52 protein-coding genes and 1 tRNA gene (1 of these 53 running past the window's edge) are annotated in these 56,883 nt (G+C 69.2%); 39 read left to right on the top strand and 14 right to left on the bottom strand.

The annotated features are described in order from the left end of the window. Positions 1-45 carry the beginning of an ArsR/SmtB family transcription factor gene (locus ACZ6DT_RS00515; protein WP_465586572.1) on the bottom strand. Its footprint begins 261 nt before the window's first position, so the window shows 45 of its 306 coding nt (coding positions 1-45); it begins with the start codon at positions 43-45; its stop codon lies off the left edge, out of view. A gap of 51 nt (positions 46-96) precedes the next feature. On the opposite strand from ACZ6DT_RS00515, the gene ACZ6DT_RS00510 reads away from it, so the two are divergent. Beyond that, a complete protein-coding gene (locus ACZ6DT_RS00510; RefSeq protein WP_465586569.1) occupies positions 97-1,266 on the top strand; it encodes an MFS transporter in 1,170 nt (389 codons plus the stop codon). A 216-nt stretch (positions 1,267-1,482) separates the two neighbouring features. Here the strand turns inward: ACZ6DT_RS00510 and ACZ6DT_RS00505 are convergent, their stop codons facing one another. From ACZ6DT_RS00505 to ACZ6DT_RS00480, 6 genes are all read right to left on the bottom strand, one after another. Further along, positions 1,483-2,412 (bottom strand): N-acetylmuramic acid 6-phosphate etherase, encoded by a 930-nt coding sequence (locus ACZ6DT_RS00505; RefSeq protein ID WP_465586567.1) that lies wholly within the window; start codon positions 2,410-2,412, stop codon positions 1,483-1,485. A 17-nt stretch (positions 2,413-2,429) separates the two neighbouring features. After that, positions 2,430-3,428, bottom strand: coding sequence for a MurR/RpiR family transcriptional regulator (locus tag ACZ6DT_RS00500; RefSeq protein WP_465586565.1), 999 nt, complete (start codon positions 3,426-3,428; stop codon positions 2,430-2,432). Positions 3,429-3,637: 209 nt separating this feature from the next. Continuing rightward, complete coding sequence (locus tag ACZ6DT_RS00495; protein WP_465586562.1) at positions 3,638-5,413, bottom strand: serine hydrolase domain-containing protein; 1,776 nt, start codon at positions 5,411-5,413, stop codon at positions 3,638-3,640. Positions 5,414-5,424: 11 nt separating this feature from the next. Next, complete coding sequence (locus ACZ6DT_RS00490; protein ID WP_465586560.1) at positions 5,425-6,693, bottom strand: exo-beta-N-acetylmuramidase NamZ family protein; 1,269 nt, start codon at positions 6,691-6,693, stop codon at positions 5,425-5,427. After that, on the bottom strand, positions 6,690-8,495 hold the full coding sequence (locus tag ACZ6DT_RS00485; RefSeq protein ID WP_465586557.1) for a glycoside hydrolase family 3 protein: 1,806 nt from the start codon (positions 8,493-8,495) through the stop codon (positions 6,690-6,692). Before ACZ6DT_RS00485 ends, ACZ6DT_RS00490 begins: the two co-directional genes overlap by 4 nt. Before the next feature lie 574 nt (positions 8,496-9,069). Further along, positions 9,070-9,867 carry an HAD family hydrolase gene (locus ACZ6DT_RS00480; RefSeq protein ID WP_465586555.1) on the bottom strand — a complete coding sequence of 266 codons (798 nt, stop codon included), beginning with the start codon at positions 9,865-9,867 and terminating at the stop codon, positions 9,070-9,072. Between the two features lie 594 nt (positions 9,868-10,461). Between ACZ6DT_RS00480 and ssd the strand changes: the two genes are divergently transcribed. The 8 genes from ssd to ACZ6DT_RS00440 all read left to right on the top strand — a co-directional run bounded on the left by ssd (position 10,462) and on the right by ACZ6DT_RS00440 (position 15,915). Further along, positions 10,462-11,535 (top strand): septum site-determining protein Ssd, encoded by a 1,074-nt coding sequence (gene ssd / locus ACZ6DT_RS00475; protein ID WP_465586552.1) that lies wholly within the window; start codon positions 10,462-10,464, stop codon positions 11,533-11,535. Then, a complete protein-coding gene (locus tag ACZ6DT_RS00470; protein WP_465586550.1) occupies positions 11,532-12,674 on the top strand; it encodes a TadA family conjugal transfer-associated ATPase in 1,143 nt (380 codons plus the stop codon). The genes ssd and ACZ6DT_RS00470 overlap by 4 nt, the downstream gene beginning before the upstream one ends. Further along, positions 12,671-13,411, top strand: a complete 741-nt coding sequence (locus ACZ6DT_RS00465; protein WP_465586548.1) for a type II secretion system F family protein — start codon at positions 12,671-12,673, stop codon at positions 13,409-13,411. The genes ACZ6DT_RS00470 and ACZ6DT_RS00465 overlap by 4 nt, the downstream gene beginning before the upstream one ends. Next, positions 13,375-13,983 carry a type II secretion system F family protein gene (locus tag ACZ6DT_RS00460; protein ID WP_465586546.1) on the top strand — a complete coding sequence of 203 codons (609 nt, stop codon included), beginning with the start codon at positions 13,375-13,377 and terminating at the stop codon, positions 13,981-13,983. Before ACZ6DT_RS00465 ends, ACZ6DT_RS00460 begins: the two co-directional genes overlap by 37 nt. Before the next feature lie 15 nt (positions 13,984-13,998). Next, a complete protein-coding gene (locus ACZ6DT_RS00455; protein WP_465586543.1) occupies positions 13,999-14,172 on the top strand; it encodes a DUF4244 domain-containing protein in 174 nt (57 codons plus the stop codon). Then, entirely contained in the window at positions 14,172-14,516 is a 345-nt protein-coding gene (locus ACZ6DT_RS00450) for a TadE family type IV pilus minor pilin (protein WP_465586540.1), read from the top strand. The genes ACZ6DT_RS00455 and ACZ6DT_RS00450 overlap by 1 nt, the downstream gene beginning before the upstream one ends. Then, positions 14,513-14,869: an Rv3654c family TadE-like protein gene (locus tag ACZ6DT_RS00445; protein WP_465586537.1), complete on the top strand. Its 357-nt coding sequence runs from the start codon at positions 14,513-14,515 to the stop codon at positions 14,867-14,869. Before ACZ6DT_RS00450 ends, ACZ6DT_RS00445 begins: the two co-directional genes overlap by 4 nt. Before the next feature lie 419 nt (positions 14,870-15,288). Continuing rightward, entirely contained in the window at positions 15,289-15,915 is a 627-nt protein-coding gene (locus tag ACZ6DT_RS00440; protein ID WP_465586534.1) for a bifunctional DNA primase/polymerase, read from the top strand. 13 nt (positions 15,916-15,928) lie between these two features. On the opposite strand, the gene ACZ6DT_RS00435 is transcribed toward ACZ6DT_RS00440, so the two are convergent. Further along, a complete protein-coding gene (locus tag ACZ6DT_RS00435; protein ID WP_465586531.1) occupies positions 15,929-18,394 on the bottom strand; it encodes a DEAD/DEAH box helicase in 2,466 nt (821 codons plus the stop codon). Between the two features lie 318 nt (positions 18,395-18,712). Between ACZ6DT_RS00435 and ACZ6DT_RS00430 the strand changes: the two genes are divergently transcribed. From ACZ6DT_RS00430 to ACZ6DT_RS00415, 4 genes are all read left to right on the top strand, one after another. After that, a complete protein-coding gene (locus tag ACZ6DT_RS00430) occupies positions 18,713-21,007 on the top strand; it encodes a sodium-translocating pyrophosphatase (protein WP_465586529.1) in 2,295 nt (764 codons plus the stop codon). Positions 21,008-21,122: 115 nt separating this feature from the next. Further along, positions 21,123-21,674, top strand: coding sequence for a hypothetical protein (locus ACZ6DT_RS00425; protein ID WP_465586526.1), 552 nt, complete (start codon positions 21,123-21,125; stop codon positions 21,672-21,674). Between the two features lie 89 nt (positions 21,675-21,763). Continuing rightward, complete coding sequence (locus tag ACZ6DT_RS00420) at positions 21,764-22,348, top strand: hypothetical protein (RefSeq protein WP_465586523.1); 585 nt, start codon at positions 21,764-21,766, stop codon at positions 22,346-22,348. Positions 22,349-22,382: 34 nt separating this feature from the next. Beyond that, on the top strand, positions 22,383-22,994 hold the full coding sequence (locus tag ACZ6DT_RS00415) for a hypothetical protein (RefSeq protein ID WP_465586521.1): 612 nt from the start codon (positions 22,383-22,385) through the stop codon (positions 22,992-22,994). A gap of 83 nt (positions 22,995-23,077) precedes the next feature. Here the strand turns inward: ACZ6DT_RS00415 and ACZ6DT_RS00410 are convergent, their stop codons facing one another. Then, on the bottom strand, positions 23,078-23,890 hold the full coding sequence (locus tag ACZ6DT_RS00410) for a S1 family peptidase (protein WP_465586519.1): 813 nt from the start codon (positions 23,888-23,890) through the stop codon (positions 23,078-23,080). Positions 23,891-24,158: 268 nt separating this feature from the next. On the opposite strand from ACZ6DT_RS00410, the gene topA reads away from it, so the two are divergent. Next, on the top strand, positions 24,159-27,056 hold the full coding sequence (topA, locus tag ACZ6DT_RS00405) for a type I DNA topoisomerase (protein WP_465586517.1): 2,898 nt from the start codon (positions 24,159-24,161) through the stop codon (positions 27,054-27,056). Positions 27,057-27,174: 118 nt separating this feature from the next. Here the strand turns inward: topA and ACZ6DT_RS00400 are convergent, their stop codons facing one another. Beyond that, the gene (locus ACZ6DT_RS00400; RefSeq protein ID WP_465586515.1) at positions 27,175-27,402 is read right to left on the bottom strand and encodes a hypothetical protein; all 228 of its coding nucleotides are present in this window, start codon (positions 27,400-27,402) and stop codon (positions 27,175-27,177) included. A 162-nt stretch (positions 27,403-27,564) separates the two neighbouring features. Here ACZ6DT_RS00400 and ACZ6DT_RS00395 point away from each other — a divergent pair, with 162 nt between their 5' ends. From ACZ6DT_RS00395 to ACZ6DT_RS00370, 6 genes are all read left to right on the top strand, one after another. Beyond that, positions 27,565-28,356, top strand: coding sequence for an ESX secretion-associated protein EspG (locus ACZ6DT_RS00395; protein ID WP_465586513.1), 792 nt, complete (start codon positions 27,565-27,567; stop codon positions 28,354-28,356). Continuing rightward, complete coding sequence (locus tag ACZ6DT_RS00390) at positions 28,349-29,131, top strand: ESX secretion-associated protein EspG (RefSeq protein ID WP_465586511.1); 783 nt, start codon at positions 28,349-28,351, stop codon at positions 29,129-29,131. The genes ACZ6DT_RS00395 and ACZ6DT_RS00390 overlap by 8 nt, the downstream gene beginning before the upstream one ends. A 20-nt stretch (positions 29,132-29,151) precedes the next feature. After that, positions 29,152-30,372, top strand: a complete 1,221-nt coding sequence (locus tag ACZ6DT_RS00385; RefSeq protein ID WP_465586508.1) for a hypothetical protein — start codon at positions 29,152-29,154, stop codon at positions 30,370-30,372. 13 nt (positions 30,373-30,385) lie between these two features. Beyond that, positions 30,386-31,000, top strand: coding sequence for a hypothetical protein (locus ACZ6DT_RS00380; protein WP_465586506.1), 615 nt, complete (start codon positions 30,386-30,388; stop codon positions 30,998-31,000). Positions 31,001-31,145: 145 nt separating this feature from the next. Continuing rightward, the gene (locus tag ACZ6DT_RS00375; protein ID WP_465586504.1) at positions 31,146-33,197 is read left to right on the top strand and encodes a bifunctional MFS transporter/dTMP kinase; all 2,052 of its coding nucleotides are present in this window, start codon (positions 31,146-31,148) and stop codon (positions 33,195-33,197) included. Continuing rightward, the gene (locus ACZ6DT_RS00370) at positions 33,194-34,402 is read left to right on the top strand and encodes a DNA polymerase III subunit delta' (protein ID WP_465586501.1); all 1,209 of its coding nucleotides are present in this window, start codon (positions 33,194-33,196) and stop codon (positions 34,400-34,402) included. Before ACZ6DT_RS00375 ends, ACZ6DT_RS00370 begins: the two co-directional genes overlap by 4 nt. 532 nt (positions 34,403-34,934) lie before the next feature. On the opposite strand, the gene ACZ6DT_RS00365 is transcribed toward ACZ6DT_RS00370, so the two are convergent. Beyond that, positions 34,935-36,617: a hypothetical protein gene (locus ACZ6DT_RS00365; RefSeq protein WP_465586499.1), complete on the bottom strand. Its 1,683-nt coding sequence runs from the start codon at positions 36,615-36,617 to the stop codon at positions 34,935-34,937. 140 nt (positions 36,618-36,757) lie between these two features. On the opposite strand from ACZ6DT_RS00365, the gene ACZ6DT_RS00360 reads away from it, so the two are divergent. Continuing rightward, positions 36,758-36,831: transfer RNA gene (locus ACZ6DT_RS00360), tRNA-Thr, on the top strand. A 93-nt stretch (positions 36,832-36,924) separates the two neighbouring features. Here the strand turns inward: ACZ6DT_RS00360 and ACZ6DT_RS00355 are convergent. After that, entirely contained in the window at positions 36,925-37,551 is a 627-nt protein-coding gene (locus ACZ6DT_RS00355) for a TetR/AcrR family transcriptional regulator (protein ID WP_465586496.1), read from the bottom strand. A 44-nt stretch (positions 37,552-37,595) separates the two neighbouring features. On the opposite strand from ACZ6DT_RS00355, the gene ACZ6DT_RS00350 reads away from it, so the two are divergent. The 6 genes from ACZ6DT_RS00350 to ACZ6DT_RS00325 all read left to right on the top strand — a co-directional run bounded on the left by ACZ6DT_RS00350 (position 37,596) and on the right by ACZ6DT_RS00325 (position 43,843). After that, positions 37,596-38,522: an alpha/beta hydrolase gene (locus tag ACZ6DT_RS00350; protein ID WP_465586493.1), complete on the top strand. Its 927-nt coding sequence runs from the start codon at positions 37,596-37,598 to the stop codon at positions 38,520-38,522. Next, positions 38,522-39,343: an SDR family NAD(P)-dependent oxidoreductase gene (locus tag ACZ6DT_RS00345; protein ID WP_465586490.1), complete on the top strand. Its 822-nt coding sequence runs from the start codon at positions 38,522-38,524 to the stop codon at positions 39,341-39,343. Before ACZ6DT_RS00350 ends, ACZ6DT_RS00345 begins: the two co-directional genes overlap by 1 nt. Next, complete coding sequence (locus tag ACZ6DT_RS00340) at positions 39,343-40,272, top strand: ferritin-like domain-containing protein (protein WP_465586487.1); 930 nt, start codon at positions 39,343-39,345, stop codon at positions 40,270-40,272. Before ACZ6DT_RS00345 ends, ACZ6DT_RS00340 begins: the two co-directional genes overlap by 1 nt. After that, the gene (locus ACZ6DT_RS00335) at positions 40,269-40,754 is read left to right on the top strand and encodes an NAD(P)/FAD-dependent oxidoreductase (RefSeq protein ID WP_465586485.1); all 486 of its coding nucleotides are present in this window, start codon (positions 40,269-40,271) and stop codon (positions 40,752-40,754) included. Before ACZ6DT_RS00340 ends, ACZ6DT_RS00335 begins: the two co-directional genes overlap by 4 nt. After that, positions 40,751-42,238, top strand: coding sequence for a flavin-containing monooxygenase (locus tag ACZ6DT_RS00330; protein WP_465586482.1), 1,488 nt, complete (start codon positions 40,751-40,753; stop codon positions 42,236-42,238). Before ACZ6DT_RS00335 ends, ACZ6DT_RS00330 begins: the two co-directional genes overlap by 4 nt. Before the next feature lie 72 nt (positions 42,239-42,310). Continuing rightward, entirely contained in the window at positions 42,311-43,843 is a 1,533-nt protein-coding gene (locus tag ACZ6DT_RS00325) for a PstS family phosphate ABC transporter substrate-binding protein (RefSeq protein ID WP_465586480.1), read from the top strand. 137 nt (positions 43,844-43,980) lie between these two features. Here the strand turns inward: ACZ6DT_RS00325 and ACZ6DT_RS00320 are convergent, their stop codons facing one another. Continuing rightward, on the bottom strand, positions 43,981-44,445 hold the full coding sequence (locus ACZ6DT_RS00320; RefSeq protein ID WP_044853710.1) for a GreA/GreB family elongation factor: 465 nt from the start codon (positions 44,443-44,445) through the stop codon (positions 43,981-43,983). Between the two features lie 123 nt (positions 44,446-44,568). On the opposite strand from ACZ6DT_RS00320, the gene ACZ6DT_RS00315 reads away from it, so the two are divergent. The 6 genes from ACZ6DT_RS00315 (at position 44,569) to ACZ6DT_RS00290 (ending at position 49,359) form a co-directional block, all read left to right on the top strand. Then, complete coding sequence (locus ACZ6DT_RS00315; RefSeq protein WP_465586477.1) at positions 44,569-45,156, top strand: TetR/AcrR family transcriptional regulator; 588 nt, start codon at positions 44,569-44,571, stop codon at positions 45,154-45,156. Positions 45,157-45,272: 116 nt separating this feature from the next. Then, positions 45,273-46,499, top strand: a complete 1,227-nt coding sequence (locus ACZ6DT_RS00310) for a M14 family metallopeptidase (protein ID WP_465588735.1) — start codon at positions 45,273-45,275, stop codon at positions 46,497-46,499. Positions 46,500-46,581: 82 nt separating this feature from the next. Beyond that, entirely contained in the window at positions 46,582-47,103 is a 522-nt protein-coding gene (locus ACZ6DT_RS00305) for a gamma carbonic anhydrase family protein (RefSeq protein WP_465586475.1), read from the top strand. Between the two features lie 34 nt (positions 47,104-47,137). Next, positions 47,138-47,569: an uL11 family ribosomal protein gene (locus tag ACZ6DT_RS00300; RefSeq protein WP_465586472.1), complete on the top strand. Its 432-nt coding sequence runs from the start codon at positions 47,138-47,140 to the stop codon at positions 47,567-47,569. Continuing rightward, positions 47,566-47,979 (top strand): CGNR zinc finger domain-containing protein, encoded by a 414-nt coding sequence (locus ACZ6DT_RS00295; RefSeq protein ID WP_465586469.1) that lies wholly within the window; start codon positions 47,566-47,568, stop codon positions 47,977-47,979. The genes ACZ6DT_RS00300 and ACZ6DT_RS00295 overlap by 4 nt, the downstream gene beginning before the upstream one ends. Positions 47,980-48,090: 111 nt before the next feature. Next, positions 48,091-49,359 carry a serine hydroxymethyltransferase gene (locus tag ACZ6DT_RS00290; protein WP_465586467.1) on the top strand — a complete coding sequence of 423 codons (1,269 nt, stop codon included), beginning with the start codon at positions 48,091-48,093 and terminating at the stop codon, positions 49,357-49,359. An 89-nt stretch (positions 49,360-49,448) separates the two neighbouring features. Here ACZ6DT_RS00290 and ACZ6DT_RS00285 read toward each other — a convergent pair whose 3' ends face one another. Then, positions 49,449-49,967, bottom strand: coding sequence for an inorganic diphosphatase (locus ACZ6DT_RS00285; RefSeq protein WP_276364878.1), 519 nt, complete (start codon positions 49,965-49,967; stop codon positions 49,449-49,451). Between the two features lie 152 nt (positions 49,968-50,119). On the opposite strand from ACZ6DT_RS00285, the gene dacB reads away from it, so the two are divergent. From dacB to ACZ6DT_RS00255, 6 genes are all read left to right on the top strand, one after another. Further along, positions 50,120-52,213 (top strand): D-alanyl-D-alanine carboxypeptidase/D-alanyl-D-alanine endopeptidase, encoded by a 2,094-nt coding sequence (gene dacB / locus ACZ6DT_RS00280; protein WP_465586463.1) that lies wholly within the window; start codon positions 50,120-50,122, stop codon positions 52,211-52,213. 100 nt (positions 52,214-52,313) lie between these two features. Then, positions 52,314-53,342 (top strand): zinc-dependent metalloprotease, encoded by a 1,029-nt coding sequence (locus ACZ6DT_RS00275; protein WP_465588732.1) that lies wholly within the window; start codon positions 52,314-52,316, stop codon positions 53,340-53,342. Then, positions 53,339-54,313, top strand: a complete 975-nt coding sequence (tilS, locus tag ACZ6DT_RS00270; protein WP_465586460.1) for a tRNA lysidine(34) synthetase TilS — start codon at positions 53,339-53,341, stop codon at positions 54,311-54,313. Before ACZ6DT_RS00275 ends, tilS begins: the two co-directional genes overlap by 4 nt. A 13-nt stretch (positions 54,314-54,326) precedes the next feature. Beyond that, positions 54,327-54,890, top strand: coding sequence for a hypoxanthine phosphoribosyltransferase (gene hpt, locus ACZ6DT_RS00265; protein WP_125786176.1), 564 nt, complete (start codon positions 54,327-54,329; stop codon positions 54,888-54,890). A 145-nt stretch (positions 54,891-55,035) separates the two neighbouring features. Next, complete coding sequence (locus tag ACZ6DT_RS00260) at positions 55,036-55,401, top strand: hypothetical protein (RefSeq protein WP_465586457.1); 366 nt, start codon at positions 55,036-55,038, stop codon at positions 55,399-55,401. Between the two features lie 17 nt (positions 55,402-55,418). Next, positions 55,419-56,786 carry a WXG100 family type VII secretion target gene (locus ACZ6DT_RS00255; protein ID WP_465586454.1) on the top strand — a complete coding sequence of 456 codons (1,368 nt, stop codon included), beginning with the start codon at positions 55,419-55,421 and terminating at the stop codon, positions 56,784-56,786. The last annotated feature ends 97 nt before the right edge of the window (positions 56,787-56,883 follow it).

Below are 56,883 nucleotides of genomic sequence, written 5' to 3'. Positions count from 1 at the left end.
GATCTCGATCTCCGCGGTCGCCGGCTGCGGCAGCGTGGTGCTCACTTCGCTCCAACTATTTGACAGTCATCGAATAATTCGGCCACTGTACCCCGTATGACGATTCGACGATCATCAAATGATCGGCTCGCTCTGGGGGCTCTGCTGGTACTCGCCGTCGGGACGTTCACCGTCGGCACCGACGGGTTCGTCCTGAATGGGCTGCTGCCCACCATCGCCGCCGACCTGCGTGTTTCCGAAGCCGTCGCGGGCCAGCTGACCACGGTCTTCGCGGTGACCTACGCGGTTTCGTCACCGCTCATCGCGGCGTTCACCGGACGGCTGGACCGGCGGTGGGTGCTCGGCGCGGGGATGGTGCTGTTCACGATCGGCATGGCCGGTCAGGCGATCGGCGACTCCTTCGCCGTGGTCGCCGCCGCACGCGTGCTGGCCGCCCTGGGCGCCGCCGCGTTCCAATCCAACGCCTACGTCCTCGCCGGAGCATTGGCTTCGGACGAGCGTCGCGGCCGCGCTCTGGCCACCGTCTCCGCCGGGATGAGCGTGTCGATGGTGCTCGGCGTGCCGATCGGGGTGCTCGCCGGGAACTGGTTCGGCTGGCGCGCGGTCATGTGGGGGATCGGCGCGGTGGCGGTGGTGGTGACGCTGCTCGTACCGTTGCTGCCGGGTGTCCGGATGCCGACGGTGACCCTGCGTGCCAGGCTTGCCGTCGTCGCGCGACCGCCCATCGCGCGTGTGCTCGGCGTAAGCGTTCTCGGTACCGCTGCGGGCTTCGCGGCCTTCGTGTACCTGCCGGTGCTGGTGGCACCCGTGGCGGCGGGCGCGATGATCTCGTGGCTGCTCGCCGGTTTCGGGATCGGGCAGATCGCGGGCAACGCCTTCGCGGGCCGTGCGACCGACTCACTCGGTTCCGCGCGCGTCCGCTCGATCTCGCTCATCGGTACGGTCGCGACGCTGGCGCTGCTGGACGTCGCTGTGCTGAGCCTTCCCGGCGCGCTGGTCTTCGCGCTGGCGTCGGGGATGTCCGGTGGGATGCTGATGGTGCCGCAGCAGCACCGGCTGTTCTCGCTGGCGCCCGATGCGCCGACGGTCGCCATGGGGCTCAACGGTTCCGCGATCTACGGCGGTGGTGCCCTCGGTGCCGTGCTGGGTGGCGTCGTCCTGTCGTCGGCGGGTGCCTGGTGGGTCGGCCCCGTTGCCGCCTTCGTCGCTCTGCTCGCCTTCGCGCTTTCGGTCCCTTCGCGGAGGCGGGTGGTCCAGCCCGCCTGACCGAAAGCGATAGCAAGGGACCCTTGCTATCGTTAGCGTGGGTACGCTAAATATCGCGTGGCCGCTCGACTTTCCCGTGCTGTGGTGTCCCCAATGTGGCATTGGGGACACCGGGGGTCACCATGGGGAACGCGCCCAGCGACAGCAAAGGTCCCTTGCTCCCTTTTCGCAGGTCAGGGGCTCCAGTGAAGACCCGGGAGCCTTGGGGCGGCCGGGTCAGCTCGCGCGCACTCGCAGGGAGTCGAGAGCCTCGCGTACGTGGCCATCGTTGGCCGCCAGCGCCTTCGCCGCGTTCGCGACGTCCTCGCCGGACAGCAGATGGACCAGCGCGACCTTGAGGTCGCCGTCGGCCTCGGTGAGCGCGTCGGAGCAGTCCGCCATGCTCATGCCGGTGGCCTCGCGCAGGATCCGGATGGTCCGTCCGCGCAGCTTCGCGTTGGTCGCCCGCATGCTGACCATCAGGTTCGAGTACGTGCGGCCGAGCTTGATCATCGTCGCGGTGGAGAACGCCGTGAGGATGATCTTCTGCGCCGTGCCCGCCTTCATCCGCGTCGACCCGGCGATCGCCTCGGGGCCGGTGTCCACCGCGATGAGGACATCGACACCCGGCGGCGTCACCGCGGCCGGATTGCCCGAGACCAGAGCGGTACGGGCACCGCGACGGCTGGCCGCGGCCAGCGCGCCGAGGACGTAGGGAGTCCGGCCGGAAGCCGTCAGCCCGAGCACGAAATCACCGGGGGAGACGGACTCGGCCACCTCGGCGGCTCCGGCCTTCGCGTTGTCCTCGGCGTCTTCCACGGCTTGGCGCAGCGCGCGTGCGCCGCCCGCGTGATGCGCGATGAACCAGTCGGAGGGCACGTTGAACGTCGGCACGAGCTCCGCCGCGTCCAACGTCGCCAGCCTGCCGGAGGTACCGGCCCCGAAGTAGTGCACGCGGTGTCCCGACCGCAGCGCTTCCACGGCGAAGTCGACCGCCCGTGCCACCTGCGGCAGGACCGCGGCGACGGCTTCGGGGACCCGGCGGTCCTCGGCGTTGATCGCGCCGAGGATGCCCATGGTCGACATCAGGTCGATGTCGGTCGTCCGTGGATTGCGCTGTTCGGTTGGCGAATCGACGTGCACCACCTGGCGTGGGACGGTCATCATGCGCCTCACTTTTCCATTCATTTGCCGGTTTCCCGCGGCCGCCGCCTGCCGTCGGGCCGAACGCCCAGACGGTGCGAGCCAACCGCGTCCCTGGTCGCGTCGAGCGCGTTGACCGACGCGTCCATGTGCCGCTGCGCGACACCGATGAACAGGCAGTCGATGACGGTCAGCTGCGCGATGCGACTGGCGGTCGCGCCCGATCGGAACGTCGTCTCCCGCGCGGCCGTGGTCAGTACGTGGTCGGAGACCTCGGTGATCGGCGAACGCGGGAAGTTCGTCACGGCGACGGTGATCGCGCCGTGCTCGCGGGCCACGCGCAGCGCCTCGACGGTGTCCGTGGTCGCGCCCGTGTGGGAGATGCCGATCGCGACGTCTCCGGGGCTCAGCACGGCGGCCGAGGTGAGCATGATGTGCGTGTCCGACCAGGCGAAGCTGACCCGCCCGATGCGGTGCAGCTTCTGCTGCAGGTCCGCGGCCACGAACGCGCTCGCGCCCACACCGTAGACGTCCACCCGGCCGGCGCCCGCCAAAACGTCGATCACCCGCTGTAGCGACGGGACGTCGAGCTGGTCGGCGGTCTCCTCCACGGCACGGGCGTCCGCGAAGCTCACCTTGCCGATCACCGCGGCCAGGTCGTCCTCGGGACCGATCTCGCCGCCGAGGTTCCGGCTCGACCGGGCCTCCGTACGGGCGGTGTCGGCCGCCAAGGCGATCCTGAGCTGCGGATATCCGCCGACACCGACGGCTTTGCAGAACCGCGTGACGGTGGTTTCGCTGGTATTGGCCGCGAGCGCGACCTCGGTGATGCTGCGCCGCGCTACCGTCGCGGGGTCCTCGAGGACGACCTTCGCGACACGCTGTTCAGCCCGGGCGAGCCCGGGCAGCAGTGAGCGAATCCGGACCAGCGGGCTCGCGTCAGCGTCCCGTGCCGGCTGCGCCGGCAGGGCCTCGGACGGTGCGGCCGCGATTACGGATTCGGTATCGCCCACCGTGGGAAAGTTACTAACCGTTGGCATCTGCGACAAGGCTACCCACACCCTTCGGGAAGATCGCAACCTATCCGTGTCTGCGGATTCGATTTGCGATTAATCGTTGACCAGAAAGTCGCTAACCAGGTCGAGGTCGTTAACGAGGTCGAGCTAACGACTTGGCAACTTAGTGTCGCGACGCAAGGGGCTATGTCCCGGTCAACGGGGAAGCAGGGCAGCGCACCGGAACCAAGTGGTTACCTAGTGCTCAATTTCCAGCCGGTAGCGACAAAAGCAGGGGGATTATGCTCACTGTCCAGCAGTATGCGGCCGCGTTCAGTGACTTTCACACCGTCCAAAGAAATTCCGCGGCCGGTGTAACGGGCATCGGTCGTATAACGCCAGCGAAGGCCGATTTGTGAGCTTTGTGACACCTCGGCGGCGACCCGCCACCAAGCTCGATGTCCGTGCCCGCCGAGGCCGGTCTGATCTCCCGCGGGAGCGCCGGGGCCGCCGACACGCAGAGTAATCGTTTTCCAGGTGGCTCCACCGTCGTTACTTGTTTCCAAGAAAAGCGAGTCCGACGGGCCTTCGGTGTCCACGAAGGTGTTGAAGGAGACCTTCAGCGGTCCGCCGCGCGTCTGTAACGGCGGAGTCGTGAGCGTGGCCGTGGAGACGTCCCCGGCGCCGCTGAACCACGCTTCACGGCCGTGCGCCGGGCGGACGGCCATCGCCTTCGCGAGCGAGCTCGCCCAAGCTTCCCTGGCGAGGTTGATCGAGCCCCAGCTCCGCGTCGGGTGCACGCGGTTGGTGAGCAGGATCGCGAACGACCTCGACAGCGGGTCGATCACCAGCGAGGTCCCGGTGAATCCGGTGTGGCCCGCCGTGGAGGGCGCCGACAGCGCGCCCATGTACCAGGGCTGATCGAGTTCGAAGCCGAGCCCGTGGGAGTTGTCGGGGAACTTGTGGTTGTAGTTCGTCAGCATCGCCCGCACGGTTTCCGGGCGCAGGATTCGCTGACCGCGGTACGCGCCGCCGTTGAGAATCGTCTGCGCCAGCACGGCCATGTCCGAGGCGGTGGAGAAGACGCCCGCGTGCCCGGCGACGCCACCCAGCGACCAGGCGTTCTCGTCGTGGACCACTCCGCGTACGAGCCCCCGGGGCGGCTTCGCGGCGTACTCGGTCGCCGCGACCCTGGCGAGTTTCGACGCCGGCGGGTTGTATCCGGTGTCGGCCAGGCCCAGCGGGACGGCGATGCGGTCTTGGACCACCTTGTCGAGTGGCGCCCCTGCCAGCTTTTCGACCAGGAAGCCGAGCGTCAGCAGGTTGATGTCGGAGTACAGGTACGTACCGCCGGGCGCGTTCTTCAGGGAGCTGTCGAGGACGGCCTTCCTGCGCGACGGGATGTCCGGGTAGCCCTCCCACAGCGACGGGAGCGGTGTCGCGGCGAAGCCCGAGACGTGCGTGAGCAGCTGCTGGACGGTGACGGCCTCCTTGCCGTTCACCCCGAACTCCGGCAGGTACCGCACCACCGGCGCCGAGATGTCCAGCTTGCCCGCCTCGGCCAGCTGCATCACCGCGATGGAGGTGAACAGCTTCGAGATCGAGGCCATGTCGAAGATGGTGTCCGCGCGCATCGGCACCTGCTGCTCCGGTGGCAGTTCTGTGCCCTTCGCGTCGGCGTAGCGGACCGCGCCGCCGACGGCCTGGCGTTCGACGACCACGCCGTCGTGCGCGAGCAGGCCGACCGCTCCGGAGAAGTGCGGATGCCCGGTGGCGTCCGGCTTCGTCCAGCTCTCGATGAAGTGCTCGGCCGCCTTGATCGGCGCCGGGTCGAGCCCGACCTCGGAGGGCGCGCCGTCGCGCAGGACGGTGGACGCGGGCGCGAAGCCTTCGCGCGGCTTGTCGAACCGGCCCGCCGCGCGGTCTCCCTGTTCTCCGCTACCCGGAATCGCCTGTGCTCCCGCCGTCGACAGCGTGGTCGCCGCGACCAGGACGGAAACAGCCGCGATCAGGATCTTCCTAACACGCAAGGTCGTTCCCCTCAGCGATAGATGAGATGGCGACGGCGTTTCCGGTCGAACCCGGCCAGTTCGGCCTGCCAGGACGCGACGATCTCGTCCGGCCCGGCGCCCTTGTCGATCATCGTGCGCAACCTGTCGGAACCGGAGAGCTTGTCGAGGAAGTTGTCGGGCCGCCACTTGAACTTGTCCGGGTGCACCTGTTTCGCGGTGACGAACATGGTGACCGCGGTGCGGATGGCGTCGAACGCCCGCGGGTCCGTGATGGTCACCTGCACACCGCCGCAAGGCACGTTGACGAACTTGCCGAACGTCGGCACGAAGTACGCCTCACGGAACTTCACGCCGGGAAGCCGCAGTTCGCCGAGCTTTTCGCGCCAGCGCCAGTCGAGACCCGGCGCGCCGATGATCTCGAACGGCCTGGTGGTGCCTCGCCCCTCGGAGAACACGGTGCCCTCGAACATCCCGGTGCCGGGATAGACCAGCGCGGTCTCCGGCGTCGGCATGTTCGGGCTCGGCGGGATCCAGGTCAGCCCGGTGCGGTCGAAGAGCTGATCGCGCCGCCAAGCACGCACTTCGACGATCTCGAGCTCGCCCGGCGTGACGCCCTCGGCCGGCAGGAACTCGGCCGCGAAGAACCGCGCGAGTTCACCGACGGTCATGCCGTGCTGCTGCACGATCGGCTTCCGGCCGACACCCGAGGCGAACGCCGGGTTCAGCATCGGTCCGGCGGCCTTGCCACCCAGCGGGTTCGGCCGGTCCAGCACGACGACCGCCGCGCCGGCCTTCGCCGCCGCGACCATCGCCGTGTACAGCGACCAGATGTAGGTGTAGAACCGCGCGCCGACATCGGCGATGTCGAAGACGACGGTGTCCACACCCGCCTTCGTGAACATCCCGGCGAGCTTTGTCGCGTCGGCGCCGTACACGTCGTACACCGGCACGCCGGTGCGCGGATCGGTGTAGTCGCCTTCGGAGCCGCCCGCCTGCGCGCTGCCGCGGAAACCGTGCTCCGGCCCGAACGCGGCGAGTGGCCGGACCCCGGCGGCGACCATCGAGTCGACGATGTGGTCACCGCTCGCCAGGACGCCCGTGGGATTCGACAGCACTCCGAGCTTGCGGCCGGACAACGGTGCCCAGCCCTTGGCTGCGAGCACGTCCGCTCCGGTGCGGGTGAGCGGGGGACCTTTGCTCTCGCTTTCCGGCTGCGCCCCCGCGACCGAGGACCCGGCCGTCAGCGCGGGGACCGCGAGCACACCGGTGGCGAGGAAGTGGCGACGGTTGAGGTTCACCAGGTCAGCCCGTGGCCGAAGGGGTACTTCACCGTGCCGACGTCCTTGCCCGCGGGGACGTCCACCGGGAGCTTGCCCTGCGGCTTCACCTTCCCGAGGATCACCTTCGCCAACGCTTCGAGCGAAGGCGAGATGTAGCCGTACGTGGCGAGCCACGTCTTGACCGGGTTCTCGTAACCGGCGTCGTAGGGGATCTGGGCGGCCACCGCGACGACGGGCTTCCCGGTGTCGGCCAGTGCCCGCAACAGCTTGCCCTGCAAGGGATACGTGCCGACATTGTTGGTCAGCACCACGACGAGGTCGACGTTCTTCGCCGCCGCGACGGCCTGCGAGATCTGCGCGTCGGTCGGTGCCTGGCCGGTCTGCAACGCCGTCGCCCGCGTTCCGTGCGCGGTGAGCTTCGCGGCCAGTGACGTCGTCGTGCTCACGCCCCAACCGGTCACCAGCGTCTTCGCGGGCTGCTGCTTGAGCGGCAGGACGCCACCGTCGTTGCGGATCGCGGTGACCGACCGGTCGGCGATGCCCTGCGCGGTCGCGAGGTTGGCCGGGGTGCCGACCTTGGAAGCGACCTTGGCCGGGTCGACGAACGGCGAGGTCAGGATGCCCCGGTTCAGCTTGAGCTTGAGCACCCGGAGGACGCTCTCGTCGATGCGCCGCTCGGTCAGCTCACCCTTGCGGACGGCGTCGAGCACCGAGTTGATCGCGAGTTCGAGGTTCACCGGCATGAGCAGCTGATCGATGCCCGCCTTGAGCGCCAGCACCGGGATCTCCGCGTCGCTGTGCCTCTCGCGCACGGCGTCCATCGAGAGGGAGTCGGTGACGACGACACCGCGGTAACCGAGCTCCTCGCGCAGTTTGCCGGTGAGGATCGGCTTCGACAGCGTCGCGGGCTCGCCCGACGGGTCGAGGCTCGGGAACTGGATGTGCGCGCTCATGATCGAGTCGATGCCCGCCCTGATCGCGGCCTTGAACGGCGGCACGTCGGTCTCGCGCCAGCTGGCCTCACTCCGGTCGATCCTGGGCAGCTCGTGGTGACTGTCGGTGGCGGCGTCGCCGTGTCCGGGGAAGTGCTTCGCGGCGGCGGACACCGTCTCGGAGCGTCGTCCGGAGTTCTGGAAGCCCTTGACCTGGGCCGCGACGAACTCGCTCGCCAGATCCGGGCGGCCGGAGAAGGAGCGGACACCGATCACCGGGTTCGCCGGATTCGAGTTCACGTCGGCGTCGGGGGCGAAGTCCTGGTTGATGCCGACGGCGCGCAGTTCGTGCCCGAGGATCCTGGCGGCCTCCTGCGCGGCCTTGGTGTCACGGCCGGCCGAGATCGCCATCGCGTTCGGCAGTTCGGTGGCGGGGGCCCCCATCCGGGTGACCGTGCCGCCTTCCTGGTCGGTCGCGATCTGCAGCGGGATGTGGGCGCCGCCGCGGAGGGCGGCGCGCTGGAGCCCGTTCGACAGCTTCGCGACCTGGACCGGGTCGTCGAAGTTGTCGCGGCTGTCGTTGTTGAAGTAGATGACGCCGCCCAGGTGGTACTTCGCGATCACCTGCGCGGGGGTGTCCACGCCGAAATCGGCCTTGTTCTTGGCGTTGACCTCGTCGGCGGACTTCCCGTTCACCCACGTGACGAACAGCTGGCCGACCTTCTGCTCCAGGGTCAATCCGCGCAGCGTCCGCTGCGCCTCCACGTCGGCCGTCACCGGCTGCGCGGTCGCCGGGACACCCGTGACGGCGAGGGTGAGCAGACCCGCGAGGGGCAGGGCGAGCGCATGGATCCTCCGATGACGGGCGTGCGCGGTTCGGGTCGTCACCTCAAGCCTCCCAGATTCGTGCCTGACTCTCAGGTGGAAAGAAGTCCACCTGGAAGCACTGATATCCGGAAGCTACCCACGAGCACTTTGCTTGTCCATCGGCCACCCCCGCGATCGGTCCGTTCATACACAAAGGGACGCGAAGGGGCCGGTCACGCTCGAAACCGGGGATAAACACTGGCGGCGCCCGTCAGCCGAAGCCGGCGGGCGCCGCCAATCAGTGCGGGCAACTCGGGCGACCAAGCGTGCAACTCTGGTCGTACCTTCATGGACTCGGCGTCCGGCGTCCCGATACGCAGTCCCTAGACGACGAGCCTCCCGCGGCGCGCTGCGCGTGGGTACCCGGTGTCCGCACACGGAGATTCGCCGGGGTGGAACAGGCTTCTCTTCTACCTGTTCCCTGGCCGACCGAACGTCCGCACTTACTTTCTACGCCGTGAGCCGGGTCACTTCAAGTGCGCAGACGGGTGCACCGGTACAGAGGCTCGATCTAGTGACACGGGCACCCTCCGCGATGGACAATTCGCCGCCCTGGCTGCGAAAACCGGCTCGGTACCGCCGTGTGGGTGTGCGCTCAGCGAGGGCGTTTGCGCCGGTTGTAGCCGTACCAGGTGGCCCCCGCGGCGAAGGCGCCGAGCGCCACCAGCCCCGCCGACCGCGCCGGGATCCGGGTCCGCAGCGACATCGGGTGCTCGAAGGCGAGGATCTCCCAGCCCTGCTCCGTCGCGTGCTTGCGCAGGACGCGGTCGGGGTTGACCGCGTGCGGCCGTCCGACGACCTCGAGGAGCGGGATGTCGGTGCTCGAGTCGGTGTACGCGTGGCACTGGGTGAGGTCGTAGCCGTACGTCGCCGCGAGTTGCTTCGCGGCGACGGCCTTGTTCTCGCCGTAGCAGTAGAAATCGACTTCGCCCGAGTAACGACCGTCCACGATCTGCATCCGCGTGGCCACGCTTCGCGTCGCGCCGAGCATTTCGGCGACCGGGGCGACGACTTCCTCGCCGGTCGCCGACAACACGACGACGTCGTGCCCGTCCGCGCGATGCGCGGAGATCAGTTCCGCGGCTTCCGCGTAGACGAGCGGATCGACGACGTCGTGCAGCGTCTCGCGGACAATCGCGGACACCTGAGCGACGTCCCATCCGGCGCACAGCGCGGAAACCTCCGCCCGCATCCGCTCGGTCTTCGCCGCGTCCGCGCCCGAGAGGGAGAAGACGAGCTGGGCGTACGCGCTGCGAAGCGCGGCTCGGCGGTTGATCAGGCCTTCGCGCAGAAGAGGCTTGCTGAAGGCCAGCGCGCTCGAAGAGGCGATGATCGTCTTGTCGAGATCGAAGAACGCCGCGACCGTGCTCTGGGTCGTGCTGGATCGGTCCACCCGCCAAGGATAGGAGAGCCGGAGACCGGCCCGCCCGTTGGTCGACCACGGCCGGGCCGCCGCGATGGAAAATTCACGACCGCGCACCGGATCCGGCGCGTCGTGCCGTTACCGAATTGTGGGTACCGGCGTCGCCCGCAACGGGGCGGTACCGGAGTTACAGTGAGATTGTCCGGTTTCGCACCGGACCCAGGTTCAGTCCGACCCCCCGGGGCTGAACCCCAGGCGGCCCTCGTCCCTCCCCCCTGGCGAGGGCCGCCCTCTGACTTCCCGCCCTGCCAATGGTTCAGACCTTGTCGGCCGTGGAAATTCCGCCAGGGCAAGGACGACTCGGCCGGAGTTCGTTAACTTTCTTTTCTCTCAACGGTTTTCGCGCTTGTTCTCAACGGAAAACGGCGAGGGCGGGTTCGCCGCGGAAAGCCGGGAAGTGTGCCGGAACGGACCGACGAAACCGGTGGGGGACCGGTTCCCCGCGGCGGAGTTGTCCACAACACCCCGGTTGTCCACAGGCGGGACGGAATGGCGTTGTGCGCGGCCGGAACCGGCGCGACCGTGGAGTCACAACCCGAGTCCGACCGAATCACTGGGGGAGTCATGACCGACGAACATCCGCTCGTCGTCGCCGGAGACGACATCCTGCTCGACGAGATCCTGCGCGTGGCGGCGGCCGCGGGCTGCGAGGTCGAACGAGCGCCGGATCTGGACGCCGCACGCGGGAGATGGGCCCGCGCGCCGCTCGTGGTGCTCGACGAGGAGGCCGCGAGCACACCGAATCGCCTGCTGCGACGGAACAAGGTCCTGCTCGTCTGCAAGGGCGCGCCGACCCCGGTGACGTGGGAGCGGGCCTTCAACACCGGTTCGGAGAAGGTCCTTTCGCTGCCGGACGAGGAAAGCGACCTCATCGGTGAGTTCGCCGACGTCGTCGACGGGCCGGCGCGTGACGACGGCGTCGTCATCGGGGTCATCGGCGGCCGGGGCGGAGCCGGTGCTTCCGTACTGGCGGCCGCCGTCGCGTACCGGGCGGAGAAATCCGGCAGCGGCGGTTTGCTCGTCGACTGCGACCCGCTCGGTGGCGGGGTCGACGTCCTCCTCGCCGCCGAACGCGATCGCGGGCCCCGCTGGCCGGAGCTCGACCTCGGCGGCAGGGTGTCCATGACGGCGCTGAGCGAAGCCCTGCCGCGAAAGAAATACGCGACCGGCTCACTGTCCTTTGTGTCCTACGGCAGGGAAGGCCGCGGCCCCGGACCGGACGCGATCGAGGGCGTGCTGTGCGCCGGACGGCGGGCGGGGCGGACGGTCGTCTGCGATCTGCCGAGGTACTTCGGCGCCGAAACTTCCGCCGCGATCGGGCTGGCCGATCTGATCGTGATCGTCGTCCCCGCGGAACTCCGTGCCTGCGCGGCGGCGAAACAGGTCATCGCCAGACTCGAACCCCACGCGACCCGGATCGGTGTCGCGGTCCGGGGGCCGTCGCCCGCCGGGCTGATCCCGCAAGAGATCGCCGACGCCGTCGGCGTCCCGCTCATCACGTCGATGGGCCGCGAGCGATCCCTGTCGGCGGCCCTCGACCGCGGCGAGTTCCTTCTCAAGCCTCGCGGGCACCTGGCCACGGCCGCCACCGACGTGCTCGCGGCCGCGCGCGGAAACCTGGCCGGTGCCTCGCGATGACCGACGATCTGGTCGAGCGGGTCCGGCGGCGGCTGGCCGGATCCGCCGTCCCGGCGGATCCGGTGAGCGTCGCGCGGGCGGTCCGCGCCGAAGCCGGCGGAGCGCTCGGACAGGACGCCGTCCTCGGCGCGGTCCGGTTGGCCCGCGACGAGTTCGTCGGCGTCGGCCCGCTCGCGCCGCTTCTGGAAAAGCCCGGCGTCACCGACATTCTCGTCACCGCCCCCGATGAGGTCTGGGCCGACATCGGTGAAGGTCTCAAAGAGACGGAAGTTCGCTTCGCCGACGAGGAAGCGGTCCGCAGGCTGGCCCAGCGGCTCGCGCTCGCCGGTGGGCGACGGCTGGACGACGCGCAACCGTTCGCCGACTGCTGGCTACCGGGGACGGGACCGCGACGCCGGATCCGGATGCACGCCATCCTCCCGCCGATCGCACCCGCCGGGACTTCCCTTTCCCTTCGCGTTCTCCGCCCCGCCACTCATGATCTCGCCGAACTCCGGTTGCGCGGGGTCTTCGGCACCAGCGGTGCGGACCTGCTCGATTCGGTCATCCGGCGACGGCTCGCGTTCCTGGTGTCCGGCGGGACAGGGGCGGGCAAGACGACGCTGCTTTCCGCGTTGCTGGGTGCGGTGTCCCCGGGCGAACGCATCGTCTGCGTCGAGGACGCCGGCGAACTGCAACCGGATCATCCGCAGTTCGTCAGCCTGATCGCCCGCCCGGCCAACGTCGAGGGCGCGGGTGAGATCGGCCTCGGCGAACTGGTGCGGCAGGCGTTGCGCATGCGCCCGGACCGCCTGGTCGTCGGCGAGGTGCGCGGCGCGGAGGTCTGCGCGCTGCTCAACGCGATGAACACCGGGCACGAGGGCGGGGGTTGCACGTTGCACGCCAATTCGCCGATGGAGGTCCCCGCACGGATGGAGGCGCTGGCCGCGCTCGGCGGGCTCAAACGGGACGCCCTGCACAGCCAGTTGACGGCGGCGGTGCGAGTGGTGCTGCACATGCGCCGACTGCCGAGCGGGATCCGGCGGCTGGACGAGGTCGGCGTCCTCCGGTCGTTCCGAGGCGAGGCCAAGGTCGTCCCGGTCTGGAGCAAGGGCAACTGGATCGGCGACGAGACCCCGTTCGAGGAGATGGCGGCATGAACCCCTGGTTCCTTCTCTCCTGCGGAGCGGGATTGGCTTGTTGGCCGAGACCAGCGGCGGGCACGCCGTTCGTCTGGCGGCTGCCCCAGGCCGTGCGCGCGGGCTGGTGGCCGCTGCCCGCGTTGCTCGTCCTGCCGGTACTCGGGATCGGCTGGGCGGTGGCGACACTCGTGTTGTCCTTGACCGTCCGCCAGGAGCACCGGTGGCGGGCACGGGCGAAGGCGGCGCTGGCCGAAGCCGAGCTCACCGCGTCCGTGCTGCGGACGATGATCGGCGAACTCCGGGCGGGCGCCCATCCGGTGGCGGCGGCCGAAGCCACCGCGGAGGCGGTGCCCGCGGCGTCCGAGCGGTTGCGCGGACTCAGCGCGGCCGCCCGGCTCGGTGGCGAGACCACCGATCCGGACGCACCGTCGGCGCTGGTGAACGCCTGGACGCTCGCGAACCGGTTCGGGCTCCCGATGGCCGACGTGCTCGACGCCGCGCGGCGGGACGCCGAGGCGGAGATCGGCTTCCGGCGCCGTCTCAAGGCCAAGATGGCCGGGCCGCGGGCGAGCGCCGCCGTGCTCGCCGTCCTCCCGTTGGTGTGCCTGCCGCTCGGCGAGGCGATGGGGGCGAGCCCGGTCAGCGTCCTCACCGGGACGGGTGCCGGTCAATTCCTGCTCGTCGTCGGCAGCGCGCTGATCTGGGCGGGTACGGCCTGGTGCCGGGCACTCACCGGGCGGGTGGCGCCGTGCTGACCGGGGCGGCGTTGATCCTGCTGGGCAGCGCCCTCTTCTCCTGGCCGCACGTCGCTGTCCGGCCCGTCGCGCGGCCAGGACGTCTCTTCACCTGGTTTCGGGAACGGTCGTCCCGGGACGAAGGCGTGTCCGAACTCCTCCGGTCCGCGGCCACCCTCGACCTGCTGGCCGCCTGTCTGGCGGGTGGGCTGCCGGTGCCCGTCGCGATCGAGGCCGTCGTACCGGCCGCGTCACCGAAGACCGCGGCGGCCCTGCGTTCGGTGGCGTCGCATCTGGCCGTGGGTATCGGACCGGCGGAAGCCTGGGCACCGATCCGCGATCGGCCCGGTCTGACCGAACTGGCCGTCGCCGCCGTCCGCACGGCGAGAGCGGGCACCGCGCTCGCGACACACGCGAAGGACCTCGCGCGAAGACTGCGCGAGTCGCTTTCCGCCGAAGCCGAGGAGCGCGCTGAACGGGCCGGAGTGCTGCTCGCGGCACCTATCGGCCTCTGCTTCCTCCCCGCGTTCCTTTGCCTCGGTGTCCTGCCCGTCGTACTCGGCCTCACCGGCCGTCTCGGCGGCGTCCTCTGACCGAAAGGCGATTCCATGTACAAGCTCCCCGATTTCCGCGATGACGACGGCATGGCGACCGTCGAATACGCCATCGCCACCTTGGCCGCCGCCGCGCTGGCCACCGTCCTCTATCTGGTCGTCAGCAGCGAGTCCGTCGTCGCCGGGCTCACCGGGCTCATCGAGCGGGCCTTGTCGGTGAAGTTCTGATGCCCGGCGGCGACCGCGGATCCGTCACGGTAGAGGCCGCGCTCGGTATCGGCGCGCTGACCTTCGTCTCGGCACTGCTGTTCGCCGGGATCGGGGTCGCCGCCGACCAGCTCCGCTGCACCGACGCGGCCCGCGAGGCGGCCCGGCTCCTCGCGCGCGGCCAGCCCGCCCGTGCCGAGCAGGCGGTGCGGGAGATCGCGCCGCCCGGCGCGCGGTTGGACGTCGTCCGCGAAGGCGACACCCTCTCCGCCGGTGTCGAAGCCGAACCGGTGGCCGGGCTCCTGCCGGGAATCCGGTTGAGCTCCCGCGCCTTCGCCGTCGCCGAGCCGGGGAGCGAGCCGTGACCGCGGACGATCGCGGCGTCGCCACCGCCTGGACCGCCTCGATCGTCGCCGTCCTGATCGGCGCGGCGGCGTTCGCCTTCTGGATCGGCGCCGCCGTCACGACCCGGCACCGTGCCGAGGCCGCCGCCGATCTGGCGGCGCTCGCGGCGGCCTCGCACGCGACGGACGGTCCCGGCGCGGCCTGCGAACGGGCGCGACAGGTCACCGTCCGGATGTCGGTCACGCTGCTGACCTGCCGGTGGGAGCGCGGCGACGCCCTGGTCGAGGTGCGATCGGAGCCGTTGGGACAGCTCGCGGCCATCGGACGGACGGAGGCACGGGCCAGGGCCGGTCCGGTCGACCGGCCGCCGTGACGGGCGTCGCACGATGAGCGGTCGCCGGGCGGTGACCGGCCGGTGGTACGCGTGAGTAACCGCTGGGCGCGAGCAGCGGTCGTTGACGCGCGGCGAGCGGTCGAAGCCATGATCAGCGCTCCGCCGAACGGTCGTCCGCCGGCCACCGTGAGCGCCGTCACAAGGGCGGGAAACCCAGGTCGGTTGCGACGAACGGCCCCAAAGCGGTCGGAGACGCCGGTTAACCGGCCGTCCGGGGTTCGGTCCGTCCGGTCGCACTACCGCGCGTTCATCGCTGCGTAACCGCCGGTTGTCGCCTGAGGTCTTCTCCCGATGTGCAACTTGCCGTTTATTGAGATGTGCGCCACTTCGAAAAGTTCGCCGGGGCCGGTGCGACAGAGACAGACACAGGACAGAGTTGACCTGAGGCAGGGAAAGTAATGTTGGACGCGAATTGGCCGGACAGCTGGCGGGGCGCCTTCCGCATCGAAATGCGGGCGGAGGCGATCGGTCTCGCCTGGCGTGGCTGGCCGGTGCTGCCGGGCGCGGCGCCCGCCGCGATCACCGCGGAAGGTGACGACCTCACCTGGCGGCGTCCTGTCCCGGCCCAGGCCGACTGGCGTGCACTGACCGAGTCTCACCCGCACGAGGTCGCCACCTGGTTCGGCGACGAAACACACAGCCTGCTCGTGGCCACCGGCACCGTGCTGGACGCCATCGAGGTCGACGACGAGCTCGGCAAGGCCGCGGCCCGCCTGCTGCGCGCCACCGGTCACCCGGCGCCGATCGTCGCGATGCCGAACGGCCGCTGGCTGTTCCTGACCACCGTCGCCGAGAGCATCCCGCGGGAGCTGGCCGACCAGGCTTCGATCCAGTGGCACGGCGCGAACGGCTACATCCCGCTGCCCCCGTCACCGTTCCAGCACGGTGTCGTGCACTGGCGGGTCAAGCCCGAGGTCTGGGGCTGGCAGCTGCCCGAGGCCGCCGAGGTGCACGGCGTGCTCGTTCGTGCGCTGGCCGGTGACAAGGCCGCCGCCTCCGTGGCGACCCTGAGCACCGCCGCCTGATCGACCCATAATTTCAAGCCAACAGGTGGCCGGACCGGGACCCGTGCTGACGCAACGCCCCGAGCACGGTGTCCAGAACGGCCACCGCCCCCGCCTTGTCCAGCGGATCGTTGCCGTTCCCGCACTTCGGCGACTGGACGCAGGACGGGCAGCCGGCCGGGCACTCGCAGGAAACGATCGCCTCCCGCGTTGCGGCCAGCCAAGGGACAATTGCGGCAAAACCGCGATCGGCGAATCCCGCACCCCCGGGATGGCCATCGTGCACGAACACCGTCGCCTCCCCGGTGTCTTCGTGCCACGCGGTCGACACCCCGCCGATGTCCCAGCGGTCGCACGTAGCGAACAGCGGTAGCAGGCCGATCGCCGCGTGCTCGGCGGCATGCAGGGCACCGGGGACGCGCGCCGAATCCAATCCGGCGCTCGTCCCCGGTGCTCCGCCAAGTTCCCCGGTCCCCACCCTGGAGCCTCCGGTCCCCACCGGCTCCAGCACCTCGGCCTCCGGCCGATGGCCCCCGGTCCCCGCCACGCCATCGGACAGACCGAGCAGCTCCGCCGAGATCGTGTACCAGACGGCGCGGGTGTGCAGGCTCTGCTCCGGCAGGTCGAGCGGAGTCTGATCCAGCACTTCCCCCGACGGACGCCTTCGCAGGTAGCCGACCACTTGCGAACTCACCGACACCTCGCCGAGGTTCACCGTGATCCCGCCGTGCGTCCGGGTCTCCTCGGTACGCAGCACGCTGATGTCGACGATCTCGCGCGGCGACGTGGTCCAGTCCGGATCCTCGGCGTGCACCAGGGCGAGCCCGGTCTCCAGATCCAGTTCGTCGACCACATAGGACGAACCCTGGTGCAGGTACACCGCGCCGGGATGCACCGCGTAGCAGGCGGAACCCGGGTCGACCGTACCCAGCATCCGGCCGGAATCGGCTTCCACCACCGCGATCTGCTCACCGCCGGAACCGCGGATGCCGACCTCGGAGTGCGGCCGGTCGCGCGAAGTCCAGTACCAGCCGCTCGTGCGGCGGCGGACGATCTTCTCCTCGACCAGATCGGCGAGCACGGCACGCGCCGCGTCACCGCCGAAGGCCGCGACCTCCGGTTCGGTCAGCGGGAGTTCGGCGATGGCGCAGGCCAGTTGCGGCCCCAGCACATACGGATTCGACGGGTCGAGAACGGCGGCCTCCACCGGCCGGTCCAGGATCGCGGCCGGATGGTGCACGAGATAGGTGTCCAGCGGATCGTCGCGGGCCACGAACACGACCAGTGCCGCGTCGCCCGCTCGCCCGGCCCGTCCCGCCTGCTGCCAGAACGACGCGAGCGTCCCCGGATAACCGGCCAGCACCACCGCGTCCAGGCCGGCGATGTCGACGCCGAGTTCGAGCGCGTTCGTCGTCGCGACACCGAGCAGCCGCCCGGAGAGCAACGCCGCTTCGAGGGCACGCCGCTCCTCCGGCAGGTACCCGGAGCGGTACGCGGCGACGGATTCCGCCAAGGCGCCGTCCACTTCGGACAAAATCCGCCGGGCGCCGAGCGCGGTCAGCTCCGCTCCTCTCCGCGACCGGACGAACGCCAGCGAGCGGGCGCCCTCGATGACCAGTTCGGCGAGGATCCGGGAAGCCTCGGCGCCCGCCGAGCGCCGCACCGGCGCTCCGTTCTCACCCGAGAGTTCCGACAGCAGCGGGGGTTCCCACAACGCGACCGTGCGGGCGCCGCGCGGTGAACCGTCCTCGGTGACCGGGACACAGTCCTGTCCGGAGAGTTTCGCGGCGAACGCCGCCGGATCCGCCGTGGTCGCCGACGCGAGGACGAAGACCGGCGAGGCGCCGTAGTACGCCGCGACCCTCCGCAGCCTGCGCAGCAGCAGCGCCACATGGGAACCGAAGACGCCGCGATAGCTGTGGCATTCGTCGACGACGACGAACGAGAGCCGCCGGAAGAACCGGGACCAGCGCGCGTGCGACGAGAGGATCCCGCGGTGCAGCATGTCCGGGTTCGTGAACACCCAGTTCGCGTGCGCGCGGACCCAGTCCCGCTCCTCCAGCGGGGTGTCGCCGTCGAACGATGCCGCCCGCGCTTTCTTGATGTCCAAAGAGGACACGGCGCGCAACTGGTCGGCGCCGAGCGCCTTGGTCGGGGACAGATACAGCGCCGAAGCGCGCTCGTCCTCGACCAGAGCCGAGAGCACCGGCAACTGGTACGCGAGCGACTTGCCCGAGGCGGTGCCGGTGGAGATCACGACATGCTTGCCTTCGCGGGCCAGCGTGGCGGCTTCCGCCTGATGCCGCCACGGCGCCTTGACGCCGTTCGCCCTCAGCGCCTCGACGACCGGAACCGCCGCCCACTCCGGCCAGTCCACCGGATCCGCCGGACGCGCCGGCAGTTCGGCCACATGGGTGACCGGGTACAGCGAAGCCGGGATTCCCGCCGTCGCGCGGTCGAGAAGCCGCCGCCCCTTACCGGATTCCGCCGTACCGTCCACCTTCGGAAGCTTCGCACAGCACACCGACAGAAACGGGCCGCCGCCGGACGGAACGGACGCCGAAAGGGGTCGCTGATGATCGATACAGTGACCAGCCTCACAAGATCACGGAACGTACGGTGCCGGGGACGCCTTGCCGTCCGCCATCCCACTACCAATACACTCCCGCAATCCACACCGTCTGTGGCGAGCGTCATGTGAGACGTGCCTTGCAGTGCGACTAGCGTGACGTTCGGCTCAGATCCCATGCCAACGCGCGAGCCGCCGGTTCCCTCGGCGGATCGTCGTTGGCCAACGGCGACGTCTCCAGGAGGACGAATGTCCCGGCAGTTCCTCGCGGAGGGCGAACTCACGCTCTCCGGAGGTGGTTACACCATCGTCGGTGTGATCGCCGTGGTCGCCCTTGCCGCACTGGTCATCGGCTACGTTCTGATGAAGGAGGTCTTGGCCGCGGGCCAGGGCACCTCCAAGATGCAGGACATCGCGAAGGCAGTGCAGGAAGGCGCGGCTGCCTATCTCAAACGGCAGCGCAACACTCTCGCGATCTTCGGTGCGATCGTTTTCGTGCTGCTCTTCGCTTTGCCGGCCGATGACTGGAACGAGAAGATCGGCCGGTCCCTCTTCTTCTTGGTCGGCGCTGGGTTCTCCTTCGCGATCGGCTATCTCGGCATGTGGCTGGCGACGCAGGCGAACCTGCGTGTCGCGGCGGCTTCGCGCGAGGCAGGCGGTCGCGAGAAGGCGATGCGCCTGGCCTTCCGCACCGGTGGCGTCGTCGGCATGATCACCGTCGGTCTCGGTCTCTTCGGTGCCGCGGTGGTCGTCCTCGTCTACACCGGACAGGCTCCGAAGGTGTTGGAGGGCTTCGGTTTCGGTGCCGCGCTGATCGCGATGTTCATGCGTGTCGGCGGCGGTATCTTCACGAAGGCCGCCGACGTCGGCGCGGACCTGGTCGGCAAGGTCGAGCAGGGCATCCCCGAGGACGACCCGCGCAACGCGGCCACCATCGCCGACAACGTCGGTGACAACGTGGGCGACTGCGCCGGGATGGCGGCGGACCTCTTCGAGTCGTACGCGGTCATGCTCGTGGCGGCACTGATCCTGGGCAGCACCGCCTTCGGCGTGCACGGCCTGATCTTCCCGCTCATCGTTCCCGCTATCGGCGTGATCACCGCGGTCATCGGTGTCTACATCACCAAGGCCAAGCCGGGTGAAGGCGGTCTGGTCACGATCAACCGCTCGTTCTACATCTCCGCGGGGATTTCCGCGGTGCTCTCGACGATCGCGGCGTTCGTCTACCTGCCCGGTTCGTTCTCCGAGCTGACCAGCGGTGCCACCAGCGAGCCCGGCAGCCCGGCGCTGATCGCGACCATCTCGGTGATCATCGGCATCGTGCTCGCGGCGGTCATCCTCAAGCTCACCGGCTACTACACCGGCACCGAGCACAAGCCGGTCAAGGAGGTCGGCAAGTCGTCGGAAACCGGTGCGGCGACGGTGATCCTGGCCGGTATCTCGGTCGGGTTCGAGTCCGCCGTGTACACCGCACTGGTGATCAGCGCGGCCGTCTTCGGCGCGTACCTGCTCGGTGGCGGCGTCGCACTGTTCGCCGTGGCGCTGGCCGGTACCGGTCTGCTCACCACCGTCGGCGTCATCGTCGCGATGGACACCTTCGGCCCGATTTCGGACAACGCGCAGGGCATCGCCGAGATGTCGGGCGACGTCGACGAAGACGCCGCGCAGATCCTCACCGAGCTCGACGCGGTCGGCAACACCACCAAGGCCATCACCAAGGGCATCGCGATCGCCACGGCGGTCCTCGCGGCGACGGCGCTGTTCGGGTCCTATCAGGACGCGATCAGCAAGGCGCTGAAGTCGATCCCGGAGGCGGCCGAGGCGAGCACGAGCGCGGTGAACTTCTTCGTGAACTCGGTGGTCAGCCCGAACACCCTGGTCGGCGTGATCGTCGGTGCCGCGGTCGTGTTCATGTTCTCCGGTCTCGCGGTCAACGCGGTGTCCCGGGCCGCCGGCGCGGTCGTCTACGAAGTGCGCCGCCAGTTCCGCGACATCCCGGGGATCATGGAGGGCACCACCCGCCCCGAGTACGGCCGGGTCGTCGACATCGTCACGCGCGATTCGCTGCGTGAGCTGACCACTCCCGGTCTGCTCGCGGTCTTCGCCCCGATCGCGGTCGGCTTCGGCCTCGGCACCGGCGCGCTCGCCGGTTACCTGGCCGGTGCGATCGCTTCCGGCACCCTGATGGCGATCTTCCTCGCCAACTCCGGTGGTGCCTGGGACAACGCGAAGAAGCTCGTGGAGGACGGAAGCCACGGCGGCAAGGGTTCGGACGCGCACGAGGCCACCATCATCGGTGACACCGTGGGTGACCCGTTCAAGGACACCGCCGGTCCGGCGATCAACCCGCTGATCAAGGTGATGAACCTGGTGTCGGTGCTGATCGCCCCGGCGGTCGTGCAGTTCTCGATCGGCGCGGACGCGAACGTCGCCGTCCGGGTCGGGATCTCGCTGGTCGCCGTCGCGATCATCGTCGCGGCGATCGTCGTCTCGAAGCGTCGGGAGTCGGTTCTTTCCGATAACCCCGCGCAAGCGAAGGCGTAACGTCGAAAGTTCTCCTCCGCCGGGCCCGCCACGATTTCCGTGGCGGGCCCGGCGTCGTTCCGGCGCAGGCTAACCTCTGCGCGTCACGCCGATCCGATCCGGGGGAGTCCCTGCCATGAGGCGTTCGATCGTCCTGTTCGCCGCCGTTCTCCTGCTGGCGGGCTGCGGTGGCGCCGAGCCGGCGGCCGCCCCTTCTCCTCCTTCTTCCGCTCCAGTGGCCGGGGGTTCGTGGATGGACGGTTTCTGCGGTTCGCTGATCGACTTCGCCAAGATCGGCGACTTCACGATGCCCGACTTCGAGCAGAACGACGTCGCCGGCGCACGGAAGGTGCTGGACGAGGCCTTCGGGGTGTTCGCGCCCGGTTTCGACAACGCGGTCACGGGCCTGCGGAAGCTCGGCCAGGCACCGAGCGCGGAAGCGGACGCGGCACGCAAGAGCATCGTCGACGCGTTGACGCCGGTCCGGGACGAGGTCCTCGCCGCGAAGGCCGCGCTGGACGCCGCGCCGAAGGACGACAAGAAGGCCGTGGCGGCCGCCGCGGCCGCGTTCCGGCGAATCGGCTCCGACATTAACGACATGCCCGACCCGTTCCAGCAGCTGGAAACGAACGCTTCGCTGAAAGCACTGGCCGCGCAGGCGCCGAACTGCGAGAAGTTGCCTTCCTGACCTTTTTTCCGTCACGTTGATTTGCATCGCCCATCGGTATCGGTACCGTCGGGGCCAATCGGGAAGTCGTCAGGTCGGGAGGTGTTTTCGTGCGGCCGCGGTTCACCGTCTTCGCCGCGCTAGCAACAGGTATCGGGCTCGGCCTCGCCGGGTGCGGGCAGCAGCCCGCGGTGACTTCCCACGCCAGACAAGAAGGTCTCGCGACGGTCAGCGCGTCGGAGGCCGACCCCGCTTCCGCTTGGGCGGAGGGATACTGCGGCGCGGCGGGCGGACTCGTCCGGACGCTGGCGACGTTGCCCAGCGTCGACCCGAGTTCGCCGCGGCAGGCTTCCCGTACCTCCAGCGAGCTGATGGTCTCGGTGGTCCGAGGGCTGGATCGCACCTCCGCCGCGCTCGAGAACCTCGGCCCGGCTCCGGTCGCCGGCGGCGACACTTCGCGAGCGGCCGCCGTCGCGCAGCTGGAAGGCATCCGCGCCCGCGCAGACGACGTCCGTCACCGTCTCGACTCCTCAACCGACCCCGAAGCGACGAAAACGGCGCTTCGTGACGCGAGGACGTCGCTCGACGAACTAGACCGCCTCGACCTTCTCAGAGGCCTTAACGACGTCCCTCAGCTCGCCGCGGCGAGCAGCCGGATCCCGATTTGCCAGGAATTGGTCAAACAATCTCGCTGAGTCACCACGTTGTCACTGGCCATGACTCGAACTTGTGTTCTATTCTGTGCGGGTGGACGGGACGATCTCGCTCTTCTCGGCGGAGGCGAGCGGGCCGGGGCTCGCCGACCTCGCCGGGGTGCTGTGCGGGCCCGGGCGGATGACGGGTTTCGGGCGGACGGCCGCGCGGCTGTCCGCCGTGGTCGACGAGCCGTGGCGGGCGGGTGCCCTCGCCAGGGAATGCCGTCGGCGCGGCGCCGAGGCGCAGGTCTCGGCCGCCGACTGCGGCCGTCCTCTGGTGAGAACGCCGTTCCGGGTCGACCTGCTGCCGCTGGAGCGGGGTTGGAACCGTGGTGAAGAGAAGGTCCTGCCGGAGGGTTTCCGGCTCGATGGGGCGATGCTGAGGATGTGGGCGCTGGCGGCGGGCAGCCCCCAGGGCAACGGGTACCTGCTCGCGCTCGACCCGGAGGCGCCGGAGACGCATGAGCGGCTGATCGCGGCGCTGGCCCAGCTGGGGGTACCGGTGAAGGCACAGCGTGGCGAAGAGGCTTTGTTGCGGGTCACCGGACGGCGGCGGCTCGCGCACGTGCTGGAGCTCATCGGGGACGCGCCCGCCGGGGCGGAGCCCGCTTGGCCGAGCCTGGTGCCCGTGGTTCGCGCCGGGTGATCCTCATGTGAACGCTATGAACGGTCCGTTACTTGCAAATTTTGCAAGTAACGGACCGTTCATAGCACTCGGTGAGAGGTAGGTCAGGGTTTCGGAGCCCGGCAGTCCGGGTTCGACAGGTCCAGTTCACTGTGGGAAAGACAGGAGGTCAGCTGATAGGTCTGCTCCCCGTAGTTGATGCCCTTCCGCACGGTCACGTTCCCGGCGGCGTCGACCTCGCACGGGTTGTTCATCGTGCACCGCTGACCGCTTTCGTTGCCGGTGTTGTTGACGCCGACGACCTTCCCGGTCGAGGTCTCGATGATCGGCGACCCCGAGGTCCCGCCGATCGTCTTGCACGCCGAGGTGTACCTGATCGAGTCCTTCCAGACCCAGTTCGCCTCGCGCAGTTCGTGGACGAAGCCGTCGATGTTGCAGGAGTAGATCTTCTTCCAATATCCCGACACCACGTCCATCGCGATGCCCGCCGCCGGACGGGTCGGCGAGAGGGTCAGCGGGGCGATACCGTAGGTCGCCTTGATCTTGGCGTAGCTGGTGTTGAGCTGGTAGAGCGAGACGTCGGTGTCGGTCATCGTCGCGTAGAGCAGCTTCTTCGCCTTGAGCGTGCCCAGCGACGAACGGCCGTCCTTGGACAGCAGGCTGAAGGTCCGTGACGACGGCTGATCGACGATTACTTCTCCGGGGTCAGGGAAACCCTCTTGCAGGCAATGCCCGTTGGAGAGGACGAGGGCGGGGTCGTCGAGGCTCGCCTCGGGCGGTTTGACCACCGACCCGGAGCAGTTCGACAGCGCCACGGTTCCGGCGAAAGTGGTCGTGGCTGCTTCCGCCTGTGCGGTCCCGACCAGCGCGGTCGCGGTCAGCATGGCGAACAGTGTGCCGAGGAGTCGTCGGGTCACGTGGAGTCCTTTCGGGTCGGCGTGGACATCAAGTGAAGCGTTGGCGGGTGAGGGCCACCACCGTCGAACGGAGGGTGTTCACCCCAGCACGCGGGCCCCCTGGCCGACGTGTCCGACATCACGTGCTAGGTGTTGAAAGGAAACATCGACGAGGTCAGCGGCGATGCGCTGGACACACGATCGGCGGCGTGTTGCACCACCTAGCCGTGGTCCGGGCGGTGCGAGCGTGCACACTGACGGGTCGAGAGGCGGCGCGAAGGCGCCGAAGATGAGCGGAGAGCAGGACAGCGTGGCAGGAGCACGGACGAAGAAGACCGCGGCGTCGGACGACGGCGCGGGCCGTCGTCGGCTGGTGATCGTCGAGTCGCCGACCAAGGCCCGCAAGATCGCCCCGTACCTCGGCGCGAACTACGTCGTGGAGTCCTCCGTCGGGCACATCCGTGACCTTCCCCGCGGCGCGGCCGACGTGCCCGCCCAGTACAAGGGCGAGTCATGGGCGCGGCTGGGGGTCGACGTCGACAACGATTTCAAGGCGCTCTACGTCGTCACGCCGGACAAGAAGTCCAAGGTCACCGAGCTGAAAAGCCTGCTGAAGGACGTCGACGAGCTCTACCTCGCGACGGACCCCGACCGCGAGGGCGAGGCCATCGCGTGGCATCTGCTGGAGACCCTCAAACCGAAGGTCCCGGTCCGCCGGATGGTCTTCCACGAGGTCACCGAGCAGGCGATCCGCGCCGCGGCCGACAGCACCCGTGAGCTCGACGGCGACCTCGTCGACGCGCAGGAGACCCGCCGCATCCTGGACCGGCTCTACGGCTACGAGGTCTCGCCCGTGCTGTGGAAGAAGGTCATGCCGAAGCTTTCGGCCGGCCGCGTGCAGTCCGTGGCGACCAGGATCGTGGTCGAGCGGGAACGTGAGCGCATGCGCTTCACCTCGGCTTCGTACTGGGACATCTCGGCGACGATGGATGCCGGCGCCGAGGCGTCGCCCCGGAACTTCCCGGCCAGGATGATCGCCGTCGACGGTGCGCGCCTGGCCACGGGCCGTGACTTCGGCTCGGACGGGCAGCTCAAAGCTTCGAACAACGAGATCCGCGTGCTGGCCGAGGCCGACGCGGTCCGGCTGGCCGAGGCGCTGAAGAACCGTGACTTCAAGGTCGCGAGCGTCGAGGAGAAGCCGTACACGCGGAAGCCGTACGCGCCCTTCATGACCTCGACCCTGCAGCAGGAGGCGGGCCGCAAGCTGCGGTTCACCTCCGAGCGCACCATGCGGATCGCGCAGAAGCTGTACGAGAACGGGTACATCACTTATATGCGTACCGACTCCACGACGCTGTCGGAGTCGGCGATCTCGGCGGCGCGCAGCCAGGCGACGCAGCTGTACGGCAAGGAGTACGTCTCGCCGTCGCCGCGCCAGTACACCCGCAAGGTGAAGAACGCGCAGGAAGCCCACGAGGCGATCCGTCCCTCGGGCGAGGTCTTCCGCACGCCGGGCCAGGTCGCGAAGGATCTGGACACCGACGAGTACCGCCTTTACGAGATGATCTGGCAGCGCACGATCGCGTCGCAGATGGCGGACGCGAAGGGCACCACGATGTCGGTGCGCATCGTCGGCACCGCCACCAGCGGCGAAGAGGTCACGTTCGCCTCGTCGGGCCGCACGATCACCTTCGCCGGGTTCCTCAAGGCGTACGTCGAGGCCGTCGACACCGAGAGCGGTGGCGAGGCGGACGACAAGCAGAGCCGGCTGCCGCGGCTGGTCAAGGACCAGCCGCTGACCGCGACCGACCTGAGCCCGGACGGGCACACCACGTCGCCGCCGGCGCGCTACTCGGAGCCGAGCCTGGTCAGCAAGCTCGAAGAGCTGGGCATCGGCCGCCCGTCGACGTACGCGTCGATCATCAAGACCATCCAGGACCGCGGCTACGTGTGGAAGAAGGGTTCCGCGCTGGTGCCCTCCTGGGTCGCGTTCGCCGTGATCGGCCTGATGGAGCGGCATTTCGAGCGGCTGGTCGACTACGACTTCACCGCCGGCATGGAGGACGAACTCGACCGCATCGCCGCCGGTGACGAGCATCGGACGCAGTGGCTGTCGAAGTTCTACTTCGGCGGCGACATGGGTGTCGACGGTTCGGTCGGCCGACTGGGTGGCCTGAAAAAATTGGTCGGCTCCGGCGTCGAGGACATCGACGCCCGCGAGATCAACTCGATCCCGCTGTTCAGCGACGCCGACGGCCACACCGTCGTCGTGCGCGTCGGCCGCTACGGCCCGTATCTCGAGCGTGAGGTCGACGGGACGTCGCAGCGGGCGAACCTGCCCGAGGACCTGCCGCCGGACGAGCTGACCCAGGACATCGCGGAGAAGCTCTTCGCGACGCCGCAGGAAGGCCGCGTGCTCGGCACGGACCCGGTCAGCGGACACGAGATCGTGGCGAAGGAAGGCCGCTTCGGCCCGTACGTCACCGAGCTCCTGCCCGAGCCCGAGCCGCTGCCCGAAGGCGCGACAGCCGCGCAGAAGAAGGCCGCGAAGGCGAAGCAGCCGAAGCCGCGGACGGGTTCGCTGTTCAAGTCGATGTCGATCGAGACGATGACCCTCGAAGACGCGCTCAAGCTGCTCTCGCTGCCGCGCGTGGTCGGCAAGGACCCGGAATCCGGCGACGAGATCACCGCACAGAACGGGCGCTACGGGCCGTATCTGAAGAAGGGCACGGACTCGCGTTCGCTCACGACCGAAGACCAGCTGTTCTCGATCACGCTCGAAGAGGCGCTGAAGATCTACTCGGAGCCGAAGCAGCGTGGCCGGTCCGCGACCGCGAAGCCGCCGCTCAAGGAACTGGGCGACGACCCGGTATCCGGTAAGCCGATGGTGGTCAAGGACGGCCGCTTCGGTCCGTACGTGACCGACGGCGAGTACAACGCGACGCTGCGGAAGTCGGACAGCATCGAGGAGCTGACCGCCGAGCGCGGCGCCGAACTGCTGGCGGAGAAGCGCGCGAAGGGCCCCGCGCCCAAGCGCAAGGCTCCGGCGCGGAAGCCGGCGGCGTCGAAGACGGCGGCCACCAAGACGACAGCTGCCAAGAAGACCACCGCGACCAAGTCGACGGCGGCGAAGGCGACCACGGCGAAGAAACCTTCGACGCGCTCGACGGCCACGAAGACGAAGTAGGTCCCTCGGCTTCTTCGAGTGTCATGAAAGGGTCGTTCAGGACATTTTTCGTCTTGAACGACCCTTTTGACATCCGGGGCCGGTCAGAGCGAAGGACGGTCGGCAGGAAGGCACGGGATCACTGCCTTCGGGTCGCGAGATCGAAGAGGGACACCAGTTCGGCCGAGTAAGTGGTGAGATCCAGCTTCAGCGCCCCGGCGAGGAGGAACACCGGACCCGCCGCAGACCGCCGGATGGTCGTCGCCAACACGCGGACGTGAGCTTCCGGAACCCGCCTCCAGCGCCGCCCGCTCGCTGGGTCGTAGCCGAGAGCGCCGCCGAGGAAGATGTTCGGCAACGCCCGCATCCGGGTCCGCCGCGCGACGGCGAACGCGAGGTTCGCCTCCGGACAGGTACGCGGACCGCGGTCGCGACCGGCGGATCGGCCAGCGCCGGATACCGCTCACCGACCGCTCGCCGACCGACCTCACCCGTTCGAACAAAAGTTCTAAAAATTGTCGGTACCAGGGTGTTCAATGGTCGGGTGAGCACTTCAACGACCGCTGTCTTCGACGTCATCGACGAGGTCATCGCCCCGCTGGCCGCCGAGGTTCCGGAGCGTCCCTCGGTGATGGAGTTCTACGATCCGGAGCTTGCCGTGCCGCCGGTGCTGGCCGACGAGGAGCCGACTCCAGGGCTCACCCTGGCCGAGGAGGTGGAGCAGTACACCCGGTTCGTGAGCGGGATGGCGACCATCGGGCTGGCCCCCGGCGGTGAGGTCACGCCCGAGGCCGTCGGGCTGTACCGAGCGCTGCGCGGCGGGTTCATCCGCGGCGTGGTGACCGGGGTGTTCCCGTCCCGCGCGGAGCCGTGGGAGGTCCGGTTCTTCGGCGACGAGGACTACACCACGGTGCTGAACAAGCTCGGCAGGCGAGCGCGGCTGCGGTCCGGTTTCCTCAGCGCGCTGCCGGGCTGGGTGTTCGACGGGCTGCCCGACCATCCGCCGGGCACCGGCGAGACCGTCCGCATCGAAACGGACGCGGGCGGGTTGATCCCGCTGCGGGCCCGCGAGGCCGTCGAGGTGATTCGTGAAGGTGCTTCGCGGCCGCGGTACGGCACGGTCCTCGTCGATCTCGCGGTGCGGAACTCCATCCTCGCCGAGTATCCGCACGGCGCCTTCGGCCTGGTGGACAACGACCTCGGCCGATACCAGTTCAGCGCGGCGATGGGCGGCGACGGCCGCTGGACGCTCACCTGGGGCCCGGCCAGCCGGTCGACGGCCGAGCAATGGATCGTGAAGGCGGTGCAGAACCATGCGTGAACCGGCTGAACCGACAACGGTGCGGGAACTGATGAAGCGTGCCGCCGAGCCGGTGCGGCGCGCGGTGCCCGAGCGCCGGAGCGTGTACCTGGGCTACGACCCGGAGATCACCGACGACGAGATCCGCCGCCTGTGCCCGTCCTACGACGAGCCTGCGGATCTCGTCACCCAGGCCGAGCGGTACGCGGCCAAGGCGGCGATGCTCGAAGAGGCCGGGCTGTTGGAGAACGGCGAGATCCATCCGGCCGCGGCCCAGATGCACGGCGTGATGCTGCGGGGTTCGGTGCGAGGCGTCCTCACCGGCGTTTTCGCGTCCGCGCCCCGCGCGGTGCGGGTCGATTGCTACGGCGACGGGCATCAGGCGGTCGTCTGGCGGATGCGGTCGGGGCGGCGGACCACGTTCAGCCTGAGCGATTTCGGCGAGCTGGGAGCCCGGGTGTTCGGCGGGCTCCCGCACGTCCCCGCCGGCGAGACCGAGCTGATGCGCATCAGGATCGACGGGCACGGCGTGCCGCTGCCCGGCCAGGACGAAGAGGTCGGCCTGGTCGGAGACACGCTGAACCGGCCGCGGACCGGGACGGCGATCCTCGATCTGGTCGCCTTCGGCGGGCTGAACGCCGAGTACCCGGACTACGGATTCGTGATCATCGACAACGATCTGGGGAGGTTCGTGTTGTACGCCGCCCCTTCCGAAGGGTGGCTGATGTTCGGTGGAATGGACCGCCGGGCACTGGCGGGCTGGCTGCACGAGGCGGTGGACTTGAGCCGGACGTAGCCGTGGACGAGGGGGCGGGCATGGACCTGGATCGGCGGGCGGCCGACGCGTGGTTCCGGCGGCGAGGGCTGCCGATGGTCATCCACCGGCGAAGGCGTGGGGCGGGCATGTTGCGTCGTTCGACGCCCGGACTGGTGTTCCTGAGCCTGCTCGACCTACTGCTGGCCGGGCTGCTGAAGCTGCTCGACGTCCCCGAGGACGTGCTCACGGCCCGGATGCGCGAGAGCGGTCTCGCGTACGTCCTCGGCGTGCTGGCGCTGACGTTCGCCGTGGTCGTCGTGCCGGTGATCGCCGGTCGCGTGATGGCGAAGCTGCTCCGGGCATTGCAACGCGCCCGGGTCCGGCTGGCCGTCATGGCGGCGACGATCGGCTTCTGGCTGCTCGTGCTGCCGTTCGGCGAACGGCTCACCGGGCTGGTGTCGTGGGAGCATCCGCTCTGGGCGGCCGTCCTGACCAACCTCGTCGCGCTGGCCGTGCTGATGCTGCTGGTCCGGATCGGGGTCGGTTCGATCCTGACCTGGGCGGCGCGGAGCGCGGTCGCGCAGGTCAGAGCCATCGGCACGCTGGCGTCGCGGGCGTTGCCGCTGCTTCTGCTGGTGGTGATGTTCAGTTTCTTCACCGCCGAGCTGTGGCAGGCCGTGGAACGGCTGACCCCCGGCCGGTTGTGGCTGGTGGTCGGTTTCCTCGTGCTGATCGGCGCGGTGTTCCTCGCGTCGATGCTGTCCGACGAGATCAAGGAGCTCAAGTCCTGGACCGCGGGACCCGGGGCGCCCGTCCTGCGCGGCACGCCGTTCGACGACGACACACCCCCGCCCGACAGGCGCGCGCTGACGAAGATCGAGCGCTTGAACATCGCCTTGGTGCTGTTCTTCGCCCAAGCGGTGCAGATCGTGGCGTTCGGGGTGCTGGTGTTCTCGTTCTTCGTCGTGTTCGGGGTGCTGATCCTCCGGCCGGAGGTCGTGACCGAGTTCGCCGGCCGCGAATCGGCGCCCGGCACCCTCCTGGGTGTCCCTCTTCCGGTGAGTTCCGCGCTCGTCAACGTCTCCGTCTTTCTCGCCGTTTTCTCAGGTCTGTATTTCGCCGCATCAACCGCGACAGATGCCCGGTACCGGCGTTCTTTCTTCGAACCGTTGTTGGAGGATGTGAAGATCAGCCTCGCGGCGCGTGACATTTATCTGGCCCATTGGGCGGATGTGCGACGAGCCGAGGTGGTTACCCTGGAAGCAGAGGACATTCCGTAGTGAGGTGGTCACCATGAGCGGGAAGGGCGGAACTCCCTTCTTCGATGCCCCCGACTTCGTGAAAGGCGATGGCACTCAGGCAGATCCTCCGGGCGACACGTTCGCCGACCCCCTGTCCGGGCTGGTCACGACCGGTACCGCGGCCCAAGCGAATCCGTCGGTCGGGGCCGACGACGTCCACGTGCAGGTGCCGGGACCGGTCCAGCACGACCCCGAAGTGGTGAGCAGGATGGTCAACGCGGCCATGCTCGCGGATGAGCAGCCCGCCGGAAGCCCCGGCCCCGAACACACCGCCGTCCGGCCGCCCACCGAGATCGTCAGCACGGTCGGTGAGCAGGGCGTTGCGCCGATCGGGATCCTGCCCCAACAGCGAACCTGGCCGTCGAGGCCGTCTCAGCTGATCCGTCCACCTCGCCGCTTCAAACAGGAAGAGCCGGTCGAGGTCGACGAAGAGGCCGAGGTCCGAGTACGGCGTGCCAAGCGTTCCATGCAGATGCCGAGGCTCGGCAAGCCGTCGTCCAACACCGCCGGTGTGATGATCGCGATCGCCCTCATGATCCTCTTCGCGATCCTCGCCATTCAGCTGCTGGCCAGCTTGTTCAACAGCATCGCGGGGATCTTCGGGTAACCCGTCCGGCGCTTGCGCCGGACGGGGCCGTCCGTACGGACCTCACCCATCGGGATACCCTGGCCATACGGTCGGGAGATCCGGCGTTGACCCGGGTCGCACCCTGGCGCCGCGTGACTAGTGGGGTGGGCGTATCAGCGAGGGCGTGCAGTCGGTGCCCGAAGCGGGCACTGGTTCTTCGGGGCGTGACGCTTCCACGATGCACCGTGTGCGGCGGGTGCTGGCGATCAAGCCGTTCCGCCGGATCTGGGGTGTCTCGTACCTGTGCAGCGTCGCGGACTGGCTGAATCTGCTGACGCTGACCGGCCTGGTCACCAAGCTGACCGACAACTACGCCGCGCAGAACTTCGCGTTCGTCGGTGTCGTGCTGACGTCGCTGCTGCCGGGGCTGCTGTTCGCCCCGATCGGCGGGCTGCTCGCCGACCGTTTCGACCGGCGCAAGGTGATGGTGCTCTGCGACCTCGGCCGGTGCGGATTCCTGCTGTCGATCGCGTTCGTCGGCACGCCTTGGTGGGTGTTCGTCGGCAACTTCCTGGTCGGCTGCTGCGCGATGATGTGGATCCCGTCGAAGGACGCGGCGGTACCGAACCTGCTGCGCCGTCCGGACCAGGTCGAGACGGCCAACCAGCTCGGCATGGTGATGACCTACGGCCTCGCGGTGATCACCGCGGCCGGGGCGAACGCCGTGCTCACCGGTAGCAACACCACGTTTCACTTCTTCGAGGGCGACGCCCAGCTCGGCATCGCGAAGGTCGCCGTCGTCATCACCGGCCTGCTGTACCTGACCAGCGCGATCGTGATCGCCACCCGGATCCCCGAGCTCTCGCTGCGCAATGTCCACGAGGTCGAGAAACCCGAGGTCGAGGCCGCGGACGAGGAGAAATTCGGCTTCCGCCAGATGATCGCCGACGGCGCCCGGTTCGTGCGGACGACGCCGTTGGTACGCGGGTTGATGATCGGCGCTTTCGGCGCCTTCGCCGCCGGTGGAGCGGTGATCGGTTCGGCCAAGCCGTACTCCTCCAGCCTGCTTGCCGGTGACGCCGCGTTCAACCTCCTCGTGCTCGCCGTCTTCCTCGGGCTCGCCACCGGGATGGCGGTGGCCCCGAAACTCGCTCGGCGGCTCGCGCACGACCGGCTGTTCGGGATCTCGATCGTCGCCGCGGGTCTGTGTCTCATCGTCGTCGCGCTGTCGCCGCATCTCGCTGTTTCGCTGGTCGCTGTCGCCGCCGTCGGGGTGTGGGCCGGGACGGCGTTCCTGACCGGTGTGACCATCATCGGTTCGCGGATCGAGGACTCGATCCGCGGCCGGATCAACGCGATCTACCAGTCGCTGATGAAGATCGTGCTGTTCGGCTCGACGGTGCTGGTGCCGGTGCTGATCAGCCTGGTCCAGCCGACCGCGATCTCCGTGTGGGGCAGCACGATCACGATCGACGGCACGCGGCCGGTGATGATCGGCGGCGGTGTCCTCGCGCTGCTCGCCGGCATCTTCGCCTACCGGCAGATGGACGACCGGCGGGCCGAGCCGATCCTCGCCGACCTCCGCAACGCTCTGCGCCGCAGCCCGCGCCGGGTGAACGGGCTGCTGATCGCGCTCGAGGGAACGCGGGCGATCAACACCGAAATGCAGGCCGAGCGGCTGGCCGAATGGCTGCGCGGAGGTACGCGTCCGGTCGTTCTGGCCGCCGATCCGGCGCTGGACGACCAACGGCTCGCGAAGCTCGTCTCCGGTGCTTCGCTGTCCGGCGCGCGGGCGCAGGCGCTGGCCGCCGCCGCGGTGCGGGCGGACATCGTCGAACGGGACATCCAGCCCGCGCTCGACGCCGGTTCGGTCGTGGTGATGGAACGGTTCGTGGACTCGCCGCTGGCGCATTTGTCCGCGGTCGCCGGGCTGGACAGCCAGGAACTCGAGGGCCTCGCCGACTGGGCGACCGGCCGGCTGCGGCCGGACATCACGGTCCTGCTCGACGCCGATCCCGGCACGATGATGCGGAAGTCCGAATCGCTGGACGCGCAGTGGCGGGTGCAGCACCTGCTCACGGAAATGGCCGCCGCCGACCCGGACCGGTACGTCGTGGTCGACGCGGAGGGCACCGAGGACGAGGTGAGTGACCGCGTGCGGACCGCGATCCGGGCGGTGCTCGTCGGCAGGCTCGCCGGACTCGCGCCGGCGGAGGAAAAGGTCGAGGTGAGATGACGGAAGCCCCTGCGCTGATCGGTGTCTGGAAGCAGCTCGTCGGCCAGGAGCCCGCCGCGCGCACGCTTTCTTCGGCGTCGATGGCGGCCGCGCGGATCGTCGAGAACCAGCCTGTCGCGCCCGGCGCGATGACCCACGCCTGGCTGGTCACCGGTCCGCCCGGTTCGGGGCGCTCGACCGCCGCGAGGGTTTTCGCGGCGGCGCTGGAGTGCAGCACCGGCACCGGATGCGGTGAATGCCCTGGTTGCCGCACCGTGCTCGCCGGAACGCACGCGGACGTCAAACTCGTCGCACCCGAAGGCCTCTCGATCTCCGTCGCCGAAATGCGCTCGCTGGTCCAGACCGCCGCTCGCCGCCCGACCACCGGGAGGTGGCAGGTGGTGATCATCGAAGACGCCGACAGGCTGACCGAAGGCGCGTCGAACGCGTTGTTGAAGGCCGTCGAGGAACCGCCGGACCGCACGGTTTTCCTGCTGTGCGCACCCTCCGATCACCCGGATGACGTGTCGGTGACGATCCGCTCGCGGTGCCGCCTGGTCACGCTGCGGACGCCGCCGGCCGAGGCGATCGCGCAGGTGCTGATCGAGCGCGACGGTATCGATCCCGAGCGTGCGCGGTGGGCCGCGTCCGTCTCGAGTGGACATGTCGGCCGCGCGCGCCGGCTCGCCACCGATGAGGCCGCCCGGCAGCGACGGGCGACGGTGCTGCGGATCCCGCTCGGTCTCCGCCGTCCGTCCGATGTGTTCACCTGCGCCGATCAGCTGATCAGCGCGGCCGAGGCCGACGCGGGCGAAGAGAGCAAGGTCCGCGACGAGTCCGAGCGTTCCGAACTCCGCACCGCGATGGGTGGTGACGGCATCGGGAAGGGCGTCGGCGGGGCGAAACGAGCCGCCGAAGCCGCTGTGAAGCAGCTCGAAAAGCGCCAGAAGTCACGCGCGACCCGGACGCAGCGGGACACCCTCGATCTCGCGCTGGTGGACCTGGCCGCGTTCTACCGGGACGTGCTCGTGACCGCGAGCGGCGCGGGCGCGACGCTGAACCACCCCGACCACGCCTCGGAAATCGCGCAGGCCGCTTCCGCCTGGGCGCCGGACTCGATCCTGCGGCGCCTCGAAGCCGTCCTGGAATGCCGCGAGGCCATCGATCTGAACGTGAAACCACGAATCGCCGTCGAAGCCATGGTCACCACCCTGCGCCAGGGCTGACGCCTCGCTCTGCTGATGCCCTCACCCCAACCCCCGCCCTCACCCCAACCCCCACCCTTCCCGGGGGGCGACCCCGAGTCCAGTTTACCGGGGGTGGAGGGGGAAAAGGGCAGGTAGCGGGAGTTGTCCACAGGTGGGGATGGTTGTGGACAAGTGCTGTGGGTAAGTGAAGGGGCTTCGGGTTCGGGGCGAGTGCCGTGAGGTCCCGAATGTGGCATTGGGGACATCGTGGGCGGATGAGGAAGTGAGCGTAGGCGGGGAAGCGGCGAAGGTGCCGAAGTCGCGAACGCAGTGAAGTGGGCGAAGGTAGCGAAGCGGCGAAGGTAGCCGAAGAGGAGGCCGCGAAGGATATGGATTTCAGGTCATCCAACGCACCAAAATCCACACAGTCACCGGGACGCGAAAGGGGCCTTCACCGCATCGAAGCGGCGAAGGCCCCTGACTATCGAAAGGCGACTAAGAGAGAGGCACGAACGGACCTCTTACGCGGGGACAAGGCGTGAAAGGAACGTTCGGCACCCTCCTCGCCCGTCTAGTCCCGCGAGCGCGGCCGCGGCGACGGCTTGAACTCCGGCGAGTCGTCCGAGACGGGAACCACCGCGAGACGGCGGCGTCCCGGCATGGCGGCCACGAGGACGACGCCGATCAACAGCATCGCGGTACCCGACCAGAACATCGGCACCGTGTCGTAGGCCGCGCTGGTGTAGGCCAGGTTCTTGACCGGTCCCTTCGGCGCCGCGCCGCCGTTGTTACCGGCAGGGGGTGTCTGAGCCGTGCCGCATTCGACACCGCCGGCCGGCGCGTACGCGCGGGCGATCTGCTCACCGAGTGAGACCTGGGCCAGCGACGAAGGCAGTTTCTTCGCTGCGTCCGGCGGGAGCGCCTTCTGCAGCGCCGTTGTCGGCAGGATCTGCAGGTCCAGCAGCCGTGCCGAGGCGCCCATCTGGAAGCCCTTGAACGGTGAGGTCATGTCGCTCGACTTCTGGTTCAGCCCGGCGATCGACAGCTTCAGCACCCCGAGGTCGAGGGTGAGCCCGTTCCCGGCCTCGCCGCCCGGAAGCTGCTTGGTGGCACCGTCCACCATCTCGGCGAGCCCGCCGACGACCGGCACGTTCTTCAGCTGCTCGAAGCCGGGGACCTGCTTGAGCGACGGCAGCGGGATGCCGATCGGGATGTCCTTGGTCGGGTTGTTCGCGTCGAGGGTGAACAGCACCTTGTCGCCGCGGACGATCTGCAGCACCGGCGCGGTGTATTCGACCTTCGACGTCTTCTTGTCGCCGGTCGAGGTGACCCGCAGTGTCGGCTGGCTGGCGACCTTGATCGTCAGGCCGAGCGGCGTGCCCTTGAGCAGTTCGATGTTGGCCGCCTGCAGGGTCGACGTCGATTCGACGGCCTTGTTCTTCGTGCCGGGGATGTCGACCAGCCGGACGACCGAACGCGACGACAGCGTGTTCGGCAGGCTCAGCACGGCGCCTTTGCCGTCGGCGCCGGCGCTGGTGCCCGAAAGCAGACCGCCCAGGCTCGCCAGCGGGCCGGGAAGCGCCTTGAGACCGGCTGTGAGCTGCTCCGAAGCCTGGGTGAGCTGGTCGGCCCCCGGGATGTTCGGGATGGTCGGCAGCAGCGCGAGATTCGCGATCGACGTGCTCGAGTCGGCGATCGTGCCGACGCACGGGCCGAGCGTCGGGCTCCAGCGCGCGTGCGCCTCGCCGTTGAGCAGGCCCAGGTTGAACAGCGGGTTCTTCGGCGCGTTGAGGCCGCCGCTGATCGGCTTCGGGTTGTCCGGCATCGCCGTCTGCACGAGGCTGCCCGGCGTCTGCGGCGCGTTGCCGGCGGCGGACAGGCCGAACGGCGACGACTGCGCGATCGACTTTTCGTAGCTCAGGTAGGCCTCGGAGTTGGCCTGTGCGCTGGAAAGCCCCATCCCGGCCTCGAGAGCGGACTGCTTCGGCAGCATCTCGCCCGCTCCGGGAAGGATGGCGCTCGCCGGCACCGCGTTCGGCAGCAGCCGCAGCACGCCGAGGGCCGCTCCCGCGTCACCGACGGCCTTGCCCAGCGGCTGCGGCCCGATCGGCGCCGACATCGGCGGCTGTCCCGGATTCGCCGGATCGGGGATCGGCGTGGTGGGAATCGTCTGGGCGGTCGCCGGGGCCGCGGTCAGCAGAAGCAGGGCCGCGGCGGCCGGAAGCGCCAGCACACGGGGCAGTCGTTGCCGCATGAACAGGTCCTCCAGTGGGGGTGGGCCGATCTTGGGGGACTGAGACCGGCGTCATAGGACCCTAACGACGGTGGCCCCGGAAGGTGACGTTCAAGCCTCCGCTACACTTGTCCTCGTCATCGGGTGCGAGCCCGATGTCCGCCGCCTTAGCTCAGTCGGCCAGAGCGATTCACTCGTAATGAATAGGTCAGGGGTTCGATTCCCCTAGGCGGCTCCGCAGGTCAGGGCCTCATTCGGATACTCCGGATGAGGCCCTGACGCATTTCCGGCCCGGCGTGGAGTCCGCGCGAAAGTTCACCCGTTGGAATTACCCCTTGAGGAACATCCGCGACAGCGAAGTGCCCACTCCCGTGAGGTGGTCGACGAGCGTGTCCGCGTCCGCGTCGAGCAGGCCGGAGCGCCAAGCGAGCATGATCTCCACGAAGCCGCCGATGCCCAGCAGGACGTTGACCCGGAACTCCAGCCCGTCCACGTCCGGCTTCAGATGCGGCCGCGCCAGGTCGATCAGCAGGCCGGTGGTCTCCTGGACGGTCTGCCGCCGCAGTTGCTCCAGTACCGCGCTCCCCGCGTGGTCGCCGAACAGGATCTGCGCGCGGGACGGCTCTTCCTGCACGTGGTGCACGACGACGTCGACGGCGGCGCGGAGCTGGTCCAGGGCAGGTTGCTCGATCCGGGCGGTGACGGCGTCGAGGACCATCCGCAGGGTCTCGTCGCGGACTTGTTCCCAGGCGGTGGCGAGCAACGCGTCGCGGTTCGCGAAGCTCTCGTAGAAGTACCGGTCGGTCAGATTCGCCCGCGCGCAGACGCCGCGCATGGTGACCGCCGCCCAGCCCTGTTCCTGCCAGATGTCCAATGCGGCGCCGAGCAGGGCGAGCCGTCGTTCGGTGCGGCGTTCGTCGGCGGTCTTGCCGCTGTAGCGGCGGGACGCGGTCACCTGTCCATCTTGACAGCAGGTGGCCTCGGATTCATTCTGAGGGCATGCGACCGCAGAATCGCCTGCGACCTGGTTTGGCCGCCGCGCTGACGTCCGCCTTCGTGCGGCCGATCGCCAACGCGATCCCGGCCAACCGGGCGGGTATCGCCTTCTCCCGCGCTTTCATCGCGAGCAGCTTGTGGCTGGCTTCGCCCCCGTTGCAGGGGAGTCGCGTCGAGTCCGGCGTCGGCGGCGAGTGGGTCCGCGGTCCCGAAGTGACCGAAGGCGACGCGGTTGTCCTTTACATCCACGGCAGCGGCTACGCGCTTTGCTCGGCGCGCACGCATCGCGGGCTGACCACGCGGGTTTCCCACGGCACCGGGCTGCCGGTCTTCGCCTGCGAGTACCGGCTCGCGCCCCGGCATCGTTTCCCGAGCGCCGCCGACGACGTCCGCGCGGCCTACGACCGGCTCATCGGCGAGGGCTACCGGCGGATCCTCGTCGCGGGCGACTCGGCGGGTGGGCATCTGGCGGTCGATCTCGCCGCGCAACTGATCCGGGAACGAAAAGATCCGCCTGCCGCGCTGGCCCTCTTCTCGCCGCTGTTCGACGTGACGTTCTCCTTGGCCGCCCAAAGGGAACGCATGCGCCCGGACCCGATGATCTCCGCCGCCGCGGCCGCGCGGCTGGTCGGTCTGTACACGGTGGACGCGGACGTCGCGTCGACCCGGCTGCGGTTCGCCTTCGACGACATCAAGGGGTTCCCGCCGACGATCATCCAAGCGGGCGGGCTCGAAATGCTCGCCGCGGACGCCATCGAACTCGCCAGGGCTCTGCGCCGGGCGGGCGCGGACTGCGAACTCGAGGTGGTCCCGGGTCAGATGCACGTCTTCCAGGCATTGACCCGCTTCGTCCCGGAGGCGCGGCCCGCGATGGAGCGTGCCTGCCGATTTCTGACCGAAAATCTGACAGCGATCGAAAAGGCGGCCTAGTGAAACGGACCCACGGAGCGCACGCCGTCGTCACCGGGGCGGGCAGCGGGATCGGGAGGGCGATCGCGGCCGAGCTCGTCCGGCGCGGCAGCCGGGTCGTTTGCGCGGACATCGACCTCGAAGCGGCCGAGGAAACCGTGACGATGCTGAAGGACAAGGGCGAAGCGGTCGCCGTCGACTGCGACGTGTCCAATGTGGACGAGGTCGCCGAGCTCGCGAGCCAGGCGCGTTCCTGGCTCGGCCGCGAGCCGGACCTCGTCGTCAACAACGCCGGGATCGGCGCGGGCGGCAAGGTCGTCGGGGAGAGCCCGTTGTCCGATTGGCAGCGCACCCTCGGCGTGAACCTCTGGGGTGTGATCCACGGCTGCCACACCTTCGTCCCCGCCATGCGGACGGCGAAAGCGGGCGGCGTCATCAACGTCGCCTCGGCCGCCGGCTTCACCGCCGCACCGAGGATGGCGGCCTACAACGTGAGCAAGGCCGGGGTCGTCAGTCTTTCGGAGACATTGGCCGCCGAGCTGTCCGGCACGGGTGTCGCGGTCACCGTCTTGTGCCCGACTTTCGTGCGTACCAACATCTTCGGCGGCGAGCTCATCGACGCCGAAGCACGCGGTCTCGCGCAGCGAGTCTCCGACGTGGTCGGGTTCTCGCCGGAGCGTGTCGCGCGGATGACGCTCGACGCCCACGATCGCGGCCGCCTCTACGTGGTGCCGCAACCCGACGCTCAGCTTCTCTGGCACGCCAAGCGTTTCGTGCCTGTCCCGTACACGCGGATCGCCGGTCTGCTCGGCCGGTTCCTGCCCGCCGAAAAGGAGAAGTGATGGCCTACGACTTCGACGCGATGCTCCAGACCATCAAGGACAAGCAGTGGTCGCTGGCCGACATCGACTGGGACGCGCCCGGCGCGGAGACGATGACCGACGAACTCCGCGCCAAGATGCGGCCGTTCATGGCCGATCTCGTGTGGATCGAGCACGTCGGCGCCCGCGGGTTCGCCTCGCTGGCCAAGAAGGCGCCGACACCGGTCATCCAGGAGATCTACCGCTACTTCCACGCCGAGGAACAGAAGCACGCCAACGCGGAACTGGCGTTGATGAAGCGCTGGGGCATGCTCGACGAGCACGGGTCGATGCCCGAGCCGAACATCAACGTCAAGCTCGCCATCAAGGTCCTCGACGACTACGGCGACACGTTGCCGCTGACGGCGCTGGCCACGCTCATCCCGCTGCTGGAATGCGCGCTGGACGGCGCGCTGGTGAAGTTCCTGCTGGAGGAGGTCTCCGATCCGGTGTGCCATCAGGTGTTCCGGCATATCAACTCGGACGAGTCCCGGCACATCACGGCCGATTTCGAGGTGCTGGAACTGATCGGCGCCGGTTCGACGCACCAGCTGCTCACCGAGTCCATCGGCTCGCTCAAACCCCAGATCGTCCTCGGCCTGATCGTGGTGTTCGTCCCGCTGATCAACAAGATGCGGGACAACATCGTCGCGATGGGCCTGCCGGAGAAGAAGCTGTACAACGCCGTGAAACGGTTCTCCACCATCGGCGGCCGCGGCGAGTTCACGAAACGCATCCCGGCCTACCACGTGCTCAAGGCGCAGGCGGCGATGATCGTCGACCGCTCGCACGTCTACCACCGGCTGCTCGCCGACCCGATGGTCAAGGTGACCCGCCTGATTCCCGCGCGGCTGCTGGGGAAACCGCAGTCGTGGACCGAGGAGATCACTCACGAACCGGTCGCGTCATGACACTGGGTGCCTTCGAGGGCGAGGTGCTGCGCGGTACCGAATGGTTCGGGCGCGACTTCGCCGGGCAGCGGGTCGCCGTCGTCGCGCCCGGCCGTGAAGCGGCGCAGATCGTGCCCGAGGTGGCGGCCACCGCGCGTGCGGTGAAGGTGTTCCAGGAAGAACCCGATTGGGTGGTACCGATGCCGGTCCCCGGGCCGAACGTCCTCGGCATCGTCGTCGCCCGCGTCTTCCTGCGCTGGCACGTGAAAGACCCCTGGCTCCGCAGACTGCTGACCCCCGACCGCCGCTTCGGGTCGCGGCGGACGGCGCCGGGGCTTTGCTACTACGGGGCGCTGCGGCGGCCCGGCTGCAAACTCGTCACCTGGCCGGTCTACGCCTTCGCGCCCCACGGAATCCGCACCGCCGAAGGTATCGAGCACCAGGCCGACGTCGTCGTGCTCGGCGCCAGTTCGCTTTTCGCCAAGGAAGGACTTCCCGCATGACGCCGGACCACGAGATCGCGATCATCGGCGGAGGTTTCTCCGGTATCGGCGCCGCGATCCTGCTGCGGAAGGCCGGTTTCGAGGATTTCCTGATGCTGGAAGAGGGCGACGGCGTCGGCGGCGCCTGGCATTGGAACACCTATCCGGGCGTCGCCGTCGACATCCCGTCGTTCAGCTACCAGTTCTCGTTCGAGCAGATCTCCGGCTGGTCGCGGGTCTACGCGCCGGGCCGCGAACTGAAGGCGTACGCCGACTACTGCGTCGACAAGTACGACATCCGCCGCCGCACCCGCCTCGGGAGCAAGGTCGTCTCCGCGGCCTTCGACGACGAAACGCACTTGTGGCGCCTGGAAACCGCCGACGGCTGGTCGATGACGGCGCGGTTCGTCGTCGGTGCCACCGGCGTGCTCACCCGGCCGAAACCACCGGACATCGACGGGCTGGCCGACTTCCGGGGCACGGTCATGCACACCGCCCGCTGGGATCACGGCGTCGATCTGCGCGGGAAACGGGTCGCCGTCGTCGGGACCGGGGCCTCGGCCGTGCAGGTCATCCCGTCCATCGCGCCGGAAGCGGGCCGGCTGACCGTGTTCCAGCGGACGCCGATCTGGTGCCTGCCCAAACCCGACGCCGTCTTGCCGCGGTCGGCGCGGCTCGCGTTGCGGCGGCTGCCGGGCGCGAAACTGGTGTCCCGGCTGGCAAGTCAGGCCCTGGTCGAGGTGACCTTCCCGCTGGCCGCGCATTTTCACAACCTCCTGCCGACCGCGGGCGCGGGGGAGCGGATCGGGCGCGCGCATCTGCGCCGCGCGGTGAAAGACCCCGTGACCCGCGAGAAGCTCACCCCGCGTTATGCCTTGGGCTGCAAGCGGCCGAGCTTCTCCAACGACTACCTCCAGACGTTCGACCGGGACAACGTCACGCTGGAGACCACGAGCATCGACGCGATCACCGGATCCGGGGTGCGCACCGTCGACGGCACCGAGCATCCGGTGGACGTCCTGGTGCTGGCGACCGGGTTCAAGGTGTTCGAGAAGGGCAACATGCCGGCCTTCACCGTGCGCGGATCCGGCGGCGCCGACCTGGAGAAGTTCTGGGAGGAGAACCGGTTCCAGGCCTATCAGGGCGTCAGCGTCCCCGGCTTCCCGAACTTCTTCACCATTCTCGGCCCCTACGGCTACAACGGTTCCTCGTATTTCAACCTCATCGAGACGCAGACCGCGCACATCATCCGGTGCCTGCGCAACGCCCGCAGAATCGGCGCAACGCGCGTGGAGGTCACGAACGAGGCCAACGACCGGTACTTCCGGAGCATGCTGGACCGGCGCAAGCACCAGGTGTTCTTCCAGGACAGCTGTGCACTCGCCAACAGCTACTACTTCGACGCGAACGGGGACGTGCCGTTCCGTGCCTCGCCCACGCTGGAAACGATGGTGACGAGCCGGTTCTTCGACCTCGACGACTACGCCTTCGCGGACGGCCGGTGAACACTGGCTGAAGTCCGCCGTCCCCGGCCGGGATGAGCCTTAGGTTCGATTTCCCGAACCTGGAGGCTGGTCTTGGAAGGCTTTCCCTGGGACGTCCTGCTCGCGGTGGTCGGGATCGCCGTCCCGGCCGTCGCGTTCTTGTGGGAGTTCGTGCTCGTCGGCCGCAAACGGCTCGGCTACCGCGTGCAGATGGACACCCCGACGGCGTCCGGACGCGGGTTCGCGCCGACGGCGGACGCGCTCGCGCAGCTGCAGCACGAGAACGGCGAGCGGCTCGTCGACCCGTCGTTCGTGCTGCTGCGCATCGAGAACAGCGGCACCACCGACATCGACACCGACGATTACGCGGTCAACGAGAACGACCGGGTCGGCGTCCGCGTGAAGTTCCCCGGCCGCACCGTGGCCGGCATGGTGGTGACCGAGCTCAGCTCGCCGCATCTGCACGAATGTTTCGGCGACGACTCCGGGTGGGGCGCGCGCGACGAGAATCCCGAACGGCCCGCCGGGGTGATCGACCTGCCGAGGGTGCCGCTGAACCGGGGTGCGCATTACAAGATCCTCGCCGTACTCGACCGCATCCCCAACGGCTCGCCCGACGATTTCGACGAACCTCAGGTCGTCGGCGAGATCAAGGGCGGCAGCCTCCGCGAGACCAAGAGCCGCACCGGGCCGACGGGTTCGGTGATGGCGCTGATCCTCTTCCTCGTCGTGGTCAGCATCTTCCAGCTGACCCGTTCACTGTTCTTCGACGAGAAGCCGCCTCCGCTGGACTGCGCGTCCGGGAAGCTCACGATCACCGGATCGACGGCTTTCGCGCCGGTGCTGAAGGAAGCGACGGCTTCGTACACGAAGACGTGCCCGGGCGCGTCGTTCGCTTTCGACAGCCGGGGGAGCGCGGAAGGGCTCGGCACCCTGAACCAGGCCGGGAACGACGGCACGCTGGCGTTCTCCGACGGCGCCAAGGGCGAGGGCTTCCCGCGACTGTTGCCGCGTCCGGTCGCGTTCTCGCTGTTCACGCTCGTGATCAACTCCGAAGCGGGCGTCCAGGATCTGTCGCTCGCGCAGATCCGCGACGTCTACGACGGCAAGATCGCGAACTGGAAGGAGATCGGGGGCAAGGACCGGCCGGTCCGGCTCGTCGACCGGCATTCCGACTCCGGCACGCGGCGGACGTTCGAGGGGCGGATCCTGGCGGGCAAGCGCGAACCCGGCGACAACTCCGACGACTGCCTCAAACCGGCGCCGGGCGCCCAGCCGGGAGTGGTGCGGTGCGCGAAGCCGTCCACGAACGACGTCCTCGACGCGGTGTCGCGCGTGCCGGGCGCGCTCGGCTACAGCGAACTCGGCGCGGCCACGAAACGCGAGGACGTGCTGCCGGTCCGCGTCGACGGCCACCAAGCGACCCTGGAGGGCGCGATCCACGCGGCGTACCCGTTCTGGGAGACCGAGTACGCGTACACGTTCGGTGAGCCGAAGGCGGACTCGCTCGTCGCGAGCTTCCTGCGGTACCTGACCAACCAGGTCGGCAAGGACATCGTGCGCTCCCACGGGCACCGGCCGTGCGCCGAACTGGCGAATCCGGTGCTGTGCCGTCCGGGCGCGTGAAGGCGGTGGGCCGGGTTGGGGGGGGGGGGGGGGGGGGGGGGGGGGGGGGGGGGGGGGGGGGGGGGGGGGGGGGGGGGGGGGGGGGTGGGGGGGGAGAAAAACCACCACCCCCCCCCCCACGACCAACTGGACCGAGGTCAGGCAGGCGGCTTCAGGGTGACGACGGTGGCGCTGGTCTCCCCGCGCGGCGTCCGGTACTTGATCTCGTCGCCCTCCTTGGCGCCCACGAGCGCCAGGCCGAGCGGGCTGTCCGAGGTGACCGTGGAGGCGTCGGCGTCCTCGCCGGGGATCGTGACGATGTGGAGTTCGTCTTCGTCGCCGTCGGAGAACCTGAGGGTGACGGTGGTGCCGTCGGGGAGCAGGCCCTTGCTGTTGCGGCCGCCGTGCTCGAGCTTCGCCGCGACGTCGGCGATGCGCCGGTCGAGGTAGGCGGCGGCCTCCGCGCGGTCCAGCACCTCCGCCTGGTCGGCGGCGTCGCCGGTTCGTTCCTGCTCGCCGACGAGCGGCGCCATCGCGTCGCGCTGCGCACGCAGATCGGCGAGTTCCTTTTCCAGCTGCCGCCGCGCGGCCGGGCTGAACCCGTTGTCCCCTGAGGTCACCATGCCGGGCATTGTCCGCTACGGATCGGCCGTGAGCCACCTAGATTTTTCACCCGCTGTGATCGGACAGGACGATTGCCCTAAGCTTCAGGGCTCATGTCCTGACTACTTGGTGTAAGGAACTTCGTGACCGCCGTTCCCGGCCGCAGCGCGCGGCTCTCCCCCAATCAGCTGCAGAAACAGGAACAGATCGTCGAAGCGGCGCGTGTCGTGCTCGCCAGGGACGGCCTCGCCGGCTGCACCGTTCGCGCGATCGCGGAGGCCGGGCCGCTCACGAAGAGTGCGATTCATTACTACTTCGCGGACATCGACGTCCTGATCGATCGGGCGATGGCGGCGCATATCACAACGTTCACGGCCGATTTGCGCAAAGTTTCGGCGAAGCACGATCACCCGGACGAGCGGCTCTTCGCGGCGCTGGAGGCCTTCCTCGCCGAGTTCTCCGGACGTCCGAACGCGGCCTTCCTCTGGTTCGAGTACTGGATCGCGGCGGGCCGCGCGCAGCATCCACAGGCCATCGACGTCATGCTGACTTCGATCACCGAACTGCTCGCGGAACTGCTCGCCCCGCTCGACGTCGAAGACCCGCGGGCGCGGGCACGGGCCCTGCTGTCCTACCTGCTCGGCGCGATCGTCCAGCAGCGCGTCCGGCGGCGGCCGTTCGCCGCACTGCGCGGCGACATCGAAGCGCTCTGTTTCGCGAACTACGGGTAGAAATACGCATTAGATCCGTACCGTTACGGATTGTTCCCCTCCTCCGGCTCCGGCCATGGTGAGGTACCCCTTCCCTTGCCCAGAGCTAGGAGACGACGATGCGCATAAGACGGTGCATGGCCGTGGCGATCGCGGCCGTCGCGGCGTTCACCATCCCGGTCGCCGCGAGTCCGGCGACCGCCGACCAGCAGGCCGAAGACGCGCAGGTCCAGATCTACGAGGTCTTCGGCACGGCCACCGCGCAGCAGCGCACCCAGCTCTCCCGGCTGGGCATCGACGTCCTCGGCACCTCCGGCTCCACGACCACGGTGATCGGCGAAGCGCGCGACGCGGCGAAGATCCGCTCGCTCGGCTTCCGCGTCGAGCAGCGCGGCGTCGTCGACAGGTCGGAGAAGGTCGGTACCAACGCGATCAACGACTTCCCGCCGTCGGACTCCGGCTATCACAACTACGCCGAGGTGACGACCGAACTGCGCAACGCCCAGTCGAACTTCGGCTCGATCGCGCGGCTGAGCAGCGTCGGCAACTCGTACCAGGGCCGCGCGCTGAACATGCTCAAGATCAGCGACAACGTCGCCACGGACGAGAACGAGCCGGAAGTCCTCTTCACCTGCAACCAGCACGCCCGTGAGCACCTCACCACCGAGATGTGCCTGCGGATCGTGAACCGGTTCACCCAGGGCTACGCCTCCGACCCGGCGATCAAACGCTTCGTCGACAGCACCGAGATCTACGTGATCCCGAACGTCAACCCGGACGGTTCGGAGTACGACATCTCCGGCGGCAGCTACAAGTACTGGCGCAAGAACCGCCAGGGCAACGGCACCGACCCCAACCGCAACTGGGCCTACAACTGGGGCTGCTGCGGCGGTTCGTCGGGCTCGACGACCAGCGAGACCTACCGCGGCCCGTCGGCGTTCTCCGCACCGGAGACCAGGGCCGTGTCCAACTTCGTGAACTCACGCAGGATCGGCGGCGTCCAGCAGATCAAGGCGAGCATCGACTTCCACACCTATTCGGAGCTCGTGCTGTGGCCGTTCGGCTTCACCTACAACGACACCGCGCCGGGCATGACGGCGGCCGAGGCGCAGCGTTTCCAGACGGTGGGCAGGCAGCTGGCGGCGACCAACGGCTACACGCCTCAGCAGTCGAGCGACCTGTACATCACGGACGGGACGATCGACGACTGGATGTGGGGCACCCACAAGATCCTGAGCTTCACCTTCGAGATGTACCCGCGGGGCTCCAACCCCGGTTTCTACCCGCCCGACGAGGTGATCGTCCGGGAGACCACGCGTAACGACAGGGCCGTGGACCTCCTGCTGAACACCGCCATCGGTTGAGCGACAGCTCCGTGAAGGCCTCCTTCCTTACTCTCAAGGTAGGGAGGAGGCCTTCACGGACTTTCGGCATAGGGTGCGGGGCATGCCGATGTTCGAATTCGAGGGGCACCGTCCCCAGGTGGATCCCGAAGCGTGGATCGCCCCCACCGCCACCCTGATCGGTGACGTCGTCGTCGAGAAGGGCGCTTCCGTCTGGTATGGCGCCGTGCTGCGCGCCGACTTCGGGAAGATCCTCATCCGCGAGGGCGCCAACATCCAGGACAACTCGGTCATCCACGTCAACGGTGGCGTGACCGAGGTCGGCAAGAACGTCACCGTCGGGCACCAGTGCCTCGTGCACGACTGCACGATCGGCGAGCAGGCGCTGATCGGGAACGGCTCCACCGTGCTCGACAAGGCGCAGATCGGGGCGAAGGCCCTGGTCGCCGCCGGTGCCACGGTGACACCCGGGATGATCATCCCGCCGGAGACGGTCGCCATGGGCAGCCCGGCGAAGAAGCACGTCCCGCTCGACGGCGCCGCCCGCGGCTGGGTCGAGCACAACGCGGCGATCTACCGGGAGCTGGCGCGCAGGCACGCGGAGGGCATCAAGCCGATCGATTGACTCTCTAGTAACTGGAGACCCTAGCTTCGGGCGTATGGCACCGAAGTCGAAGAAGAAGACCCATCAGGCGACACTCGAGTTGGCCGCCGGCGACGCGCCGGTGGTCGATCTCGGGAAGACGCTCGGGCAGACCGGCGTGAACCTCGTCGAGGTCAAGAAGGCCTACGACGCGGCGACCGCGGTGCACCGCGGCGAGATCATCCCGGTGGTCGTGTCGGTGTTCGAGGACCGCTCCTTCGAACTCCGGTTGAAGACGCCGCCGACGTCGTTCCTCATCAAGAAGGCGTTGGGCGGCAAGGGATCCGGCCGCCCAGGGCATGAGGTGGCCGGGAAGCTGAGCCAGGAACAGCTGCGTGGGATCGCGGAACGGAAGCTGCCCGACCTCAATACCGGAGACCTCGGCGCGGCCATGCGCACGGTCGCGGGCACGGCCCGCTCGATGGGCGTCGCGATCGAAGAACCGTGACGCGCAAGCACGTGATCGTCCCGCCTTTCCGTGACCTCGACCCGGCGCTCGAAGTCGCGGAAAGGCTGCTGGCGCAAGAGAATCCGTGGCTCGCCGGAATCGTCTCGGCGCTGCCCGACGAACACGCCGCCGCCGACCGGCTCAACCGCGTCCTCGCCGGGACCGGCGCCGCGCCCCGGTTGGTCGAGGCCGGAAACGGCTGGCGCGTCGTGCAGGTGACGTCGTGGCCGGGCTGCGGTGACCTGGTCGCGGGCGCCTCCGGGCTGGCCGGACTCGTCGCGTTCGGCGGCTGGCGGCGGATCAAACGCTGCGCCGTGTGCGCGCAGGCGTTCTGTGATCGCACGGCCGGATGCAGCCGCCGGTGGTGCGCCGGACATCGTCCGCACACCGGGCCACGGCCCGTGCTCTAGGCTTGTCCGCACCAGCGACTGGCGCCATTTGAGGTGGAGCACCACCGGGAAGCGACGACAAGGCCGGTACCGCGCGCCTGGGTCCGGCCGTCTCCGGCAGGAGTACCTCCGATGACACACCAGCCCGAACTTTCCGCGCTCGCCGCCGCCGACCCGCAGATCGCGGGGCTCGTCGAGGACGAGGCGAAACGCCAGCACGACAAGATCCGCCTGATCGCGTCCGAGAACTATGTCTCCCAGGCCGTACTGGAGGCGACGGGCACCGTCCTCACCAACAAGTACTCCGAGGGCTACGCCGGCAAGCGCTACTACGAGGGCCAGCAACTCATCGACCAGGTCGAGAACCTCGCCATCGAGCGCGCGAAGGCGGTCTTCGGCGCCGACCACGCGAACGTCCAGCCGTACTCCGGCTCACCGGCGAACCTGGCGGTGTACCTCGCTTTCGCGCAGCCGGGCGACACCATCCTCGGTATGGCGCTGCCGGACGGCGGCCACCTCACGCACGGGTGGAGCGTGTCCGCGACCGGCAAGTGGTTCACCCCGGTCCGCTACGGCGTCCGCAAGGAGACCGGTCGCGTCGACCTCGACCAGGTGCGCGAACTCGCGTTGAAGCACCGGCCGAAGCTGATCTTCGCGGGCGGCACCGCGATCCCGCGCACCATCGACTTCCCGGCGTTCGCGGAGATCGCCCGCGAGGTCGACGCCGTCCTGGTCGCCGACATCGCGCATATCGCCGGGCTCGTCGCCGGCGGCGCGCACCCGTCGCCGGTCGGACACGCGCAGGTCATCACCACGACCACGCACAAGACCCTGCGCGGTCCGCGCGGCGCGATGATCCTTTCCGACGCCGACCACGCGAAGGCCGTCGACAAGGCGGTGTTCCCCGGTCTGCAGGGCGGCCCGCACAACCACACGACAGCCGCGATCGCCGTCGCGCTGGGCGAGGCGCGGAAGCCGGAGTTCGCCGAGTACGCGCACACGATCGTCGCCAACGCGAAGGCGCTGGCGGAGGCGCTGGTGGAACGCGGCTACGACCTCGTGTCCGGCGGCACCGACAACCACCTGCTGCTGATCGACCTGACGAACAAGAACGTGCCGGGCAAACCGGCCGCGCAGGCGCTGGACCGCGCCGGCATCGAGCTGAACTACAACACCGTGCCGTTCGACCCGCGCAAACCGTTCGACCCGTCCGGCATCCGGCTCGGCACCTCCGCGATCACCACGCGCGGGCTCAGGCCGGAGCACCAGGTGCGGGTCGCGGACTGGATCGACCGCACGATCACCGCGGCGGCGGGCGAGGAACAGTCCGCTTTGGACACCATCGCCGCCGAGATCCGCGAGTTCCTGACGCCGTTCCCGATCCCGGGCTACTCGGCGTAGCACCCCTGCTCTGTCCGTGAAGGCCTCCTTGAGGGACCCAGGGTCCCTCAAGGAGGCCTTCACGGACTTCGAGCGAGACGCTTAAGCGACTAGTGAGCCGCCGGACCGTCGACGGCCTCCTTGGCCAGCCGGTCGGTCTCGCGCTCGAACGAACGCTTGATCTCGGCCTCGGCCTCGGAACGCCCGACCCAGCTCGACCCCTCGACGCTCTTGCCCGGTTCCAGGTCCTTGTACACCTCGAAGAAGTGCTGGATCTCGAGCTTGTGGAACTCGTTGAGGTGGTGGATGTCGCGCAGGTGCTCCAGGCGCGGGTCGTTCGTCGGGACCGCGAGGACCTTGTCGTCCGGGCCCTTCTCGTCGGTCATCCGGAACATGCCGATCGCGCGGCAGCGGATCAGGCAGCCGGGGAAGGTCGGCTCCTGGACGAGCACCAGCACGTCGAGCGGGTCGCCGTCCTGGCCGAGGGTGTCGTCGATGAACCCGTAGTCGGCGGGGTACTGCGTGGCGGTGAACAGCGTCCGGTCGAGTTTGATCCGACCGGTCTTGTGGTCCACCTCGTACTTGTTGCGCTCCCCCTTGGGGATTTCGATAGTGACGTCGAATTCCACGCCGGCCTCGCTGCTCTCGTCTTTGGTACGCCCCGCCGTCGCGGACGGCTCACCGAGTTCATGGTCTTGTCTTCACTAGTGTGGACCACGGGGGCTCGGGCGGTCGCATCGATGTGGTCGTATGTGAGCTTGGCCCCTTCCCCGGACGGTGGATGAAGGAGCGTTGCGTGCCGGAAAACGATGTCCCGAGGTGGCCGTCGGACGACAAGGACACCTCGTCCGCCGAGCCCAAGGGCGCCAAGGGGGAGGGCGAGGCCACCGTCTGGCTGCCCATGTCGGGCCTGGCGAACGGCAAGACCGAAGAACTGTCAGTGCCGAAGGTCACACCCGAAAGTGGCTCGTGGTTCCAGCCGGTCGTCGAGGTCGGTGACATCGACGAGGAACCGGACGTCCCGAAGACACCGACACCGCGGTGGTCCGCCTTCGACCCGGTGACGCCGGTGACGCCTGCGACGCCGGTCGAGCCGGAGCAGCACGAAGAGCCGAAGACGCTCTTCGTCAAGCCGGTCCAGCCGCAGCACAAGGACGAACCGGACTGGGATCAGTTCGACCGGGGCGCCGCCACCCCACATCGTGACGCCGAGCCCTCGAAGCCCGAGCCGAGGCAAGAACAGCCGAGGCAGGAGCCCCAGCGTCAGGAGGAACCGCGCCGTCCCGAGCAGCGCCGGGTCGAGCCGCCGGTTCCCGCGCCGGTCCCGTCCGCGACCATGCACGCGCGCCCGGTCCGCATCGAGCCGTCCGGAGAGCGCTCCGACTCCGAAGCCACCGTCGGGATGCAGCGGCCCGAGCCGCCGTCCCCGGAACCCCAGGAACCTCCGGCAGCCGAGGCCGCCCCCGCGCCGAAGCCGAAGCGCAAGCGCAAGGCCCTGCTGATCACGACCCTGGTCGTCGTCCTGCTGCTCGCCGGGATGGGCGGCGCCGCCGCGATGCCGAAGGTGTCGAACCGGCTCGGCCTGCCCTGGGCGCCGAACGCGCCGAAGGGCGAGATCCCGAAGCCCGCCGGTGTCACCCGGGTCCTGCAGGGGCCGGACGTCAACGGCGTCGCGCCGACGAAGGAAGGTCTGGCGGCCGCGCTCGCCGGCCCCGCCGGTGCCGCTGACCTCGGCACGCTCACCGGCACCGTCGTGGACGCGGCGACCGGGGACGTCCTCTGGGACAAGAACTCCGGCACCTCGCTGACCCCGGCGTCGACCACGAAGATCCTCGTCGTGGCGGCCGCGTTGCTGTCGATGGACCACGGGACGCGGTTCTCGACGAAGATCGTCCAGGGCGCCGACCCGGGCACGGTCGTCCTCGTCGCGGGCGGCGACCCCTCGCTGACGTCGCTGCCGCTGGGCACGGACTCGCCGCTGTACCCGGGGGCCGCGCACGTCGACGACCTCGTCGCCCAGGTCAAGAAGGCCGTCGGAGGCAAGATCTCCAAGGTCCAGCTGGACATCAGCCTGTTCAAGGGGCCGACGTCCGCGAAAGGCTGGGACCCGGAGGACACCGCCGCCGGCAACACCTACATGGCGCCGGTCCTGCCCGTGATGGCCGACGGCGGCCGCACCGACCCGAAGAACGACCACTCGCCCCGCATCGCGAACCCGGCGGCCGCGCTGACCCAGAAGATCGCTGGGAAGCTCGAAGCCCAATCCGGCGGTACGACGACGGCACCGAAGGACGCGAAGGTGCTCGGCGAGGTCAAGTCGCAGCCGCTCGCGGAGTTCGCCAACTCGCTGCTGCAGCTTTCGGACAACCTGCTGGCCGACGTCCTCGCCCGCCAGATCGCGCTCGCGAAGGGCACCGAACCGTCGTTCACCGGCGGCGCGGCCGCCACGATGGACGTGCTCAAACAGGCCGGGTTCGACCTCACCGGCGTCCAGATCAACGACGGCAGCGGGCTTTCCGACCAGAACAAGATCTCGGCCAAGGTGCTCAGCGAGATCCTCAAGGTCGCGGCGGCACCGGACGGCAAGGATCCGAGGACGGCCAAACTGCGGCCCCTGCTGGCGGGCCTCCCTGTCGCGGGCGGCAGCGGGACGCTGGAGAAGCGCTACGGCGATCCGGCGTCGGCCGCGGGCCGCGGCTGGGTGCGCGGCAAGACCGGCACGTTGTCCGGGGTGAACACCCTGGCGGGCGTGGTGCTGGACACCGACGGCCGGATGCTGGTGTTCGCGTTGATGTCCTCCGGTTCGGACCAGAACAAGGGCAGGGCCGCGCTCGACGTCGTCGCGGCGACCCTGCACACGTGCGGCTGCCGGTGAGCGACCGGAATCGGAGCGTGAGGAAGTCGGGACGGAAACCGGTCTTCCAGCGGGTAGCGTCATGAGAGTGACTGAGGAAACGCCGACCAAGACACGTTCGATGGTCGACTGGTCCCTGGCCGCCTCGACGGGCGCCCTCCTGGTGCGTGGCGGGCCGGCGGTCGACCGCGAAGTGGCCGAAGAAGCCGTCGCCGATCTGCGCGAGCTGACCGATGAGGCGGAGCTGCACGTCCGCGAGCTGACCGGGCTCGGCCTCGACCTGCCGCTGCTGCCCGCCGAAGTCGTCGACAGGCCCGGCTGGGTCCGTTCGGCCGCCGCGGGGCTCGACGCGCTCACCGGTCGTGCGCTGCCAGAGGCCCACGGCGGCCCGCTGGCCCCCGTGCTGGCCGGTGGCGCCGGTGTCCAGACCGGTCTGGTGCTCGCCTTCCTGGCTTCACGCGTGCTCGGCCAGTACGACCCGTTCGGCGGGCCGGAACGCCGTGGGCAGCTGGTGCTCGTCGCGCCGAACGTGGTCGCCGCCCAGCGTGCGATGGACGTGCCGGGGCACGATTTCCGGCTGTGGGTCTGCCTGCACGAATGCACCCACCGGTTGCAGTTCACCGCGGTCACTTGGCTGCGTGACTACTTCGCCGACGAGGTCGAGCGCCTGATCGGCGGGCTCGCCGGCCGGGACGCGGACGGGCTGAGCGATCTGGTCGGCCGTCTGCCGGACACCATCAAGCAGATCGGCAAGGGCAAGACGGGCGGCGCCGGTCTCGCCGAACTCCTGCAGTCGCCGGGCGAACGCGCGGTGTTCGACCGGCTCCTCGCCCTCTCCACGCTGCTGGAGGGGCACGCCGATTTCGTGATGGACGCCGTCGGGCCGCGGGTCGTGCCGAGTGTCGAGCTGATCCGTTCGCGGTTCACCGCCCGGCGCAAGGGCGGCGGGCTGATCGACCGAGTGCTGCGCAGCCTGCTCGGCGTGGACGCGAAGCTGCGCCAGTACGAACAGGGCGCGAAGTTCACCAAGCACGTCGTCGACGCCGTCGGCATGGACGGCTTCAACGCGGTGTGGACTTCGCCGAACACGTTGCCGACCAGGGCCGAGATCACCGATCCGGCGGCCTGGGTGCGGCGCCTGCACGGGTGAGCGGACCGGAGCCGGCGATCGCGGCCGTGCGGTCGGCCGTACGGGATTTTCTGGGATCGGTGACGACCGCCGAGGAGGTCTGCGTCGCCGTCTCCGGTGGCGCGGATTCCCTGGCACTGGCCGAAGCGGCGGCGTTCGTCGGATCGCGCGCCGGGCTGAAGGTGCGGGCACTCGTCGTCGACCACGGTCTCCAGGCCGGTTCCGCCGAGACCGCCGCTCGAGCCGCGAGCACGGCGCGAGAGCTGGGCGCCGGCACCGCCGAGATCCTGAAGGTGCGGGTCGAGGGCGCGGGCGGACCGGAAGCCGCGGCCCGCCGGGCCCGCTACGGCGCCTTGCGTGCGGCGCTCCCCGACGGGCACGGTCTCGTCCTGCTCGGCCACACCCTCGACGACCAGGCCGAAACCGTCCTGCTCGGCCTCGGCCGGGGCTCCGGACCGCGATCGCTGGCCGGGATGCGGCCGCACGACCCGCCATGGGGACGCCCGCTGCTCGGCGTCACCCGGGCCACCACCCGGCGGGCGTGCCGGGCGCTCGGCGTCGACCCGTGGCAGGACCCGCACAACGAGGACCCGCGGTTCACCCGTGTCCGGTTACGGACGGAAGTACTGCCCCTTCTGGAGGAGGTGCTTTCCGGCGGTGTCGCGGCCTCGCTCGCCCGCACGGCGGCGCAACTGCGCGAAGACTCCGAGGCGTTGGACACACTCGCGGACGAGGTCCACCTGCGCGCCTTCATCGCGGAAGGGCTCGACGCCGCGGTGCTCGCCACCGAACCGCCCGCGCTGCGACGGCGCGTCCTCCGCAGGTGGCTGCTGGACTCCGGGGTCCGCGAACTCACCGACGCCCATCTGCGTTCGGTCGACGCGCTGGTGGGGAACTGGCGGGGGCAGGGCGGGGTCTGGCTACCCGGCGAGTTGGTGGCCAAGCGGGCGCATGGCAGTCTCTTGCTCGAAGCACCCCAGTCCACCACCTAGAGGGGATCGTCCTGTGTACGAAGGCGAGATCGCCTCCGTGCTCGTCACCGAGCAGCAGATCAACGACAAGATCGCCGAACTGGCCGCGCAGGTCGCCGCGGACTATCCGGCCGACGGCCCCGGCGCGGGGCGGGGAGACCTCCTGCTCGTCGGCGTGCTCAAGGGCGCGGTGATGTTCATGACCGACTTCGCCAGGGCACTCCCTCTTCCTTCGCAGCTCGAGTTCATGGCGGTCTCCTCCTACGGCTCGGCGACGTCGTCGTCCGGCGTGGTGCGGATCCTCAAGGACCTCGACCGCGACATCGCCGGTCGCGACGTGCTCATCGTCGAGGACATCGTCGACTCCGGGCTCACGCTGTCCTGGCTGTTGAAGAACCTCGCCAGCCGCAACCCGGCCTCGCTCGAGGTCGTCTCGCTCCTGCGCAAGCCCGAAGCGGTCAAGGTCGACGTACCGGTCAAGTACATCGGGTTCGACATTCCCAACGAATTCGTAGTCGGATACGGCCTGGACTACGCGGAGCGTTACCGGGACCTGCCCTACATCGGCACGCTGGATCCGCACGTTTACACGTCTTGAGAACCGCTTGCCCGCGTCCGCGGAAATGCGGAACCCTGAGCACCGAGAACACGTCATAGGCTGCGATCAAGTGCGTTAACCTATGCGAAGACCAATGTCGACGAAGCCGTCGTGGCCTGGCCCGGGGGAAACGGAGAGAGCTCAGATGGGGAACAGCAGCTTGGCGGACGCGAACGCGTTCAAGAACGCCGCGGCCCAGGGTCAGGTCGGGATCGACCCGGACGCGGCCCAGACCGTCCTGAACAAGATCCGCACCGGCAAGGACGCCGTCGAGGCCCTGTTGCACCGCGCGGGTGACCTCGGGCAGGCGCCGAAGCTGGGCAACAACCCGGTCGGCAACGCGATCGCCGCGAAGGTGGCGAACCGCGCCGACGGCGGCGGAGACTCCTACGCCGCGGCACTCAAGAACCTGTACCAGCAGTACGAGGCCGCCGAGTCCGGCATCGTGACCGCGATGGCCCGGTACCACGAGATCGACCAGGCCGCCGCCGAGCCGTTCCGTAACGTCTGAGGGGGAGTCAGAAAGCCATGCCACCGAAGCACAGCGCCGACTCTTACGGCGAGAGCAGCAGCACCACGCCGGTCCAGCTCGGCGACAACTCGCACGCCGAGGGCATCGTGTCGTCCGCCCGCGGCCGTTCCGACGGGTTCGACATCGGCGCCGACCGCGCCATCACCAACCCGCCGAACTGGGAAAGCGCCCCGAGCAGCCAGGACCTGTGGAACCAGGCCAACCTCGGCAACGACCCCAGCACCGCGACCGGCATCAGCCAGTCCTGGGGCTCGCACGGCCGTCAGCTGAGCCAGGCCTCGAACGACCTCTACAACGCGATCTCCGAACTCGGCGCCGCCTGGATCGGACAGGGCGCGGCCGCCGCGCAGGGTTCGCTGGTCGCCATCGCCAACTCGGGTTCGCAGGCCTCCGAGGCCGCGAACACGATGTCGGACAGGTTGCAGAAGCAGGCCGACGCGGCCACCAAGGTCAAGCTCATGCCGAAGCCGACCGACTACAGCCCGGAGAAGGCGATGGCGCAGGCCCTCGCGGCCGGTCCGGTCGGCATGATCACCGACCAGAAGCCCCTCGCCGACCAGGACAAGGAAGTGCGGGCGGAGCAGGCCAGGTTCCTCGAGGCCTACACCAAGGAGATGAGCGAGGTCGACAGCTCGACCCCGAGCTTCGGCCCCGAATCCCTCGGCATGAAGCCGACCGCCACGCACAACAGCGCTTCGTTCAGCGGTGTCGGCAACGTCGGCGGCGCGGGCCTCAACTCGAACGCCGTCTCGGGCACCCCGGTCCTCGCCGGGACGCACGGCTACGGCGGCGCGCAGGGCAGCGCCGGTGCCCCGATCCACGCCGGTCCGGACTCGGGTTCGTTCTCGCAGGCCGGCTACACCCCCGCCGCGGGGAATCCGCCGGCCGCCGGTGTCGCGCCGGGTGCCGGCGTCGCCTCCGGCGCGGGTGCCCCGATCGCGACCCCGCACGCCCCGGCGAGCGGCGGCAACGGACTCGGCCAAGCCCTCACCGCGGCCGCGCTCGGCGGCGGTCTCGGCTACGCCGGCGCCAAGGCCCTCGGACAGGGCAACAAGTCCGGCTCCAAGGACACCGACAGCACCGACGCGGCGGCCACCGAGAAGGCCCCCGCGCAGAGCGCCGCGTCCCAGGCCGTGCCGCAGCAGGGCATCGTGTCCTCCAGCGGCACCATCGGCGCCACCCCGCCGCCGATGCAAGGCATGGGCGGCATGGGCATGGGCGCCCCCGGCGCTCGGGCCGAGCAGGAAGAGGAGCACACGCACGCCTCGTTCCTCATCGAGCCGGACCCGGACGACGCCTTCGGCGCCAACGAGGCGACCCCGCCGCCGGTCATCGGCGCCTGGACCGAAGACGACGAACGCTAGAGCGGTTTTCACCGGGCGGGGGGGGGGGGGGGGGGGGGGGGGGGGGGGGGTGGGGGGGGGGGGGGGGGGGGGGGGGGGGGGAGGAGGAGGAGGGAAA

This window comes from Amycolatopsis sp. NPDC041971 (assembly GCF_055588925.1).
Note: the sequence above shows the minus strand (reverse complement) of the source record. Positions and strands in the feature narration are given on the sequence as shown.

Excerpts from the sequence above, each read along its gene's own strand:
- ACZ6DT_RS00510 (WP_465586569.1), top strand. The coding sequence starts at position 97 with ATGACGATTCGACGATCATCAAATGATCGGCTCGCTCTGGGGGCTCTG.
- ACZ6DT_RS00505 (WP_465586567.1), bottom strand. The coding sequence starts at position 2,412 with ATGATGACCGTCCCACGCCAGGTGGTGCACGTCGATTCGCCAACCGAA.
- ACZ6DT_RS00500 (WP_465586565.1), bottom strand. The coding sequence starts at position 3,428 with ATGCCAACGGTTAGTAACTTTCCCACGGTGGGCGATACCGAATCCGTA.
- ssd (WP_465586552.1), top strand. The coding sequence starts at position 10,462 with ATGACCGACGAACATCCGCTCGTCGTCGCCGGAGACGACATCCTGCTC.
- ACZ6DT_RS00470 (WP_465586550.1), top strand. The coding sequence starts at position 11,532 with ATGACCGACGATCTGGTCGAGCGGGTCCGGCGGCGGCTGGCCGGATCC.
- ACZ6DT_RS00465 (WP_465586548.1), top strand. The coding sequence starts at position 12,671 with ATGAACCCCTGGTTCCTTCTCTCCTGCGGAGCGGGATTGGCTTGTTGG.
- ACZ6DT_RS00455 (WP_465586543.1), top strand. The coding sequence starts at position 13,999 with ATGTACAAGCTCCCCGATTTCCGCGATGACGACGGCATGGCGACCGTC.
- ACZ6DT_RS00450 (WP_465586540.1), top strand. The coding sequence starts at position 14,172 with ATGCCCGGCGGCGACCGCGGATCCGTCACGGTAGAGGCCGCGCTCGGT.
- ACZ6DT_RS00440 (WP_465586534.1), top strand. The coding sequence starts at position 15,289 with ATGTTGGACGCGAATTGGCCGGACAGCTGGCGGGGCGCCTTCCGCATC.
- ACZ6DT_RS00430 (WP_465586529.1), top strand. The coding sequence starts at position 18,713 with ATGTCCCGGCAGTTCCTCGCGGAGGGCGAACTCACGCTCTCCGGAGGT.
- ACZ6DT_RS00425 (WP_465586526.1), top strand. The coding sequence starts at position 21,123 with ATGAGGCGTTCGATCGTCCTGTTCGCCGCCGTTCTCCTGCTGGCGGGC.
- topA (WP_465586517.1), top strand. The coding sequence starts at position 24,159 with ATGAGCGGAGAGCAGGACAGCGTGGCAGGAGCACGGACGAAGAAGACC.
- ACZ6DT_RS00400 (WP_465586515.1), bottom strand. The coding sequence starts at position 27,402 with ATGCGGGCGTTGCCGAACATCTTCCTCGGCGGCGCTCTCGGCTACGAC.
- ACZ6DT_RS00390 (WP_465586511.1), top strand. The coding sequence starts at position 28,349 with ATGCGTGAACCGGCTGAACCGACAACGGTGCGGGAACTGATGAAGCGT.
- ACZ6DT_RS00385 (WP_465586508.1), top strand. The coding sequence starts at position 29,152 with ATGGACCTGGATCGGCGGGCGGCCGACGCGTGGTTCCGGCGGCGAGGG.
- ACZ6DT_RS00380 (WP_465586506.1), top strand. The coding sequence starts at position 30,386 with ATGAGCGGGAAGGGCGGAACTCCCTTCTTCGATGCCCCCGACTTCGTG.
- ACZ6DT_RS00370 (WP_465586501.1), top strand. The coding sequence starts at position 33,194 with ATGACGGAAGCCCCTGCGCTGATCGGTGTCTGGAAGCAGCTCGTCGGC.
- ACZ6DT_RS00365 (WP_465586499.1), bottom strand. The coding sequence starts at position 36,617 with ATGCGGCAACGACTGCCCCGTGTGCTGGCGCTTCCGGCCGCCGCGGCC.
- ACZ6DT_RS00350 (WP_465586493.1), top strand. The coding sequence starts at position 37,596 with ATGCGACCGCAGAATCGCCTGCGACCTGGTTTGGCCGCCGCGCTGACG.
- ACZ6DT_RS00340 (WP_465586487.1), top strand. The coding sequence starts at position 39,343 with ATGGCCTACGACTTCGACGCGATGCTCCAGACCATCAAGGACAAGCAG.
- ACZ6DT_RS00335 (WP_465586485.1), top strand. The coding sequence starts at position 40,269 with ATGACACTGGGTGCCTTCGAGGGCGAGGTGCTGCGCGGTACCGAATGG.
- ACZ6DT_RS00330 (WP_465586482.1), top strand. The coding sequence starts at position 40,751 with ATGACGCCGGACCACGAGATCGCGATCATCGGCGGAGGTTTCTCCGGT.
- ACZ6DT_RS00320 (WP_044853710.1), bottom strand. The coding sequence starts at position 44,445 with ATGGTGACCTCAGGGGACAACGGGTTCAGCCCGGCCGCGCGGCGGCAG.
- ACZ6DT_RS00310 (WP_465588735.1), top strand. The coding sequence starts at position 45,273 with ATGGCCGTGGCGATCGCGGCCGTCGCGGCGTTCACCATCCCGGTCGCC.
- ACZ6DT_RS00305 (WP_465586475.1), top strand. The coding sequence starts at position 46,582 with ATGCCGATGTTCGAATTCGAGGGGCACCGTCCCCAGGTGGATCCCGAA.
- ACZ6DT_RS00300 (WP_465586472.1), top strand. The coding sequence starts at position 47,138 with ATGGCACCGAAGTCGAAGAAGAAGACCCATCAGGCGACACTCGAGTTG.
- ACZ6DT_RS00290 (WP_465586467.1), top strand. The coding sequence starts at position 48,091 with ATGACACACCAGCCCGAACTTTCCGCGCTCGCCGCCGCCGACCCGCAG.
- dacB (WP_465586463.1), top strand. The coding sequence starts at position 50,120 with ATGAAGGAGCGTTGCGTGCCGGAAAACGATGTCCCGAGGTGGCCGTCG.
- ACZ6DT_RS00275 (WP_465588732.1), top strand. The coding sequence starts at position 52,314 with ATGGTCGACTGGTCCCTGGCCGCCTCGACGGGCGCCCTCCTGGTGCGT.
- ACZ6DT_RS00260 (WP_465586457.1), top strand. The coding sequence starts at position 55,036 with ATGGGGAACAGCAGCTTGGCGGACGCGAACGCGTTCAAGAACGCCGCG.
- ACZ6DT_RS00255 (WP_465586454.1), top strand. The coding sequence starts at position 55,419 with ATGCCACCGAAGCACAGCGCCGACTCTTACGGCGAGAGCAGCAGCACC.